Raw genomic sequence first — 57,671 nt, 5'->3', positions numbered from 1 at the left:
TCCTCATGGCTTCCGTTTCTTCACGGGAGGGATTGCGGGTGATCAGCCCATTGTTTTCACTGCTGCTTCTGGCTTTTGCGCTTAGTTTGGACGGTTTTGGTGTAGGCATTACATATGGATTACGCAAAATGAAAATACCGCTGCTCTCCATTCTGATTATCTCGCTCTGTTCGGGGATTGTCATTGGTGTCTCGATGCAGGTCGGTGTACTCTTAGCCAAGGTTGTCTCTCCGGATGCCGCCTCCATTATTGGAGCGGTTATTCTCGTCTTAATGGGCTGCTGGTCGCTGATTCAGATGCTGACTCAGAAGGAACGGAGCCCGCAGGATGAGGAGAGGGAAGCCGCACTTGAGAGATCGGGAGGGGTTGCAACATCCGGCCTTAAGACTGAAGCAGGCGCCTTGACGGAGCTGCCGGCAGACGCCGGAGAAGCCGGTCCGCAGAAGTCCGCTGTTTTCTCCTTGGAGCTGCGGCATCTGGGTGTAGTTATTCAGATTCTGCGGACACCGTCCTCCGCCGACATGGATGCTTCCGGCAGCATCTCCTCAATGGAAGCGATGATTCTGGGGATTGCGCTGTCGCTGGACGCTTTTGGCGCGGGGCTTGGTGCTGCGCTGCTTGGCTTCAGCCCGGTGTGGACTTCGCTGATGATTGCCCTGTTCAGTGGTACCTTTTTGCTGCTTGGAATGAAGACCGGTCTCAAACTGTCTGGAAGCTTCTGGATGAAGCATGCTGCCGCTCTGCCTGCGTTATTATTAATTGCTATGGGAATAATGAAGCTGTTATGAGGTGAGTACATGATTATGGGCTTAACCGGAGGTATTGCATCCGGAAAAAGCACCGTCTCCGCAATGCTAGTGCAAAAAGGAGCACGACTCGTCGATGCCGATGTCATCGCAAGAGGGGTCATGCTCCCGGGACATCCCGTGCTGGCTGCTGCTGTAGAACATTTTGGCCAAGGAATCCTGCTGCCTGACGGCACCTTAAACCGGGCTGCGCTGGGGGAGATCGTCTTCAGCGACCCCGCTGCCCTGCAGGTACTGAACAGTCTGACCCACCCTGCAATCCGCCAGGAAATCAAGGACCAGATGTATGCACTTGAAGCGGAAGATACGCAGCGTCTGGTTATTGTAGACATTCCTTTATTGTATGAATCCAAGCTGGACAGCCTGTTCGATAAAGTTATGGTTGTGTATGTACCCCGGGAGGTGCAGCTTGCCCGCTTGATGGAGCGTAACGGACTTAGCCCTGAACAGGCTGCAGCAAGGCTGGACGCTCAGATGGACATTGAAGAGAAACGCGCGAGAGCAGATTATATCATTGATAACAGCGGTGAGCTTGCCGAGACTGAGCAGCAGGTTGCCGTTATGTGGGACAGGCTGGGGTTATTATGAGCTGGCTGCGTAAAAAAGAGTGCTGCTCTTGCTGTTCATCGGCTTTACCGCCATTCTGTTTCTCGGAACCAACTGGATGTCCTGGTTTTATCCGATTCATTATAAAGACGAAATCCGCAAACACAGCAGCACGTATAAGACCGATCCGTTTCTGGTCGCGGCGATTATCCGTGTGGAGACCAACTTCAAGACGGGCCGTGAATCCAAAAAAGGCGCCCTCGGACTGATGCAGCTCATGCCGGATACCGCCAAGTGGGCGCTTGAAATGGCCAAGCTGCCTGATGTATCGCTAGATGAGCTTAAAGAGGAGCCGTCGGCCAATATCGAGCTGGGCACCTGGTATCTTTCCTCGCTGTCCCGCCAATTTGACGGCAACCGGACAGCTGTGATCGCCGCATACAATGCGGGCCCAGGCAAAGTACAGAGCTGGCTTGATGGAGGAGACTGGGATGGTACAGAGGCTGCGGTGAAGGATATCCCGTTTGGCGAGACCCGGCACTACGTGCAGCGCGTAATTTATTATTATAATCAGTATACGGATATTTATACTGAGTTCTAATGTTGTATGTAAAAAAAGAAGCATTAAACGGCTTAGGGCCGTTTAATACTTCTTCGGCAAGCTTATGGGGACAGGTTATTTGTATTGACCTGCCAGGGATTGCTCAGCGATCGTTACAAGACGTTTAGTGATGTAACCACCGATCGAACCGTTTTCGTAAGATGTTTTATTGCCTTGGTATCCGTCCGGGGAAAGAGTGATACCCAATTCTTGGGCAACTTCATATTTCAGTTGCTCCAATGCACCGCGTGAGTTGGAAACTACCAGGTTGTTGCTGCTGTTGTTTTGGCTCATTTCTGTTCACCTCCTATCGGTTGGTAACTGTATTATGTGCCGGACCCGCCAGATTCATAACAATAATAAAACGGTGTTTTCTGGAAAAAAATATTGAGCCCCGTTAAGCGGTGTGCTGCCTGCAGCAGCAACTACTATTACAGCAAAAAGGAGTGGCCAAGCTAATGAAATGCCCATACTGTGATCACACTAATACCAAAGTGCTTGATTCGCGTCCGGCCAATGAGAACAAGTCGATCCGGCGCAGGCGTGAATGTGAACGCTGCAGCAAGCGCTTTACTACATTCGAGATGATTGAGGAAACACCGCTGATTGTCATTAAGAAGGACGGAAGCCGTGAGGAGTTCAGCCGTGATAAAATCCTGCGCGGGCTCATCCGCGCCTGTGAGAAGCGGCCGGTGTCTGTAGAACGCTTGGAATCCATCGTATCCGAGGTGGAGAAGACGCTGCGCGGCATCGCCCTGGCGGAGATTGAGAGCCGGCAGATAGGCGAACTCGTGATGGAGCAGCTCTATCCGGTGGATGAGGTAGCTTACGTTCGTTTTGCCTCTGTATACCGGCAGTTTAAGGATATCAACATGTTCATGAAGGAACTGAAGGGGCTGCTGTCCAAAAACGATGGTGAGCTGGAGGGCCTTTAGAGGAGCTGCAGCACCTGTGCAAAAAACTGCTCCGTTTAATGTAGAGCTTTGTAGAGGTGCTGTATCGTTTCTTGTTTCTTACGGGAATAAAAAAGAAAATAACATTTTTCATAAAAGTGTTGACATGAGGAATGGATTTCTGTATTATATAGAAGTCGGCTACGAAATACGAAATAACACGACGAAGTGAGCTTTTAGTTCACACATGATTTTAGAATACATATTGTAGTTCTAAATCGGTAACATGGGGCCATAGCTCAGCTGGGAGAGCGCATCGCTGGCAGCGATGAGGTCAGGGGTTCGATCCCCCTTGGCTCCACCATAATTTTATACCAGCATGGACTCTTAGCTCAGTTGGTAGAGCAGTAGACTCTTAATCTATTTGTCCAGGGTTCGAGCCCCTGAGAGTCCATTTTAGAAGAAACGGCAGATATGCCGTTTTTTTGTTGTCTATTGAAAGTAGGGGAGGGGGCCTTGGTATGTGATTAACACCGAATGCATCAAACACTCTTTTGGCTCCATAATGACATTTTCGAGCTACTTCTACTATGCTAACAGTGCCAATACCTTGTACACAGCAAGACAGCAAGACAGCAAGACAGCAGCTATATTTACTAACCGACGATCCCCAGTAACCCCAGTAACCCCAGTAACCCCGGAACCCCGGAACCCCGGAACCCTCGAACTCCCGAACTCCAGTAGCTCTTCTCACCCCATCTCGTAAACCAACGAATAGCGGATACTCCTTTACTCAAACTATACTTCGACTCTCGAATTCTAACGGACCGTAGCGCCGTTATTTATGCCGTTCGACATGCCTGCACAGGCTAACGGACTGTAATGACGTTATTCCCTCCTATTGCTGCCCATTTCAGAAGTTGGAACGAAAATAACGTCATCTGAGTCCGTTAGCCTGGGAAAACCCTTATTTTAGCGGAAATAAGGACTCCTGGGTCCGTTAGAGTCTGGGGTAATGTGTATCAATACATTTATGTGGCTTGGGATAGCTACACCTTTAAACAATACGTACGATAACGATGGGGTCCGCCGCCTGAGATATCAAGCAGCTTTTGTTCGGCTAAGTGATGCAGGATGCGTCTGGCATGCCGGTCCGTTACATGCAGATGGTCTGCGAGTTCTTGAGGAGTGAATGACCTGAGCAGACGTCTGGCAAAACGCATAGTTTCCGCTTCGAGCCAAATTAATGAAGAAGAAACATCAGTCGCTACGAATTTGCCGATAAATGAAAGCACCAGCTGCTGACACTGCTTAGGCTCCTCTACAATAGAAGGATAGGCAACCGGAAGAAAAGTCCAGCCATCGAGAGCCAGCAGACAATGACGCCGGCATAAATCCTTGAACCTCCGGACATCTAGATCCCTAGCATGCGGTCCGAAGCCTTGAATCTCAATTCCGCCCTTCACTCCCCCAGGCATATATGCCAAATCAAGATAGCGATAACCGTTATTGAAGTCACGCACTTCCCATTCCGGAAGCAGATGATCCAAATTACCGACAGCCGGGTACCATACCGCTCGAAGAAATTCCACGGTTCCATGCCCCAGTCCTTTTTCAAGTAACTCTCTGCGTCTGTGGTTGCTTTCGTTTTTAATACTGTTTTGTAACCATTCCTCGTACAGCTGGTCGAATCTAGGCATACTATCATACTCCTCATCAACATTTTTTTTGCACAAAAAAGCCGCTCACATACAATTCTCCAGCTAACTAACTTAGCAGGTGGTTGTATGAAAACGGCGTGTGCTTCACGGCTTATATCTCCATTATATCCTCATCAAAGATGGAAGCAATGACAATGATCTTAACGAAATGACTTTTCCCGCTTTCAAATCTCACACAACGTGGTAAGATAAGCAGACGGAAATTACCGTAAGTACAGAGACAGGAAGGGTCAGAAATACATTATGAGCACAAAGAAAGCAACAACAAAATCACTTGGCAAAACATTAACAGCCACTCAGGCCCTGGCCATTGTAGTCGGGATGATTATCGGTTCGGGGATCTTTTTGAAGCCGGGGATTGTGCTGAGCAATGCCGGAACGCCATGGATGAGTATTCTGGCCTGGGGTGTTGGCGGGATCATTACACTGGCATCAGCGCTGACTGTGGCGGAGATCGCTGCTGCGATTCCTAAATCCGGCGGATTGTATACTTACCTCGGTGAGCTGTACGGCGGCGTATTCGGTTATCTGCTGGGCTGGGTGCAGGCGGTGATTTCTTATCCGGCGTCTGTAGCTGCGCTGGCGATTGCTTTTGCCACCTATTCCGGGTATTTCGTGCCGCTGAACGGCTGGCAGCAGAAGCTGCTGGCAGTGGCCATTCTGGCGTTTATCCTGATTATGAATGTCATTGCCACCAAATTCGGCGGGATCATCCAGACGGTTGCGACTGTTGGTAAGCTGATTCCGGTTGCGGGCATAATCGGCGTTGGCCTGTTTTCGAATCTGGCTCCCGGCTTTTCGGGAATAGATGCACCAGCGGCGGGCGCGGGCTTTGGAGTGGCGGTTCTGGGTACACTCTGGGCGTATGACGGCTGGATCAGTGTAACTAATATGGCAGGTGAAATTAACAATCCGGCGAAGACCCTGCCTAAGGTCATTTCGATCGGGGTTATTTTTGTGATCGCTGTGTATGTGCTGTTTAATGTGGCTGTGTTCAAGGCTCTGCCTTATGAGCAGATTATTAGTTCCCCCACTCCGGGGGCTGATGCTGCAGAAGCGCTGTTCGGCAACGGGGGCGGAGCTTTTATTACGGCAGGCATTATTATATCCGTGCTCGGTGCGCTGAACGGCTATCTGATGACCGCAGCACGGGTGCCGCAGGCGATGGGGGAGAAGCAGCAGATTCCATTTTCACGGGTGCTGAGCAGTATTCATCCCAAGTTCCAGACCCCGGCTAATGCGCTTATTTTTCAGAGTGTGCTGGCGGTAATCTACATTTTCTCCGGGACCTTTAATACGCTGACGGATCTGCTGGTGTTTGTATTGTGGATCTTTTTTACGATGGGTGTGTTTGGAGTCTTTCTGTTACGCAAAAAAATGCCGCCTGTGCAGGGGCGCTACCGTGTGCCGCTTTATCCGGTTACTCCAGTGATCGGTGTTGCAGGCGGACTCTACATTCTGGGCAGCACCATTGTCAGTGATCCGCTGCGCTCGCTGATCGGAATCGGGATTACATTGGCCGGATTGCCGGTGTATTATATTTTGACGCGTAAAAAAGCTTAATCTGCATGCATAAGACCATTCCTTTCTGCAAAGGGGTGGTCTTTTTGCGTACAACCAGCCTGCAATGCAAGATAGTGCAATCCGGGCGAAATAGTCCAAAACCGCATAACAGGCCGGGCAAAAATGTCCTATTGCCGGAATAACCGGGGATAAGTATGCTACAGTTGTTGATTTTTTGGAATGTAATGGAGGAGAACGGAAAATGAGCATTCAGATGGAGCATTTGGACCGGGGGCTGGCAGCAGTCAGCACTTCGGAAGGAATATTTATCAGCTGGCGGCTGTTGGGGCAGGAAGTGACAGCGGCTACAGCACAGGGCTTAACGGCTGCGGATTTCCGCTTATACCGTAATGGTATGCTTATTGCGGAGGTCACAGACAGTACAAATTATCTGGACCGGTCCGGCAGCCTTGAAGCGGAATACGCGGTAGCTGCAGTGATTAACGGGAAGGAACAGGAGCAGTGTGCTGCAACCCGGCCCTGGGAAACTCCCTATCTGGAAATTCCGCTGCAGAAGCCGGCGGATGGGATTACACCTGCCGGTCAATCGTATACTTACAGCGCCAATGACATGAGTGTGGGGGATGTTGACGGTGACGGGGAATATGAGTACATCGTGAAATGGGACCCGTCGAATGCCAAGGATGTCTCCCATGTAGGCTATACCGGGAATGTGTATCTGGATTGTTATAAACAAAACGGGACACTTCTGTACCGTATCGACCTGGGAGTCAATATCCGGGCAGGAGCGCATTACACCCAGTTCCTGGTATATGATTTTGACGGTGACGGCAAGGCAGAGCTGATGTTCAAGACCGCACCGGGTACCAAGGTGATTCGCTACGAGGAGGGTGCTCCGGTCTCTGAAGCATTCATTACGCTGCTTCCCGAGGATGAAGCTGCCGGGTACAGCCATAATGATGATTACCGCATGAATGGTGCAGCGTATTCCGAGCATGTGGCGGAGCTGTTCGAGAGCTGGCACAGCCATGAGGAGGTGCTGGCGGGACACTGGCCGGCTACACTGGAGGAGTGCTTCGGAATTGCCCCCGAATATTCCTACCCGTTGTCCCGGGAGGATGCGGTCCGGCTTGCAGATTATTTTCTGGATGTATATGCGCCTTCAAGGAGCGAACGGAACAAGCTGCGTGATTTTGAAGGGTTTATTCTGAAAGGGCCGGAGTACCTCAGCGTCTTCCGCGGTGAAACGGGAGAGGAGCTGGCTACGGTCCGCTACAAGCCGGGCCGCCATGACGACGGGCTGATGTGGGGGGATTACTCCTGGAACCGGATTGAGCCGGGCAACCGGGTGGACCGCTTTCTGGCAGGAGTCGCCTATCTGGACGGAAAAAAGCCTTATGCGCTGTTTGCCCGCGGATATTATACCCGCGCCACTATGGCCGCCTACAGCTGGGACGGACAGGAATTGACTGAAACCTGGTACATCGACAGCGGCTGGGTTACAATGAACAATCCTTTTGCAGACACTTTGCACTTGCAGGATGGCCGGGATCCGGACTTTGGCAAGCTCGCCAAGCAGGGTGCCCATGCACTGTCCACAGCTGACGTGGACGGAGACGGCTGCCAGGAGATCATCTACGGGTCGGCCACGATCGACCATGACGGCAGCATTCTGTACAGCTCAGGCGGAATCCTGCCGGAGGGAAGCGCAGCTCCGGGGGAATACGCCAAGCTGGGCCATGGAGACGCCCTGCATGTAGCCGTTGTCGATCCTGAGCGGGATGGCCTGCAGATTTATATGGTTCACGAAGAGGGCATTCATGGCCCGTATGGATATACGCTGCGGGATGCAGCGACCGGAGAGGTGCTGTACGGCGGCTTTGCCAAGGAGGATGTAGGCCGGGGCATGATCGGCAAAGTAGAACCGGACGTGCCAGGTCTGCAGACCTGGTGCAGCGAAAGCCACCTGGCTCATGAGCCGTCACGGGGACTACGCTCAGCCAAGGGCGAGAAGCTGGATGAACGGGCGCCGGGAACCAACATGAATATCAAGTGGGCGGCTGACATGACGACCCAGTTCATCAGCGGCACATTTGAAGAACCAGTTACCATTGAGGACTGGAAGCGGGGTACGCTCCTGGCGGCGGAAGGAACACGTTCCAACAACGGCACTAAGGGCAACCCCTGCCTGGTGGCAGACCTGTTTGGAGACTGGCGGGAGGAACTGGTCGTCCGGCTGGCAGACAGCTCGGCTATACGCATCTACATGAACACAGAAGTAACGGACCGCAAGCTGTACACGCTGATGCATGATCCCCAGTACCGGACAGGGGTAGCCTGGCAAAATGTAGTCTATAACCAGCCGTGCTACACCAGCTTCTATCTGGGTACGGACATGAACTGGTCCAAGGTTCCGGTTCCGGATTTGTTATAGCCAAGGCAATATAATATAAAGAAAGTGGAAACGACCGCCCTTAATGATGAAGCGGTCGTTTTGTATGAAGGCTGCTAACAATCCCTGCAACAGCCTAGCTGTGCTGCGCAAGCTGCACCTCAAAGCCATCCGGGTCCAGCACATAAAAGAACCGCAGATGCGGATTCGGCGAGACGGGCCCGCGGGCACCGGGATGCCATGGCTATTTAATTCTTCGATGGCATCTTCCAGCGATGCGACTTCGAAGCCGACAGATACACCGCATTCGGACTTCAGCGCAGCTTCGCTCCCCTGAACCAGCTCAATTTTGGGCTGACCCTGCTGGCCCAGCATAACGATCTGCCTGCCTCTGCTTTCAAATTGACGTTCAACCGGAAGACCCAGAATCCGGTGGTAAAACTGCAGTGAAGCCTCCAGATCGCGCACCCTTAATGTTATCCAGTTCATGCGTAATTGCATATACAGCAGCCCCTTTTCCTTAAGCTAAATGACAATTCAAGTTTACTATAGCCGGATAAAATAAAAAAACATTTGACATTGTGTTTCCTGCGAGGTATATTATAAGAGTTCCTTTCGAGAGCAAAGATCTTAACAGCCAACATAATATGGACTCTTAGCTCAGTTGGTAGAGCAGTAGACTCTTAATCTATTTGTCCAGGGTTCGAGCCCCTGAGAGTCCATCACACAGAGAACGGCAGCGATGCCGTTCTTTTGCTGTTCATTTACATACCAAAAGAGCGTCTCCATTCAAACAGAAGGAGGCGCTCTTTTATATATAGATTATCTAGTCTCCAGATAAGCAATACCCAGCGCTCCGGTAACCGGATTGCGGTAGGTTTCGCAGGCTACATCAAACACCTGGCCGATCAGCTCCTTGGTCAAAATGTCCTCAGGCTTGCCGCTGGCGGCAACCTGCCCCTGCTTCATCACATACAGATAATCGCAGTATTCGGCGGCGAGCGTAAGGTCATGGAGTGCGGCGAGGATGCCAATGTCCAGCTTTTTTACAATGTTCAGGATCTGCAGCTGGAACTTGATATCCAGGTGATTGGTCGGCTCATCGAGAATCATGAATTCCGGCTGCTGGGCGAGCACGCGGGCCAGGATGACACGCTGCTTCTCACCGCCCGACAGTGAATTGTAGCTGCGTTCTGCGTGCCCCTCCAGATTAACCTTGCGCAGGGCACCGGTTACAATATCATGATCCTGCTTATTGTCCGTTTCCAGCATGCCTTTGTGCGGGGTCCGGCCCATTGCTACCATCTCGCGTACCTTGAAATCAAAGCTCAGCTCGTTGAACTGGCCGACGACGCCCAGCTTTTGCGCAACCACCTTGGGGCTTGCTTTGATTACATCAAGGTCAGACAAAAAGACATCTCCCTGCTTAGGCTTGATGACTTTATAGATGCTCTTCAGCAGCGTAGATTTGCCGCAGCCGTTCGGCCCGATCAGGCCGACGAACTGCTTGTTGCGGACCTTGAGCGATACATCCTTGACAATATTGACATTGGAAAAAGAAACAGCCAGCTGTTCAACGTTTAAATTCATTACGATTTGCCTCCAAACGCGTAGCCTTTTTTGACCAGCATGTACATGAACATTGGTGCGCCTATCAGGGCTGTGATGATCCCGATCGGCAGCTCTACATTTGGCACGATAGTCCGGGCAATAACGTCCGTCCAGATCAGGAAGATGGCACCAAACAGGATTGAAGCCGGGAGCAGCCTGCGGTGATCAGAGCCGACAAGTCCCCTTACCAGATGGGGGATAATCAGACCGACGAAACCGATCATTCCGCAGCTGGCGACATGATACCGGTAATCAAGGCGGTGAGAATCATATAGGCCTTGCGGTATGCGCCAAGTGAAATCCCCAGCGTGACTGCAGCTTCATCACCAAGCAGCATGGCATTCAGGGCACGGAACTGCATCAGGAAAAATGCGGCCGCAAGCGTCACGGACACCGCTATCAGCGGCAGCTTATCCCAGCTTGAGGCGGCCAGGCTGCCCATGGTCCAGAAGGTAACGGTTTTGATGCCTTCCGCATTGTTGGCGAAATAGACGATAAAGTTGGCAAAGGCGGTGCATAGCGCATTTATGACCATACCAGCCAGTACGAGTTTGACGGAGGTCATTTTGCCGCCTGCATTAGCCAGGAGCAGCACAAGCAATGAAGCGCCGACAGCACCGGCGAAGGCCCAGAAGGCTACACCGGTCTGCCCGAGAATACCCATCGTGCCGAAGCCGATCAGAATAGCGAAGGTTGCACCAAGCGACCCGCCTGAGGAAATACCTAGTATGTATGGATCAGCGAGCGGATTTTGAACGGCGGCCTGCATAATGGTACCGCACAGTGTAAGGCCTGCACCGATGAACAGAGCCATGAGTACACGCGGGAAACGGATTTTCCAGATTATGTCTACAAAAGATCCGGATGTCAGATCCTGCACATTTCCAATCTGAATGCCGGTAATCTGATGGAGCAGAATGCGGTAGGATTGGGAGACTGGAATTTCTACTTGTCCAAAAGAGACGGCAGCACCTGCGGACAGAACAGTGACGATTAGCAGAACGACAATAACCGCGGTAAATCCGTAACGGCTGCTGATGATAGATTGCTTGGATGCCGGCTGAGCGGCTATCTCGGTTCGCATAACATTCATAGAGACTCCTTCAATATAAAGTTTTAATTTAAAATATATCTCATGATGAGAATCATTGTCAATGAGAATTATTATCATTGACAGATGGTGCTGCTTTCTATATTCTACGATTGTATTCCTTGCAGGACGGAAGGTTATACCAACCCAAGCTAATCCAAGCAAGGCTGTTTACCAGAAATATAGAAAAGGGGATAAGAATAATGAGAAACGTATTCAAAAAATTTGCACCGATACTGGCGGTTTTGCTGCTGGTAGGAATACTTTCAGCCTGCTCATCCGGTACACAGAATGAGAATGCTTCTGCTGCTACGGCTGCGCCAACCAATACGGCTGCGGAGGCAACCGAAGCTCCGACTGCTGCTCCGAGTACAAACACGGTATATCCGCTGACTATTGAGAATTACACTAATAACGGTGAGGGCACCGCATGGACAGCCAAGTCAGTGACCTTTGACAAAGCACCTGAGAAAGTCGTAGCTAATACTCAAGGTGCCGCTGAGCTGCTGATTAAGCTGGGCTTGACTGATAAAATGGTAGGCGTTGCCGCACTGTATGGTGCAGGTGATCCTTCGGTCCAGGAGGAATTCAAAAAAATTCCTGTAATCTCCGAAAATTATGCCAGCAAAGAGCTGGTTGTCGGAGCAAGTCCGGACCTGGTTCTGGGACGTGCCGACCTGTTCGCGGACGCTGACTGGGGAGTTGGAACCGTGGAAGGCCTGAACGGGCTGGGTATCAAAACCTACCTGCAGAACACCAGCGTGAAGGGTGCTACTCTGGACAGCCTGTACAAGGATATCGAGCAGCTTGGCCAAATCTTTGATGTACAGGAGAACGCTGCTGCTTATATCGAGGAACTTAAACAACGTGCACAGAAGATTAAAGATGAATCTGCAGCCAGCAACGCCAAGACCTTCGCTTATGTATCCGACGGCGGGAACGGGGCAATTGCCGTATACAGCGGAAATATTGATACGTTTGCCGGTGATGTGCTTGGTTTGCTTGGTCTTAAGAACAGCTTCGGTGACGTTACAGGCGATGTCAGCAAAGAACAGCTGCTTGCCACGAACCCTGATGTACTGCTCCTCTCCGTATACACCGGCGGTGTTGATCCGCAGACGACGCTGAAGGCCTTCTATGCTGATCCGTCGCTGCAAAGCCTGAATGCCATCAAGAATAAGGCGATCTACCTGATCGATTTCAACCAGTTCTGGGGCTACAGCTACTCTATCTTTGACGGGGCTGAGAAACTGCTGTCCGATATTTTGGCTAACCAGAAATAAGGATATCATTACGAAAAGCAGGCTCGGCGGCCATACGGCTGTCCGGCCTGCTTTTTGCTGCGGCCGGGAGCCTATATAAATATTAATTTTGAATATTCAGCAATTTAGATATAGAATGATGGAATAGTGAAGTGATGGTAATAGTGTAATAGTGATTAACAACAGCTTGGGGGAACAGAACCGTGGAACTTGGTATCAGTACATTTGTGGAAACCACACCCGATGTGGTCACAGGGAAAACAATGAGCCACGCAGAACGGCTGCGTGAAGTAGTAGAAGAAATCGTTCTGGCCGATCAGGTCGGTCTGGATGTGTACGGTGTCGGGGAGCATCACCGGCCTGATTTTGCCGCTTCATCTCCTGCAGTGGTTATGGCTGCAGCAGCAAGTCTGACGAGCAGAATCCGCCTGACCAGTGCAGTGATGATTCTGTCATCGGCTGACCCGGTGCGGGTCTATCAGGATTTCGCCACTCTGGACGGACTAAGTAACGGACGGGCTGAGATTATGGTCGGCCGGGGTTCTTTTATAGAATCATTTCCGCTGTTCGGCTGCGATCTGCAGGATTATGAGAGCCTGTTCGATGAAAAGCTGGACCTCCTGATGAAGCTTCAGCAGTCTGAGCGGGTGACCTGGGAAGGCAGACACAGACCCGCTATACATAATTTAGGAATATATCCGCGTCCGGTACAGGACCCTTTACCGGTCTGGATTGCCAGTGCGGGAAGCCCGGAATCCGCAGTACGCTCCGGAGCACTCGGCCTGCCGTTTGCGCTGGCAATGATTGGCCCGGTCCGGCCGCTGGATTTTGCCTCGCAGGTGAAGCTGTATAAAGAAGCTGCAGCAGCAGCCGGCCATGACCACGCCAAGCTGCCTGTTGCAGCCCATGCCCATGGCTTTGTTGCGGAAAGTACGCCGCGGGCAATCGAGCAGTTTTTCCCGTCAACCTTTGCCAGAACCAATGTCCGGGCGGTTGAGAAGAACCTGCCTCCGTATACCCGTGCAGATTATGATGCGGCAGTCAGTCCGGAGGGTGCGTTATTCGTCGGCGATCCGCGGACAGTTGCGGACAAAATCATTCAATTGCGCAAAGAAGTCGGAATCACCAGATTCCTGCTTCATGTCCCGCATGGTACCATGGCCCACGCCGAGGTAATGGAGTCCATCAGGCTCCTGGGAACAGAGGTTGCTCCACTGGTGCGCGAGGAGATAGCCCGCTGGGAGGAGAATCGTTAGGCAAAAGGAGGATTATCAATGACAGAACGCATCCCCTGCAAAAGTGAAGGCTGCAGCGCGACCATTCTTCCGGCTACGTTTCAGAAAACCGGCGGCTACTGTATGCCCTGCGTGCAGGAAAAAGAACGTCAGGAACGGCAGGCCTACATTATGAAGCACCGTCAAACAGTGGATTTATATGCAGGCATTACGGACCCTGTTGAGGTGCTGAAGATTATGCATGCTTCCAGACCTTATGACCCGCTCATTGTGTACACGACCTATAGATCCGGCAAGGAGGAGCTGTACCGTTCACTTTCCAAAGAGGACGCCTGCAGGCTTGAGGCTTATGCTATTGAATTACTGCAGACAGGGGATGAAGAGGTCTGCACTGAAATCCTGATGTCGCTGGTCTGCTATAACAACCGGCTGCTTAGCAGAACCGGCATTATTGCTGAGCTGATTCACCGGGAAATATACGATCCGGCATTTTTGTATAAACATGCACCGGCGGATATCCGGGATCTGCTGCTGGAGCAGGTGGAAACAGACGGGGAGAACCGTAATTCCCTGCTGCTTATACTAAGCTGGATCGGTGACGATGTTGTCGTTCAGCGCTTCCGGGAATGGCGGGAGCATGCACCGGAATGGGTAGATGAGCTGTATATAGCGCCTGAACGGTATGCACATGAAGCCGGCTGGGAGCTGACTGCGGACGGGAAGCGGCGGGATTTATTTTATCCGGATAATTATGCCATTGTAAAAACAGCCGGAAATACAGTGCCCTCTGGCGAAACGGCACACTTTGAGGATACCGGTGCAGCCTTTCTGAAGGAAAGCAGTCAGACCTGTGCCTGGTGCGGGAGCCGGCTGACGGTCCTTATGGATATTGCTGCCGGACATCCTGCGGTTCAACATTTCCCTCTGACCGGACAACGGCTGCAGGTGCAGACCTGTGTCATTTGCAGCTGTTACGGTCCGGTGTACATGGAGCTGGATTCCTATCAGGGAGCGCGGTGGAATGATTTTAACAGAAAGCCTGATTATTTGCGGGAGACAGATCCGGATGAGGATAGCCGGGCATACCTGTCTGCCGGAAAACAATTCCGGATAGCAGAGGAACCGAGGAACACCTATCATGCCGTTCAGTGGACCATGGAGCCTTGGGCTTCGCAGATTGGCGGATATCCGACCTGGATTCAGGATGCAGAATATCCAGAATGTCCCTGCTGCTCGCAGCGCATGCATTTTATCGGCCAGCTGGACTGGGAAGCGGTAGAGGAGTACGGGGAAGGGATCTATTACATGTTCCTATGCCCCGAGGGCAGAATGTCTGCTACACTGTTTCAGCAGTCGTGATGTATGTTGCTGGCAAGCTATCTTTTCCATTGGAAATAACGGGTATCTCTATTTAGCTCCTGTGATCTGCAATTGATCGCCAGCTCCTCAAGGGCTGACAGGCTGGCCGCGAAGCACAGCAGGCTGGCGGTTACCGCAAGTCCAAGCAGATCGTACAGAAACGGGAAGCAGAACAGCAGCAGTCCGGTTGCCTTGTTAGCATAGGTATGGATGAACGCGAGAGCGCGGTATCTGAACCATCCGGTCAGAAGGGAAGCGGTGCGGATGGCGGCAATGCCGGCTATCCAGCAAATGATCCATACAGACAGCTGAAGGAGCGGGAGGAAAACCAGCAGTAACACGCCTATAAAAAATACATCGGCTACACTGTCGAGACTTGCGCCAGCTTCGCTGGCGCTGTTTGTTTTACGTGCGATATAGCCGTCCAGCACGTCGGTTACCCCGCATACTGTATATATGGTCAAAAACAAGCCGGATAGCGGCTCTGCAAACAGCAGGCTGAGCGAGCCGATGATCCGCATAACGGTGAGCGCGTTAGGGAGATGTCTGATCATTATGCCTCCTGACTATGACTTCCACGAATTAACATATTTCTAGTAACATTTGTAACAGTGTTTAATGCTAGAATTTGATAAAAATAGGTTGTAAGCGTTTTTTATAACATGACTGGGGGAATGTTTGTGAAAAAAGTTACAAAATTAATGCTGGTGGCTGGACTCTCACTGGCACTTGTAGGCGTAGGCAATAGCGGTGCACTTAACAACGTATCTTCTGCAGCAAGTGCACCTTTGAAAGTGGGCCGTGTATAGGCAGCAGCCCACGGGACTAAATGCTTTACTGTAGCAGTTGCAGTCGTTCAGAACGGTGTAATCGTAGCTGCTTCGCTGGATGACTACCAGTTCCTGAGCACTGATGTGGCTAAGGGAGTGCCTAACTCGGATAAAGACTTTGGCCAGAATTATAAAGATCCTAACGTCGTTCTTGCTTCCAAAAAAGCCAACAGTAAATACTACAGTGAGCACATGGCAGAAGCTGCAGGCTCTACAGTAGCTTATGACAAGAACCTGGCAGCGATCGAGAAATTCGCAACAGGCAGAACCATCAAATCACTGGAACAGACCCTGACATACAAATCGGCTGAGCAGGTAGTCGATGCAGTAAGCGGAGCCACTCTTGTGGATACCCATGGTTACCTCAAGGCAATTCTCGACGCAGCCAAGGCGGCCAAATAAACCGCTGTAACTTAGAGAGGTGCAGACACCTTCACAGTGATCGCTGTGAAGGTGTCTTTTTGCGTGCCGGAATCAAACCATCAAGCACCAGCGGACGCCGAAAGGATCAGCAAACTGCACCATGCACGGACTGTAGAAAACCGGACCGAGCGGCGTAATGGTTGTGCTTACGGTCTTTATGCTGTCGTAGGCCTGTTTCAGTGCAGCTTCGTGCTCAAATATGGCAACAAGCTCCTGGACTGACTCTGCCGGATAACCGGCTGTACCGTCATAATCACTCAACATGTAGAATGAGATATAAATATTTTACAGGAAATAGTTTTCACTGTATTGTAAAATTACGACACAAGCGCGGGTAAAAGCCCGCCGCTGCAAGGATTGTTATGCCTGTGCAGGCAGACCGGCTTCGGGTGGGAATGAGGATTATATTTTACCCGGGGCCGGTTGATGGTATGATAGATAGCGGGGTGAAAAGACGAATGAATAATGAGAATGAAACAGTAAATGAAACAGCAACTGAAACAGCGACTGAGGAAACCGGCAATAACCCGGCAGGTATGACCGAAGAGAAATGGAACGAGCTGATCAAAGCGGTTCATCATAATGGTATGGTAGCTTTGAAAATGTACTTTAAAGAGGTGCAGAGCCAGATTATTAATCTGGCGGCTTTTGGACCTGTCTTTGTATACCATGTGAAAAATGAATCGGGCGATGTTTATTCGACCGGATTTTTCCTGCGCGAGCTGGTGAACCGGTTCCAGTCGGACAAGAACCCGGAAGTATGGGTATCCTCCTTCTTCCACGAAATGATGAAGACCAAGGGAGGCCAGACGCTTCCGAAGCAGCCGGAGAGCGAAGATGAGGCTAAGGCGATCATCGACAACAAGGTGATTCCTTTGTGCATCAAGACAGTGGAAGAAGAATTTGCGCCGGAGAAGGTACACGCAGGATTGGCCTGGAATGAAGACCACGGACCGGTATTCGAGGCAGGCTTCCCGTCTATTACAGACGGCAACAATGTCTGTGCTGTTCCGCTCCAGCTGCTCTTCACACACTTCCAGCTGAACCGCGATCCATCCGAGCTGGTGCTTGCCGGGATGTACAACATCCGGAAGCAGCACGGACTGGAATAGGACGGGCTGGTTATCTGCTGAAGGTACAAGTAGCCAAACTCAAACCCATAGTGTCGGGTGCTTTACTGATAGTGGCTCGTAAACTACTAGACAGATATACACAAAGAGACGGCAGAAGTGCCGTCTCTTTGTGCTGTATGGAGAAGTCTATTTAGGATCTCATCGTTAGCGACCTGACGCCGGTAGTGCATATATCGCTGCTTGTTACAAAAGGTCTCCTTCTTTGCAGCTATTGCCGCATTAGAATCCGGTAGATCAAGACAGCTGCTTCAGCACGGGTGGACAGGTCCGACGGATGCAGAAGGCCGCCTGCATCTCCCTTAATAAAGCCAGCCCCAGCCAATGCGGTAATGTCAGCGGCAGCGTAGGAGGCAATACCAGCCTGGTCGGCGAAATTAGCTGACGCGCTGGCTGCGGCGGCGGAGTCCCCTTGCAGGATACCCGCAGCCTTGAGCGCTCTGGCCGTCATCACAAACATATCCTGACGGGAGACCGGCGCTTGCGGATTAAAGCTGCCGTCCTGGCGGCCGTTAATCAGACCATGCTGCTTGGCTGTCAACAAATCGCCGTAGAAGTAATCTTCCGGCTCAACATCTGTGAAGCCTGCGCCGGTGCTGCCTGCGGTACCGGACAGATTCAGCAGCCGCACCAGCATTGAGGCAAAGTCTGCCCGTGTGATGGACTGTCCCGGCATGAAACCGCCCTCAGGTACGCCTTGGATAATCCCGCGCGAAGCCAGAACCTCGATTTCATTCTTGGCCCAGTGCTGGCCGGAGACATCCCCGAAGGCCGGATGATCAAGGACCGCCGCATATTGCCCGGCAGGATGATTAGACTGGAAGACCGCCTGCCGTCCTTCGGCATCATAAGCACTGTTCACGACCGGCTTAATGGTGCCGCTGCCGCTGACCTGCCAGACAACGATAAACGGGTGTTCGGAAGCAGGCAGGGCAGTCTGGTAAGGCAGACGAATTCCGATTGCTGAGCTCAGGCTGTCAGCTCCTGTTGCCTTGCCGTCCACCAGAAGCTCATAGGCTATAAGCGGAGAGCTTCCCGGCTGTCCTTTCAGGGCACCGGAAGGTTCAGCGATGCTTACCTTCAGCATAACCGTACTGGCACCTGTGAGCTTTGCTGACCGGAATAGTGTATCCGGGAGCACAAAGTCCGCGATGGCAGTATCTACCTCCAGCTGTACCCTCGAGTTCACGGTTGTAAACAAGGACGCAGGGAGTGTAATTTCATACGCGCTGAAGCCGTCTGCCGCGTTCTCCTTCAGCCGGAGCTGAAGCAGCCGGGTGCCGTCTGCCTGGCTCTTAGCCTGGGCAAGCCCATTTTGCAGCGTGGTATCAGTCAGTGCCGCCCGGGCCGTGCCTTGTGCAGCCGTAACAGGGAGGGTAACGCTGACGCTTCCATCCGGCTGTACCGCCGTTACAGCAAGATCAGCTGTTGCTCCGGTGCCGCCCGGAATCGCCGGAACTGCGGTGGCTGCCGGCTGCGGTGTTGCACTTGGGCTTGGAGTTGCCCCTGGAGTTGAAGTCGCAACAGGCTCTTCCCCTCCGGGTTCATTGTCACTAAACGGAATGAATTTCAGGAAATCGCCCCAGATCACGTTCCCGGCAGCATCTCTTGCATAGGAGCTGACCGGGGTAAGGCTGGCGAAGTTGGCATCGCTGAGCTGCTTGCCGGACTTGTTCGCCGATACGGTTCCGTCATACATAAAGTTATTGTCTGCTGCCAGTCCCGGCGGATACTGGTCCTTGGCAATGCTGGCCGACCGGTAAGACAGGAAGCCGTCAATAGTAAAATCCGGTGTGATGTGATCATAAGTGGTGAAGCTGAGATTGCGCGCGTATTGTTGAAGCCGACATTGTTCTCGGCAATGACGCCGGGATTGCTGTTGCTGGTATAGCCGTACGCTCCATTGCCGAAGGCGATGGAATTACGGATCGTATGATGGACCGAAATCCCTTCCCCGCCGAGCTTGAAGCCGTTTTTGTCACCTGCACCTACCGTTCCGTCTGTCAGACGGCCGTTGTTGAAGGCGGCGCTGTCCTCGATCAGCACAGCACCAATCGCTCCCGTTCCCGCCTTGGTGTACAAATCCCACCCGTCGTCAATATTGTTGTACGACAGGCAGCCTCTGAACACATTGCCGACACCGGAGGTCAGCTTGGCTGCGAAGCCGTCGGCATTATTATCGGAAGGGTCACGGTTATCGAAGGAGGAGCTGTTCAGAATCAGGTTATACGACGGCCAATCTGCGATTTCCGCAGCGGTTCCGTCCGTCCGGCTGATCTGCAGGCCGGTGTCGCCGTTGGCGTAAAAACGGCTGTTTTCAACGATGTTATGATTGCCGCCCACGGTAAAGCCCTTGGTATTGCCGGCCGTACGTGTGAAATCCAGTCCCTTGATGTGCCAGTAGCTGCCGCTCAGCAGGACGCCTTCTGTTTTTTTGTCAAAATCAAAAACCGGTCTTGCTCCGGGAGCAGCTTCAAGCACCTTCATGGCATCTGGCGTCCCGTCATTGTATTTCTTAATCTCCAGCTTGCTGCTGCGCACGTACCGGCCGTCCAGGACGACAATATGCTGTCCCGGCTGTACGAAATCAATCGCGGTATCAACATCGAGCGGATGCTCCATCGTACCGTCCCCGGAGCTGGTTCCGGCAGGAGAGACGTAGATATCACTATTGTCAGCATAGCTTTTCATAGTAACGGTGAAGTTGCGGACGATTTTATCGTAGGAGGTCAGGTACTGGGTATCATCCGGCAAAAAGCTGATGCTGAAATTCGTATCCTGCGCCGCAAGTGCAGCCGGAAGTGCAAGCCGTTTGCCGGCTGCAGCTCTGACATCCTGGGCAATTACAGCAGAGCCCTGCTTCAGTGTGACCGTTCCGCTGACATTCGGCCGCAGAATCAGCTGATATTCAGACAGGGAGGTTCTGCCCAGAGAAAGGATGTCAAAGGCTGGCGTAACCGGATTTTGCGGCGGATCTACCTTAGGGGCATCCGTCGCCGCCGAGGTTACGGTCAGCTGAATGCTGCTGACATCGATGGTAGCAAGCCGGGCTGTGTAGAAGCCGACATACATTTTGCCGTCCTGCACGTTCAGAATATCCGGTGTAAAGAACACCGCCTGCTTACCGTCGTTAAGCTGGCCTCTGAAGCCGCTGTTAGTCTTGGATAACGTCAGACGGTAAGGGGCTGCAGGGAACGTATTGCCTGGAGCAGGCTGCTCATTCTTCAGCATAACAGCCTGGATTCCCTTGCTGCCGGCCCCGTCAGAGGACTCCACTCCGGTGCGAACGAACAGCTGGGTTCCGTTGCTGCTCTTGGTGCCGCCGCTGTAGCCGCCGATTGCCGCAATGTTAGAAGCGAACACGCTGGAATTGCCTGCGGTCCCGATGACATCCCGGGCCATGATACCAAAGGATTCCTGGCCGTCATGCGGGGATTTGGCATAGGCCGATACCTGAATGTCTGCAGACAGCACGAAATTATCCTGTGCCGCATCCAGCACGGTGTAGTAGAACGTGATGCCGTCATGATCCTCAGTCACCTTGCCCCCGCCTTCCAGGGCAGTCAGACGGACGGAGCCATCCTCGCGGACAAGCGTCTGGTTATTGGCAGCGGATGTAGACTGGCCGAATTGGATGCTGTTCCATACCGGCTGAGATGCTTCTCTTACCGTTACAGAATAAGTAATGGGATCAATAGAGTGATCAGCCGGAATAATCCCGATAGCATACACCCCGGGTGCCCTGTTGTTAAACTTGCTTGTGTCAAGCGTATAGCTGCTCAGCACTTCTCGGTCTCCGTTGTCGTATACCTTGGAAACGGCCAATCCTTCGCTGTCAAAGCTGTCGTCCAGCAGGAAGGTTGTTTTTGGATAGGCTGTGACTTCAATGCCGGTCAGCTGTTTTATTTTGACCTGAACAGGAAACTTAGCGGTAACTCCTTTGTGGCTCACTGTAATTTCCTTAGTGCCTGGAGCCGATGTATCAAGCGGGGAAACCGTGTATTCCTCTTTTATCAGCCGCTGTGATGTCCCGTCGCTGTAATGCGCGTAGAGCACAAGGCCCTCCAGCTTAAGCGAATCCCCGATGTAATATACAGTCTGCTCCGGGAGATTGCGGATCTCCAGATTACTGAGAGCAGCATCCTGAACCTTAATGTCAAAGGCAGTTGTTACTTCCGGTGTCTCCACTGAGGTGACAGTCACCTCATAAACGCCCGGTTCGGTAAACAGGTATGGCGCCTGCTCCGTTACACTCTGACCTTTTATGGAGAGCGAGTAGAGACTGGCGTCCAGTTCTGTCGCTGCCTGGCTGCCGTTATAGCCGGCCAGCAGGACAAGACCCTGCGAATCGAAGGCATCGCCCGGATAATAGACCGTTTTGGCCGGAAAGTATTTGACCGTAAGCCCGGACATGGACAGCGGAAGAATCTGCAGGGTAATTGCCGCAGACGCGCCATTATAATGAATAGTTACCGTGTTTGCCCCGGCTTTGCTGCTGTCAAAGCCTGTAACGATAAAGTCAGCCGGTGACAGGACAGCCTCACTATTATCGGAGTACAGTGCTTTAACAGACAGGCCCGTCAAGTCAAGCGCCTCCCCGATGAAATAAGAGGTCTTTAGCATCGTACTGGCATCAGCCGTCAAGGCGGTGACCGTTTTGGTCTCCAGCCTGATACTGATATCGCTGAAGGCGATAACGGCATCCCTGGCAGCGTATACCCCTGCAAACAGCGTATCACTGAAGGCTCCGTCCAGGGTTACCGTTTCGGTCTGGCCGCCGGCGCTAAGCTGCAGGGTGTTGCCGGATTTTTTGATACGGAGCCCGTATTCTTCACCGGCGGCCGGAGCAGGAATACCGCTGAACGGACTCAGCTTCACCTGGGCCGCCTGCTTGTAAAAGGCCTTGATTACCTGATCCAGCGCACCGACTGCAGCGTAATTGGAGGTTGCTGCAGCGGAATCGCCGTTTATCCCCACGCTGTCCCGCAGCATCAGTCCGAATGATTTCTGGTTCGGCGTGCTGATGCTGCTGTTGCTGTTGAACGAAATGACCTTGGCTGTGGCTGTAAGCTCAAAATTAGCCTGGGCAGGTATCTCCCTGAAATAGAAGGAAAGCCCTTCGTCGCTGCCGGAGATTTTTCCGCCGTAGGTTTCCAGAGTCACCGAGGTCTCAGTTGCGTCCACTGGCGCAGGGTTCTTCACTGCACTGGTGTTCCCGCCAAAAGCGCTGTACGTCCAGGGACCGAGCTCTATGGGCTTCTCCTGAAGCAGCTGTACATTACTAAAAGTAACGGTTGTGTTCCTGGCGGTATAAAGTCCGGCATATTGAGCAGCACCGCCGAAGCCTTCGAGCGTTTTGGTTACACCGTCAAGGGTGAATACATACAGATTCCCGGTTTTTCGGATGCTGAGATCGTAATCCTCACCGGCTGCAGGCTTGCCGGCTGTATCAAACAGATAGCCGGTCTTCTGCAGGCTGCCGCCCTGCTTATAAAACGCTTTCATTTCTTGGTCCAATGCGCCAAGTGCAGTGAAATCCCCTGTGTACGCCCCGGACTGGTTATCCCACACATTGCTGCGCAGCATAATTCCGAACGACACCTGATTGTTCGCTGTCCAGGCATCCACATGAGCTGTAGCCTTGAGCTCGAAGTCCGTTTCCGGATCAATCTGCTGAAAATAATAAGCGATCCCCTCGGTGCTGCCGGAAATTTTGCCGCGGTCGGCAGAACTGCGCAGGGTAACAGTAGAATCCGCCTGCTCCGTGATGCCGAAGTTCGCCGCCGTAATTTTGTCCTGTCCGCCTACATCGCCGAACACGCTGCCCTTCCAGCTGCTGCTGATGTTGATCATACCGGCAGCCGGATCAGCGTCAGAACCTTCTGCTGCAGAGACGGGCGGCGGAAGCGAGGATGACAGTAACAGGATGGATGTGAGTACAGACAGCAAGCGTTTTTTATACAAAACCGGAATCCCCTCCATATATACCTGTATTCGACCGGCCGGATGGCCTGATCAAGCGAAATTATACCGTAAGGCCGGAAAGTGCGGCTACAATCAATAACTCACATCTTGCGGTTCAGGGGAGAATTGGCAAAAATATGAGCTAATGATACTAGGATTACCAGTACTTGACCTATGCCCGAACGGGCCCTGAACGGAGCTCATATGTTGAAGGGATAACAGGAGGGGAGAGAGGGGCAGTGGGAAAAGCGGCGGATAAGTATGTTAATGCAGTCTCCATTATCGTATGCACGAATCGCCCGGAATTTTTTGACAATCTGCTTGCCAATTACAAAAGACAGCAGGTCAAGCACAAGGAACTGATTATTATCCTTAACAAGGACAGCATGAAGCTGAAGGAATATCAGATGAGGGCAGGCTCCGGGCACAACATTTCGGTATTTAAGCTGCCGGAGTCCGTCTCGCTCGGCCAATGCCTGAACGGTGCCATCACCAAGGCGCGTTATCCGCTGATCGCCAAATTTGACGATGATGACTATTATTCCCCTTATTATCTGACAGAGCAGATCAGGGCGCTGAACCGTACCGGAAGTGATATTGTCGGCAAGCATGCCTGTCTTGTCTATCTGGAGGCAAGCCGCCAGCTGATCATCCGGTCGCCGAAGGAGCAGCGGAAGCCGGTGGTTTTTTTGCAGGGGGGTACGCTGCTGTTCAGGAAACAGGTGACCCGGCAGGTGCTGTTCCCCGACCGCTCGGTTGGTGAGGATGTTAACTTTCTCAGGCGCTGCAAAAGAAAAGGGTTCCGCACCTTCGCCACCTCCACATATAACTATGTCTATGTGCGCAGATCGGACAAAGGCAGCCATACCTGGAAGGCAAAGGATTATTTTTACCTGAAGGGCAGCGTTCCGGTGGCGGTAACCGGGAATTTCCGGAGCTTTGCCGACCGTGAGCTATAGCTGCGGTTTACGTGCCCGGATGAACAAAAACTGCGGTTTGCGCGTAAGCCTGTCGTAAGCAAGCGGTGCCTGCTGTCTGAAGGCTTCCGTGGGCATTGGCTCAAGCAGCTCTTCGAGGACAAATCCGGCATGATGTACTGCAGAAATAATCTCGTGCAGCGGGCGGCGGTAAAACTGGACCTTTACCTTGCCGTCAGGCGTATCCCATTCATCATTCAGCAGCTCGGTCAGGAAATAATTATCCTTATTAAAATGGGTGAAATCCATAAACGGATGATGCACAGAGAAGACCAATACTCCCCCGGGCTTCAGCGCTCTATGGAATTCGCTCATCACAGGGGCCCAGTCCTTGAGGTAATGAAGCGCCAGCGAAGAGAGAATAACGTCCTGCGAAGCATCCTTCAGAAATTCCAGCGGCTCATTTAAATCGGCTTGAATGAGCCGGGCTCTGCCGCCAACCCGTCTGCGGGTCATTTCAATCATCCGGGCGCTGAAATCAACAGCCGTAACCTTTGCCCCCATGCCAAGCAGCTGCTCTGTATACCAGCCTGCGGCACAGCCCGCATCGACAACGGATTTGCCTTCAACCGCAGGAAGTAACGACAAGGTGGCAGGACGTTCGTAATGGGCATTGTAGGGCTTGTTGTCTATATCGCGAAAATAGTATTCTGCCATTTCCTCGTATGAATGATGAGATACGGATTCCTTGTGCATGTCTGTCGCCTGCCTTTCCATGCTATTTAAATGGAAGAGTCCCGCACTCCGGCTTATTCCGGGAGGCGGGACTTTTCTGTTATGCCCGCTGGCTTATAGCAGCCAGTGAAGCTGTCTTACAATGCTTTGTCGTCGATTGAATCCAGCCAGCTCTCAATTTCACCGATTACGGAGCTGACGCAGCCGTCCTGGAACGGTGAGATGAGCCCGGCAAGCTTTACAAGCTCTACGAAAGACTTGCTGCCTCCGGCCTTGCAGAGCTGCAGATAGTCACTCCAGGCCTCCTCAAAGTTCTCGTTCGAACGTTTCCAGAACTGGAATGCGCACAGCTGGGCCAGAGTGTAGTCGATATAGTAGAACGGGGTGCGGAAGATATGCGACTGCTTATGCCAGAAGCCGCCCTGTTCCAGATAGCTGTTGCCGTCATAATCGCGGTGAGGCAGATATCTCTGCTCGATTTCCCGCCAGGCCTGCTTGCGTTCCTGCGGAGTCGCTTCCGGGTGGCTGTAGACGAAGTGCTGGAACTCGTCAACCGCTACGCCATAAGGGACAAACTCCAGGCTGCCGGCCAGATGGTTGAACCGGTATTTATCGGCATCCTCCTTAAAGAACAGATCCATCCATGGCCAGGCAATAAACTCCATGCTCATCGAGTGGATCTCAGCCGCCTCGTAGGTTGGGAAGGCGTATTCCGGTATGTTCAGGCCGCGGCTGGAATATACCTGGAACGCGTGACCCACTTCATGGGTCAGTACATCAATATCCTCTGAGGTTCCGTTGAAATTGGAGAAGATGAACGGCGCTTGGTACTTGCTTAAATAGGAGCAGTACCCGCCGCCTTCCTTGCCGCTTTTGCTCAAAAGGTCCATCAGCTCATTGTTCTGCATCATCGTAAAGAATTCGTCTGTTTCAGGCGAGAGCTCCCGGTACATTTTTGCACCATTAGCCACAATCCAGTCTGCATCCCCCTTTGGCGCAGCATTTCCGCTATTAAATACAAGGGATTCGTCATAAAATTTCAGCTTGTCCAGACCCAGCCGTTCATTCTGGCGCTGTTTCAGCTTCATTGCTACAGGTACAATCTGCTCCAGCACCTGCTTGCGGAAGTTGGCAACCATGCCGGCATTATAATCAGTCCGGTTCATCCGGTCATAGCCAAGCTCAACGAAGCTGGGGTATCCAAGCTTGTGGGCAATGCCTGTACGTACGGCGACCATCTCATCATAAATACGGTCAAAATCACTTTCGTGTGCTGCCATAAAATCATATTTGGCCTGGAAAGCTCGTTTACGCATATCACGGTCGGGCGACATCTCAAACGGTGTGAGCTGGGATAAAGTGCGTTCTTCGCCTTCAAACATAATTTTGGCTGAAGCGATGAGCTCGCTGTATTCGGTGGACAGCTTGTTCTCCAGCTGCAGATCCTCAATGATCTCCGGACTAAAGGTGCGGATTGAGATTTCAGCCAGGTCAAAGAGCTGGGAACCCCATTCCTGTTCGAATTCAGTCCTGTATTTGGACTTTACGAGTACTTTGTAGTAATCGGTTATGTACTCCTGGAGTATAGGTCCAACTTCATCAAAATAATTCCGCTCAGCTTTGTAAAATTCATCAAGGGTATTGATCGAGGCCCGGATGTAGGCCAGATTCAGCATGGTTTCAAATCCGCTGCGCAACTCATTCAGCGCGACGACTGAAGCTTTTTGCTCCTCCAGGCTGTCTGCCTCCAGTCCCTTAAGGAGTGCTGTGAATTCCTGCTTGAACTTGTCAATATCAGGACGTTCATAGGGATACTCTGTAAATTTCATAAAACAATCAACATCCTTTCTCTGCCAGATGAAGTATATTATACTATGTGGAAGAGAAAACCAAAACTCACAATTTTAAAAGAAATCTACCGGCAGGCTGCCTGCATCAGCTCGATCAGAAATCCGATAGGAGGGGACAGGTGGCGGTCACGGTTATAGGAATAATAGATTCTCCGCTGGTAATGGTATTCCGGAATAGACCGCATCATGAGCTTACCGGAGGCGACTTCTTCTGCGACGGCGAGCCGGGAAACGAATGATACATATCTGCCTCCCATCAGAGACTGCTTGATCGCCTCCAGGGAATCGAGCAGCAGAGGGGCATGGGGCTCGCAGCCGCAATCCTCGAACCATTTACTGGTGATCCGGCTGGTACTGGACTGGCTGCTGTGCAGAATGAATTTGGCCGCTGAAATCTGCGGGGCGCTCAGGCCGGCTTGACCGGCGAATTCATGAGTCGGAGCAAATACGAGCACAAGCTCGTCCTCGCATAATGACTGGCAGTGAAGGCTGGGCAGATAAAAGGATTCTGTTGACAGAATTCCCAGGTCCAGCTCCTGGTTCACCAGCATTTCCTTGATCACAGGCGAAGGCTTGACCGACAGCGATACTGTTGTCTCCGGATGCAGCTCACCGAACCTGCTGAGTATTTTGGGCAGGATATAGGTTGCCGGAACGTAGCTGGCCCCGACGCTGATCGTACTGCGGCCCGCTTGGCTGAACTCCTTCACAACCCGCTCTGCCTCGGTGGCCAGAGCATTGATTTTGACCGCATAATGAAGAAATGCTCTCCCGCTTTCGGTAAGAATCATTTTATCCATCCTTGGCTCGAACAGCTTCTCTCCAAGCTGCTGCTCCAGATTCTTCAGGTGGTAGGTTACTGTCGGCTGCTTTAGGCCGAGTACAGCAGCTACCGTTGTTATTTTCTTATGCTTATGCAAGAGCTCAACTATCTGGAGCTTGATTAAATTCAAATTCATTCCGTTCACTCCCCCGCGCTATTAGCTACAGGTTAACATAGAAAAATTCTATGAATGTTAAAACTGATGCATCAAAAAGTTAATGTCGCGCTAACATTCTGCAAATACACATATGTTGCGGTCGCTGAGCGGCCTAAACGAAATGAAAGGATCAATTACGATGGAAGCAACGAATTATAGGATTGATTTTGCGGCGCTGTGTGCCAAGTACAAGCTTGGAGCAGTTACCGGGGTACCTGAGCCGGTGGGCGGCGGTTTTCTGCACAGGATGTACAGGGTTGTTACTGATCGGGCGGAATATGCAGTCAAAGCGCTCAATCCCCAAATCATGCAGCGCAGCGAGGCAATGGGCAATATGATATTTGCCGAAAAGGTTGCAACGAAGGCCCTGGCCCAGGGGATCAATGCACTTCCGGCGATGCTGGACGGTGACAGCTGCATGTATGAAGCCGGCGGACAGTATTACCTGGTGTTTCCATGGCGGGAAGGAAAGTCCTTACCTGCTGGAACTGTCGATCTGGACTCCGCTGCGAAGATCGGTACGGTGCTTGCGGATATTCATACGGCGGATTTTGCTGATCTGCTGGCCGAGCTGCCGCAAGAAACATTCATACCGCCCGCAGTGGACTGGAAAGCTTATGCCGGACGGTCTATGCAGCTGCAAATAGAATATGCAGATAAGCTTGCCGGCGGTTACACCAGACTGCAGCAGTACGGACAGCTGGCAAGCGCTGCAGCGCAGGGCCTCCAATATGAACGGGTGATCAGCCACAGGGATCTGGATCCCAAGAATGTGCTGTGGACCGCTGACCGGCAGCCCCTCCTGATCGACTGGGAATCGGCAGGTGCTGTTCATCCGATGCAGGAGCTGGTTGAGGTGGCGTTGTACTGGTCGGGATTTGAGGCGGGTAATTCAAGCAAGGAGGCCTTTCAGCAGCTAATCAGGGCTTACCGGAATAACGGCGGAACCCTCTGCAGTAACTGGGAGGATGTGCTGAATCTCGGTTACCAGGGCAAGCTGGACTGGCTGGAATACAGCCTGAAACGTGCGCTCGGGGATGAATGTGCAGATAAGGCAGAGCAGGAGCTGGGGGCCAGTCAGGTTATCGGCACACTGGAATTGTTGGACGACTATGCGGCATTCATACCGCTTTGTCTGGAATGGCTGGCGGAAGTTTGAAATGTAGCGGATACACAAATGCTTGCGAGACGGGGGATGTTGATGTAAACACAAACACAAACACAAACACAAACACAAACACAAACACAAACACAAACACAAACACAATGCGTTATTACCAGCCTGATTCTGTAACATGCGCCGTTTATTTACCCAGTCTGACTCTGAACGAACACCGGCATAATTCCCAGCCACACTCCGTAACGGACCGTACAGCCGTTATTCATAATTGTATGCGCTTTCGTGCAGTCTAACGGACCGTAATGACCTTATTGTGTGCCTGGCGGGCAATAATAGGACGAAATGCTGCAGATAAGGTCATCCGGGTCCGTTAGCTTGTGGTAACATGAATGTAAGTTCGGATAAGGTCATCTGAGTCCGTTAGGAGTGAATGCACACTATGGAGATGGACAATCTATTAATATTAACAACACGTGAGGAGCTGCGCTGCTGGCTGCAGGAATATAGTTCAACGGAAAAAAGCTGCTGGGTTAGCGTAAGTATGACGCCTGCTCCGGACAAGCTGCTGTATCTGGATGCGGTTGAGGAGGCACTATGCTTTGGCTGGATTGACGGAGTCAAAAAAAGCTCTGAGCAGGGTGTCGTGCAGCGGCTGTCACCAAGATCCAAAAGAAGCTCGTGGACGGAGCTGAATAAAGAACGGGTCCGCCGCCTGGACAAGCTGGGGCTGATGAGTGAGGAGGGCAGACGGGTGCTGCCGGATATGGCCCCGGAATCTTTTGTGATAGATGAAGCAATTGAGCAGAGGTTAAAAGAGGACCCGGAGGTCTATGCGAACTTTCTGGCCTTCCCGCCGCTGTACAGCAGAATCCGGATTGATAACATACAAGGCTACAAGAAGCAGCCGGAGCTGTTCCGGAGCAGACTGGATAAATTCATTGCGAATACACGGGAGAACCGGATGTATGGGGCATGGCATGATAACGGGCGTCTGATTGATTACTGAATGATGCGGGCGATTAAAATAACCCGACTGACCGAGGAGGAGCAAACATGGAGTACAACGCCAGCAGTCCTGAAGAATATATCCGCCAGCTGCCGGAAGAGCGCCGGATAATGATTGCAAAGCTTAGAGACGTGATTCAGGAGAATCTCCCGGAAGGTTTTGCAGAGATTACGGGTTACGGGATTGAATATGTGGTTCCGCATGAGCTGTATCCGCCAGGGTATCATGTAAAGCCGGAGCAGCCGCTGCCGTTCATTAGCATAGCCTCGCAGAAAAATCATATCGCACTGTATCACATGGGTATTTATATGCAGCCTGAGCTGTTGTCCTGGTTCCGGGCGGAGTACCCGAAGCATATGAAGACCAAGCTGGATATGGGCAAATCCTGTATCCGTTTCAAGCCGGCGGGCAACATCCCTTATGAACTGATCGGCGAGTTAAGCCGAAAGCTTACAGTCACCGAATATATTCAGCTTTATGAGCGGGAAACTGCACATATGAAGAAGAAATAGTAGAGATGTATTTGATAGAACCGGGCTATTATTAATTTACGGAGGATGATGAAATGGACGCTGACAAGGCTACATTTGAGAACATCGACGATTATATTGGACAGGCCGCACCGGAGGTCAGGGAGCTTTTGGAGGAGATACGGAAAGTCATTCATGAAGCTGCACCCGAAGCCACCGAGAAAATCAGCTACCAGATGCCTACGTTTGACCTGCATGGAAATCTGGTACATTTTGCTGCGTTTAAAAAGCACATCGGATTCTATCCGGCACCGCGGGGAATTGAGGCTTTTAAAGACGAGCTGTCTGTCTATAAAGGAGCCAAGGGTTCCGTCCAGTTCCCGCTCGACCAGCCGATGCCCTATGACCTGATCAGCCGGATTGTGAAATTCAGGGCGGCAGAGAATATGGAGAAGGCCAAGGGAAAGCGGAAGGGATGATTCAATTCGATCTGATTTCCGATATTCATCTGGACTTCTGGCTCAGGCGCAAGGGACCGGCAGCGGAGGATAACGTGCGGGAGGTTGAACAGTTTGCAGAGCGTCTGTTGCCGCAGTCGTTGTCAGAGGTGCTCGTTATTGCCGGTGATCTGGGACACCGCAACCAGCAGAATGTGGAATTGCTGCTTGCGCTAAGACGGTATTATGCCAACATCCTGGTTGTGGCCGGGAACCATGATTATTATCTGGTGAACAGCAAGGAACGCTACAAGCTGCAGACTTCGATGAACCGCTGGTCGCAGATGAAGCTGCTGGGCACCGCCATTGAAGGGATTCACTATCTGGAAGGTGACATCTTTGAATGGAACGGTGTGCGTTATGGGGGGGGCAGGCATGTGGTATGATTTTTCCTATGGCATCAATGTACTGGGAAAAAGTCCTTCGGATATGCTGGATATTTGGTCCAATCAGCTGAATGACCGTAACTACACGATTGGAGCACCGCGGCGTCCGCTGGAATTCTTCCGGGAACAGAAAGAGAAGCTGGACCGGATTATTCATGACAGTGATGTAATTATTACACATGTCCCCCCGGACTGGTCTCATATTGCAGAAGAGCATGCTGCTGATCCGGTAAGCGGTTGTTATTATTTTGACGGCTCAGAGTATATTGCTGATGTAGACGGGAAGGTGTGGTGCTCCGGTCATGTTCACATTAACCATTCGTACAGGAAGGGCGGCTGCCTGTTCGTTAATAATGCCCTCGGCTACCCGAAGGAGTACAACCGTCCGCAGGGCAGAATAATCACTGTCAGCGTAGAATGATAAGCGATACATTGAATCAACTCCGGTTGGATTTTTTGTGCTGCTCCGGAGCGTGCCAAGGCGGCAGATGCCGCAAGAGGATAGAAGGGATAGTGAAAAAAGGCGAGACGGTATCCATTGTGCAGCTTGATTCGATTGTTAAAGTAATGCTGGGCAATTAGCGGTTCAATGTAAAGTTTATTTATAACAGAGTTGGGTATTTATTCAATTTGTTATTGCCCCTACAATAAGATTAGAAGAATTTGTAGGGAGGGTTTAGAGTTGAAGTATTATTATAGGGCTTATGAACGTACGGATATGCTGAAAGTCCGTCAGTTCCTGTCCGAGGCTTACGGCAGATTCAAACGGCCGAATAGCTGGCTGATTGCCCGCTGGGAATTCGAGATTTTCTTCTTTCAGCTAAGGGCAGGTACACTGCAGGATTGGGAACGGAATATCGGGCTATGGGAGGATGAGACCGGAAGGCTCGCAGCCGTGGTCAGCAAAGACGGCGACTTCTATTTCCAGCTGGATTCCGAGGATCCGCCGGACAGCCTTACCGGAGAAATGTTTGACTACATAGAAGGGAAGACTGGCCGGGAGCCTGCCGAATATTGCAAGCTGGCTATACCGAAATTCATGAGCAGCCTAGAAAGGCAAGCGCTGAACCGGGGTTACGAGCTGCTTTCGAATGAAAGCGACAGTGCAGTCTCCATTGTGCTTGACAAGGAGTTTCCGGTGCGCCTGCCGAATGGCTTCAAGCTATGCAGCGGGGAGGAAGTTTCCGATATTGCCAAGGCTGAGGGCCATATTATGGCGTTTAATTACCCGGGGACAAAGGGAGCTGAGCAGATGCTGCAGTTCTACGGCGGTATCCGCGAGGCGCCGGGCTACTCCCCAGAACTGGATCTGGCGCTGCTTAACGGGCAGGGGGAGGTCGTATCGTTCTGTAATGCTTTTGTGGATGAAGCTAACCGGATTGGTATGCTTGAACCGGTAGGCACTCATCTTCATTACAGAAAATGCGGGCTTGGCAAGGCGGTAGTCTATGAAGCACTGAACCGGCTGCGCTCCAAAGGAATGGTCAAGGCTTATACTGGTCCATACCAGCCTTTCTATGAACGGATCGGCTTCGTTCCGGAGGTTAAGCTGGGCGTGTGGCGCAAAAAAATGATCTGACTGTCAAGCCAGGCTCTGGACTCCGGAGCCTGGCTTGTTTGTGTCTAATACTGTCTGTGCCGGATGCTGCTCCGTTAGGCATTTACCCGACAGCTCTGTTCACAGCCCCGCAATCGGAAAATACAAATCACACTCGCAGTAATGCCTGTTGCCTTTGGCATAGTTAACAGATTCGTAGCTGAATTTCTCCTCCAGCTCAAACTGCACCGTCGGCATCCAGATTTCGAAGATATACCTCCAGATTTCACTCAGGGACTCGGCTGAGATTTCTTCAGGCCGGTGGAGACCGATATAGGTAAATACCCCGTATTTATGAGGCTTCGTGTGCCGCACATTCATATCCGGCGGGATGATGCTGCTCTGACTGATTTGCAGGGACGGCTGGAAAAAGGTCAGCCCCCGGAACGGCTCGGGGACAGCCGTGAACCCGATGTAGACATCCTTCTGCACCGGATTCAGAATCCGCTGGCGGTCCAGGGTGAAGAAGTTAACGCCAAGTCTGGCAGCATCCACAGCGTCGGCGCTGCGCCCGTCCTTCAGGGTATATTCCGGACCGGCAATCGAGAAGGAAGGGACCACGCTGATGGAGCGGAAGAAAACCAGTCCTTCTCCGGCGCGGCTCATAAATTCGGCATTGAACCGGTCGAGGATACTGAGCTGGGACGGGGATTTGCGCCATTTTGCCGGAGTGAGGCCGTACTCTTCCTTGAAGCTGCGGTTGTAGGTCCGTTCACAACTGAAGCCGTATTTATCCGCAATAAACTCAATGCTGGCCCGCTGGTTAAGCAGATCTCCGAGTGAGCTGGCAATCCGCCTTCTCCGCACATATTCCATAAGGCCGGTTGACGTTGCCCCCTTCCAGATGCGCAGCAGATGAAACTTGGAGACGTTAACATGCTCTGAAATATCGTCAAGGCACAGCGGCTCAAGCAGATGCTCTTCAATAAAATCTGTTGTCCGGTTAATGGTTTCCAGCAGGTAATGATCCATGCGTTCCTCCTGTACTTAGCAATTAGTGTCCGGTTTTGGGGAATGGATGAGGTGTATAATTCTACCATAAGCTCATAAAAGGGCAAGCGATTTCAATCATATTGTGATGATAGAAGGAGGAACGTAAGATGGAGGATAGGCTACTGCCTGAACTGCAGGAGCGTTACCGGGCTGCAACGGACAGCTTTGTGGACCGGGTGAAGGGCGACCCGAATGTCATTGCGGCCATTGTGTGCGGCAGCCTGGCTTACGATACGGTCTGGGAGAAAAGCGACATCGACATGACCCTGATCATCCGCGACCAGACGCTGCAGCAGAATGCATACTGTCTGGATGAGGACGGCATCATCATCAATGTACAGCTGTTTGAGCGGATCAGCTTTAAGCGGGGGATGGACCGGCTGCTGGGCGGCTCGATGCCGCAGTCGTATTTTGCCAAAGGACAGATGGTTTACAGCTCTGACGAGAGCCTGTATGACTATTTCGAAGACATGAGGCGGATGGGCAGCCAGGATATTGCGCGGTCGTTGCTGTGGCGGTCCTGTGAGCTGATTGATGTCTATCACAAATGCCAGAAATGGCTGACGGTGCGGAGGGACCACAGATACACCCAGTTTTTCCTCCTGAAAGCGGCTGATCTGATCGCCGGTATGGAGCTGTGTGCGCAAGGTGAGCCGCCGACCCGTGAAGCGGTTTTGAGCATGCTGGAGCGTTCCCCGGCGCAGCTGGCCCCCTTTTACCAGAATCCGTTGTCCGGGCAGTTAAGCGAAGCTGAACTATGGAGCGCCATACGGGAAATGGAGCAGGTGCTGGATCGCCATCTTGAAGCAATGAGCCGTCCGGTACTGGAATTTATGAGCGATCAGCAGGTTAAGACGATGACCATGCTGACCAAGCATTTTCATATGGAAGGGCATTATCTGATCAACATTCTGGACTATATGGCGGATAAGGGGATCATCGAGAAGGTGACTCAGACGATCCGCATTACATCCAAAAGCAAACTGGCGGCTGAGGAGATCGGCTTTTTGTACATACCATAACGGGGGAGAACGAGAAAATGTCCATTAGAACGAGTATTGAAATCTCCGGGGCGAAGCAGAACAACCTCAAGAATGTGTCGGTCGAAATTCCGCGCGATAAGCTGACTGTCATTACAGGCGTCTCCGGCTCCGGCAAGTCCTCGCTGGCGTTTGATGTGATCTATGGGGAGGGGCAGCGGCGGTTTCTCGATTCCATCTCCAATTTTGCCAAAAGCCGGATCAGCCAGCTCAAAAAAGCCAAGGTCGATTACGTGCGCGGCCTGTCCCCGGTCATTGCAATTGAGCAGAAAAAAGGCAATAATAACCCGCGCTCCACGGTAGGAACGGTTACGGATACCAACGATTATCTTCGCTTGCTGTTCGCCACAGCGGGTACGGGACACTGTCCGGAATGCAGCAAGCCGCTGCGCCAGCTGTCCGCCGCCCAGATTGCCGAGCATATTACCAGTCTGCCGGAAGGGACAGTCATTGAGCTTCGGGCTCCGGTATACAAAATTTACGGTGAAGATTACAGCTACACCTTCCAGCAGCTGCGCGAAAAGGGCTTCAAGCATCTGCTGATCGACGGGGAGGCGGTATCGCTGGTGGATGAGCTGGAGACGGATGAGAGCAAGTCCCATGTAATCGAGATTGTAATTGACCGGATTACGCTGCGCCATGACACTTATATCCAGCTCACCAAGTCGATTGAAGCAGCCATATTGGCACTGGATGAGGATATTATGATCAAGGTGGAGGTGATTGGCGGGGCGCCGCAGGACTTCTATCAGCATTTTGCCTGCCCGGAGCATCACTTTTTCCTGTGCGATATGCAGCCGTTCCATTTTTCTTTTAACACGCCGGCGAGTGCCTGCCATACCTGTCTCGGGGTGGGGATGTCCTATGTGGTGGAGCCGCATTTCCTGGTGGTCGCCCCGGAGAAGAGCATCAACAAAGGCGCGCTCAAGAATACGGTATTCAATACCTCAGGCAAGGATAGCTACCGTACGGTGTTGATGTACAGCCTGTCGCAGAAATACAATTTCAGTCTGGATACCCCGTTTCATGAGCTGCCAAAAGAAATTCACGAGCTGCTCTTCTACGGAACCAGAGGCGAGCTTGTGCCGATGCTGCAGCCGCCGTTTTCCCAGAAGAAAAACTGGCTGACCGGCCGGGACCGGGCTTTTGGCGGTTTTGTCCATGAAATGGAGAGCTGGTACAAGCATTATATCCGCAAATCCTCCACAACAGAGGCGTTTGAGCCGAGTTTCATTAAAGACTGCATGATTGAAAAAATCTGCCCGGAATGCAGCGGCGCCCGGCTGAAGAAGCAGCGGCTGCAGGTAACGGTCGGCGGCAAAAATATCGATCAGCTCAGCCGGATGCAGCTGCAGGAGCTGCTGGCTTTTCTGGAGGCGCTCACCTTTGAGCCGGAGGTTCGCGATGTGGCGGAGACGATCGTCCGCGAGCTGCATACGCGCATCAGCCTGCTGATCGAAATCGGCCTGCATTACATTAATCTCGGCAGACGCAGTGACAGTATCTCTGGGGGTGAGATGCAGCGGATCAAAATGTCCACCCAGATCAGCAGCGAGCTGATGGGCATGCTCTACATTATGGATGAGCCGAGCATCGGGCTGCATCCCCGCGATTCCGGCAGAGTCATTGAGACGATGAAAAAGCTGCGTGATCTCGGCAACACAGTAATTGTAGTTGAGCATGATCTGGAAACGATCGGCTGTGCTGATCATATCATCGAGATTGGTCCGGGTCCGGGGATTCACGGCGGTAATGTTGTCGCGAGCGGAACGCTGGAGGATATAAAGGAGGCTGAGGAATCGGTCACGGGCGGCTATCTGTCCGGCAGAACGGTTATTCCTGTACCTGAGCGGCGGCGCAATCTGGGGGACTTCTTTCTCTCTGTTCAAGGCGCAAGGGAGAACAATCTGAAGGATGTTGATCTCGATATTCCGCTGAATGTATTCATCTGCATCACGGGCGTGTCCGGTTCGGGCAAAAGCTCGCTGATCAACGAAATCCTGACCAAGCAGCTCAAAATCGACAAGACGGGTGCGCGGATCGTCGCCGGCAAGCATGACTATGTGTTCGGCGCAGACCTGGTGAACCATGTCATCAACATCGACCAGTCGCCGATCGGCCGCAACAGCAAATCGAACCCGGCCACCTACATCGGGCTGTACGATAAAATCCGCGACCTGTTCGCCTCGCAGCCGGAGGCCGTGGAGCGCGGCTATCAGTCGATCGACTTCAGCCTGACCCATGCGAACGGGACCCGCTGTGAGCACTGTGCAGGAGACGGGATCATCGTCACCAGCCTGCAGTTCATGGCCGACATCGAAACGATCTGCCCGGTGTGCAAGGGCAACCGCTTTTCGGAGGAAGGGCTGGAGATCAAGATCCGGGATAAATCCATCTCAGATGTGCTGGATATGACGGTGGAGGAAGCTGCTGATTTTTTTGCAGACCACAAGTACCTGAAGCATAAGCTGGGTATTATGAACGAGCTCGGACTGGGCTATCTGACACTCGGCCAGAGCTCGACAACCCTTTCCGGCGGGGAGGCGCAGCGGGTCAAGCTGTCGAATGAGCTGGCGAAGATCAAGCGGGGTGCACACAATCTGTACATTCTCGACGAGCCGACCACCGGCCTGCATCTGGCCGACATCCAGAAGCTGCTGCTGGCGCTGAACAAGCTGGTGGACGGCGGGCATTCCGTCATTGTGATCGAGCATCATCTGGACGTGATAAAGTCCGCCGATTACATCATCGACATGGGGCCGGAAGGCGGCAACGGCGGCGGCTTTGTGGTTGCGGAGGGGACACCGGAGCAGGTTGCGAAGGTGGAGGCATCGCATACCGGGCGGTATTTGCGGAGTGTGGTGGGTAGTGAGCCGGCGCACCCGGCAGGGTAAGCCTGGAGTTGCGGAAAAAGGAAGGAAACTTCTTCAAAAAAATGTAACTTATAAAGGCGGGCTGCGTATGTCAGGAGAATGTCCAAACTGATCCTGGAGATGATGATATGCAGCTCGTCCGCAATTCTCTTAATGATCTGATACATAACACCGAGGAAGCCGGGAGTTCGCTCAGGAAGTCGATTGACAGCTATCTGACAAGATTCCGGGAGCTGGAGCCGCAGATTCATGCCTTTGTGCCCGAATCCCGGCTGGAGCAGCGATTGAAGCTGGAACAGGAGCACCTGCTGGCTTCTCTCGCTGGCACCGCCGGTAAACCGGCCCTTTGGGGAATTCCGGTCGGGATCAAGGACTTAATCCATGTTAAGGATCTGCCGACGCAAGCCGGGTCCCGGCTGCCTGCTGAGGCACTTGCCGGCGTGGAAGCGTCCATAGTCACCCGGCTGCGTGAACTCGGAGCGGTTATTGCCGGTAAGACGGTAACTGAGGAGTTTGCCTATCATGGGCCGATCGCTACCCTAAATCCCCATAATCCTGAGCATACTCCTGGAGGGTCCAGTGCTGGTTCGGCTGCTGCGGTTGCTGCAGGCCTATGTCCGCTGGCGGTGGGAACACAGACTCTGCGCTCTGTTCTCGCCCCGGCTTCTTTTTGCGGAGTGGTAGGGTTTAAGCCGAGCTATAACAGAGTTCCTCTGGACGGGGTGATTAAGCTGTCCCCCTCATTTGACACGATCGGCTTGTTCGCTCAGGATTTATCCGGTATGGAGACGGCAGCCGAGCTGCTCATACCGGAATGGAATGCCCGGAAGGTGAGTCGTAAGCCTGTGCTTGGCATCCCGCGCGGGGTATATATGGAACTGATGAGTGATGAGGTAAAAGCGGTGTTTACAGCGCAGATTCAATCTCTGGAGCAGCTTGGCTATCATGTGAAGCATGTTCAGATGCCCTGGGAGGACGAGTTGATCTACGGGAATGTGATGCTGCGGTTTATACAGGGAGAAATGGCCCGGGAGCACGCGGAGCGTTTTGGCGCGTATGAACAATATTACGGTGCTAGTGTAAGGGAAGCTATTCTTAGCGGTGCGGCTGTTCCGGAGGAGGAACTGGCTGATTGCCGGGAGCTGCAGCTGGATTTAAGAGCACGGCTGAAGAACCTTTTGGAGCAAGCGGGGATTGATCTGTGGGTATCACCGGCGCAGGGCGGAACCGCACCCAAGCTGGAGGCTAACAATACCGGCTGGCCTGGTATGACTGCAGTCTGGACCTTTGCCGGGTGCCCGGCTATCAGCATTCCAGCGGCCAATATAGGCGGACTTCCGCTTGGCTTTCAATGCGTCGGCAGCTACGGGGAAGATGAATGGCTGCTGGCCTGGGCACGGCAGGTGGCACTGGATCTTTGTCCGGATAAAATCTGATCAGGATTATACCGCAGAACACGTGAAACAGATTTATAAGCATAATAAACCAGCCGCCGAACACGAGAGTGTTCAGCGGCTGGTTTGATTTCAGCTGCACTTAACTGTTCAGTTTCTGCTATGCACACTCCGGATGTTTTTATTATTTCGATACCGGCAGGGTATATACGAACTGTTTTTCCTTCCGCTCAAGCCCAAGATTGTAAGCCCGTATAGTTAGCTCATTGCCGCTGCGGCCTTCAAACCGCAGATCATCACCGGGGAACATGGAGTCCCACTGGTCCAATATCCATTTGCGGTCGGCTGCAGGTAATTGCTCATATAACAGGGTCTGGGTGCCGGTGGAACGGTCAACAGCAGTCAAAAGGGCGGTATCGCCGGCCGGATCAGGGCAACATCGGAATAAAAAGCCTCCACATTGTAATATACGTCCCGCGTTACGCTGGTCCCCATCAATTTCGGCAAGTCGACGGTTTCTTTGACGGCACCGGTACCGTCTTCGATCAGGCGCAGAGTCTGCCCGTCGTTCATCAGCAGCCTGCCCTCGGACCAGAGAGCCGGTTTATCAAAGGTAGTATGAAAGTCGGTATGTGCCTGGCGCATAAGTGCCCCGTTTTTGAGCAGATAGGTATAGTACTCCGCATAGAGATGAGGTTCCCCGTAGGAGTTTCTAACCTGCAGCACCGTCAATCCGCCGGGTGTATCCTCGAAGGTGAAGTCCACAAGGTCCAGACCCCTGCCCAGATGGGCGAGCTTACGCTTGGCCTCTTTCCCGGATGAAAGGTAGAGGTCCCCGCTATCAAGCGAAACAGAGTAACGTGTGCCCTTGTAAGTCTCCGTATAGCCCCGGTACATATGGAGGCCGTTGGCCAGCAGGCTGCGGGTTTTGGCATCCCAGCGGACCGTACCGCCCTCCAGCGCTTTAACCAGGAACTTGGCGGGCAGATACAGCTCGTCCTGGACAAGAAAAGGGGTGCCGCCGATGTTCACACTGACGTTATCCAGTACGCCGCTTGTACTGCCAAGCCTTACGGCAAAGCTTTTTTCCCAGCCGCTGAATGAAGCGCGTGTGCGGGACTTATCCCATGTCGTTTCGATACCGAGGCTGTTAACGATGTTAGCCGGCAGATAGGATACACCGTTCTTAATCAAGGCTGTGCCTACGGAGCTTCCTGATATACCGCTGTCACTGCTATAAGTCACATAATATTTCACTTCTTCGGTGCCTGATTTGGCTGATGCCGGAGCCGATATTGTGCCTGATAGGAGCATAAGTCCGGCAGCGGACAGGAGCAGCAGTTTTCTGATCATACAGTTACCTTCCTTTCGGGAATAATAGGGTTAGGCAGAAGTTATATACGATTTAAAAGATTAGACGAGCAGTGAAGGAGAAAGTTTCCTTTATCTGAAAAGTACTGGATAATTTTGTGTAAGAAGTACTAGGAGGTTGTATGAGAATTAGGACGTATTAAATCCTTATATTAAAAAAATAAAAGCCGATAGGTTGTAAAAACCAATCGGCTACGACTTTAAAGATTAACAGCCTTTACTTTACGGGCTTGTTTTGAATGTAATTTTTTCATTACAAATCTTGCAATGGGCTGTGCAATTACCAATTCAATCCAAAAGGCTACACCAAAGTTCCTAAACCAACTGTAAAAAAAGTGCTGAAAAGGCTCAAGGCTTATTTGTTTCGTACCAACCCAAGTTCCGATAATGGTAAGAAGAATAGATAAGACTGTAACATTTAATAAAGTATTTAATAATATTCTGGCATTAAATCCATCTGTTTGTCCTACGAACTTTGGCATTACTCTACCCACTAATGGTCCAGCAACAAAACTTACTAATAAAATGACGATAATCCACATAATCGGAATAACCTTTAGGGTTTCTAAGTAATTTTTCATACTAAACCCGAATTGAAGCCCCGTGATAATTGGAGCAATAGTGTTGACTGAAATAATAGAAATAATCAACATGAATATTAAGCTTTCTTTTGGACTTTGAGGCAGTCTGTTTTCCCTATACATATTTTTATACCCTCCGAAAATTATTATTTCAGATGGCAGACGTATCATGCGACATATATTTTTGGTAACAACTATACCAATATCTCTACACACTGATTTTTTAATTTTAACTCGATTTTAAATGAATTCAAGTCTTGAAAAGATTGAATATATGTGAGCAAAATTCGATTGTATTGTCTAGCTCTATTCATTTGAAGTATGGGTAAATATTAATTCTCTCATTTGATTTAATACGCTAGGCGAGCCTTCTTGTGGGTGCATAATAATTGTTACTAGCACAGTTATTAAAATGACTGTAATCCAATACAAGTTTTTATATACTCTTGGCTTAATTTTTCGAGTAATCAGTATAGTGATTAACAAAATAACAATATTAAGAAATACGGTTATCGGAACACTCAAAATTCTTCCAAGACCAGTATACGGAAAGTATTCGATTAAGAAAAATATGGTTAGTATGCTCGGGATCATGGCTAGCAGAATAGTTTTTATTATCTTTTCCATGTTGATCTCCTAATTTAGTTTTCTTTATTCTCACATTATGTTTTAACACTGGGGTTAGATATTCGTGGAATGTATCAAAGTATCCTGCACAGTTTAATTCCCTGGACAGAGTATTATTTTGGTTTTGACAGAACTGTCCATTTGATGTTGCGCAGTTCGATGATATTGTGTAATAAAAGAAATCGTGCTTATCAAGCTGACGGGAAACATTAATAAAAAGAGGCAGCTGATCAAAAGATGAAAGGGTGAGGATTCATGGAAGTAAAGGTGTTAGAGCGTTTACCAGATCCAATAATCCTGAAAAAGCTGATGAAAATCCAGGCATCCCTAAATATGATTCTTTGTCAGGATGAATGGCTTCGTTACCATAGCTTTGTTAAAGATTGGGATAAGGATGTCTGTATGGCAAAAATAGATAATGGAGCAGGGGATCATCTCATTATTCTATTTTCCCGTGAAGGCTGCATAATAAAAGGCTTTGATCATGAATCTGGATTAAGTCCTCATGCGCAAGATGAACATAAAGTATGGCAAGGGATTTATGATGACGTTCCAAAGGAATTATTATCTTTACTTGAAGATGATGCAATTGAAAAAGACGATGTGACTTTCTGTATTTGGCGCAAGAACAGTGATAGTAGCTGGCACAAGGGAAAAGTTGAGATTCCGGAAGGTGAAAGCGACGGTTCTGACTTTTTATTGAGCTGTATATTCTCTAGCCCAGAGGATTTTGCAGAATTTGCAAAAGATTATTTTGAGTTATCACCATCATTAGAGGTGGTTGCAAAAATTTACGATGATTACCCCATCACGGAAGAGATGATCAATCTCTTAAATCCCAACTGTGATGTAAAGGAAGTTCTTCATGAACTAAATGATTTAATCTAAGAGGAATTATGTATATAAAAAGAAAACTTAAGGCACGGGCATCAGCCCGTGCCTTTAATTCTTCCTGCGGTTGTATCCCGCAGATTCATCCTTTCCGCTTCTTCCCGCAATCCAGAAAGCGCATATTCACCTCGCCGCAGCCGGCAGTATTCGGTTTCAGCTTCAGCGGGAAGGCGTTACGCTTCAGAGCTGCTTTAACCTGCCTTGGGGTCAGGCAAGGGCGGAGCTGCAGCAGCTGGGCCGCCGCACCTGAAACAATCGGCGTAGAGACAGAGGTGCCCGACAGCTTGATGTAGTCTTTCCCTACCCTCAGCCCCGCCTGCTGGCGGGCCAGTCTGGAGCCGGGGGCCAGGAGGGAGATGATCATTTCTCCGGGTGCCACAATATCGGGCTTTACTTTGCCTCCCGGCGCAGGTCCGCGGCTGGAATAGGGCGTGATCCGGTCGTCTGCCTGGGTAATGGTGCGCCGGTCATTCACGGCGCCGACTGTAACCGCAGAAGGGCTGATTCCGGGAGAATCCACTGTCCGAGCTGCGGGACCGCTGTTGCCGGCCGAGATGACTACCGTTAATCCGGCTTTGACCGCCTTTTCCGCTGCCTGGACAAGGAGGTCTTCTTCGGCCGTGGCTGCTGCGGGTCCGCCGAAAGACATGGAGAGAATGCGCAGCCGGAGCCGTTTCCGGTTGGCAATACACCATTCGATCCCTTTAATGATGGTAGAGTCGTAGCCTTCGCCGTATTGATCGAGCACTTTCACTCCTACGATGCCTGCTTCAGGAGCAGGCCCTCTGTATTTGCCCTTGCTAGACCAGCCGTTACCTGCAGCGTCCCCGCTGATATGTGTGCCGTGTCCGTTGTCATCATACGGCTTCTTCCGGTGATTTATAAAGTCCTTAAAGGCGACAATGCGGTTGACCGGCCGGGTCAGATCAGGATGAGGGTACACCCCTGTATCAATAACCGCGATATTGATCCCTTTTCCGGTAAGACCCCGTCTCTGCTGAAGAACGGTTGAACCGATGGAAGGGGTAGCAATGTTAAGGGAAGCCTTTTTGACTCCGTCCAGATAGACTTTACCTACTTCCCCGCAGCTGCAGATCCGCTCCAAGCATTTCACGGAAACATGTGAGGATACGGCATTCAGCAGATGGAGCCTGTGCTTTACCGGGAAGGAATGCATACCCAAATACTTTTGCAGAGCCTGTATCCGGGCAGGGGTCAGCTTGTGCCTGAATTGCACAATTACGGGAACCCCCGCAGATTTCCTGGCTGAACCTTTTGAATTACGGAGCTTGTGCTGTAACGCTCTGTTGATTTTGGCGGCATAATGCCGTATCCACGTTGATTCACTCATCTCTGTCGCTTCACCTCTCCAATAGCACATTCTATGCAGAGAACAGCCCAGCGGACACCAATCTATGAAACGGAGACGATACCACATTTTTACGAGAGTAGGTCATTATTCCTTTCAGGCAGCTCTTAAATTGCATTTAATACACTATCTTAAAAGAAAGTGGTGAAGCAAAGTGAGAGAAGCTGAGAAAAAAGCATTATTGGCAAAAAAAGCATTACTGGCGAAGAAGGCACTGATGGCCCGCAAAACAAATGCAAAGAAGGTTGTGAAAAGAAAACGGAGAATCAAACAAACCTTTAGCCGCTTCGTCGTTCTGGCAACAAGCACGGGCAATGTCAATAAGGATACCACCGGCTGGACAGCCTCACTGACTAGCGGAGCAGTCACAACAACTACGGATTTCGACGATTTTGGTGTAGCCCAGTTTCCGACCATTTCTACTCTTACAACAGTGTCCTATGTGCTGCGGATAAGAGATGAAGCTGGTAACCTTCTGACAACCAAAAGTGTTTCCGCTAACCGCGAATTCTTTGTAGCCCGTTTCTAATAGTCTTATAGTCTTAAGTAGAATTGACACACCTCTATCCCCTATAAACATCCTGAATAGGATATTATAGGGGATATGTTATGTTTCTACTAAATGAAAGCTAACGATAGGAGGCGAACGTCATGTGGAAATGGATTCTGGACTATCGCCTACTGGAATGAAGCCCGGATCGGCGGGGTTGTTCCATGAAACGGAGACTGGCATTTTACCTGTCATGAAGGATGTATACCGTCATTGCGATAGCGGGCACTGGTATTCTGCTCAAAAGCGAAGGCTGGTTCATTACACTGTTGATACTACAGAGCTTGAACCTTATGAGGCTGGTCTATGTGGTGAACCTGCTGGTGCAGCCGGTGATTACGAAGTGGGAGGGCTTTGCAGAGGCTAAGCTTTACTCTCTCGGGGAGGACACTGCTTTTGCGGATTTTGATCCAGGGACAGCGGAGTGTCTGGAAGGGACAAGCATGTTTTTTGATGAGGATACTTTACAAAGAATGATGGACGAGGTTAACCGGGCGCTGAAATTTGGTTGGAATGTACAATCACACCGCTGTTTTTTAGCTATAATGACAATTAACCTGACATATATATTTAAAAGCCAGCCTACAGCAGATATAATATGGCAACAAAGAAGCGCATGGGAACGGCCTGTTCACAGGAGGTTCCTGAAGATCGCGGCGAAAGGTCTGAGGGATGATGAGCCTGGAAGCTTTAAACGAACGAGTGAAAACTGATCTTTCCTATCTGGCCTACGGCGGAGCGGACTGGGTACGTCCGCTGGAGCATCCCGAAGGTCATGTATATGATGTTGTCATTGTCGGCGGCGGGCAGAGCGGACTCGGAGCGGCTTTTGGGCTGCTGCGGGAGCGGATCTCCAATATTCTGGTGATTGACGAGAACAAGGAGGGGCTTGAAGGGCCTTGGGAGACATATGCCCGGATGGTTACGCTGCGAACCCCCAAGCATCTGACTTCTATTGATCTGGGAATTCCTTCGCTGACCTTCCGGTCCTGGTGGGAGGCTCAGACCGGTCCCGGGGGCTGGGAAGCGGTCGATAAAATTCCGCGCGGCGACTGGATGAATTATCTGCGCTGGTACCGCAGCGTGCTCAGCTTGCCGGTCATTAATGAAGTAACCCTGAAGCTGATTGAGCCGGGCGGGAACGGTATTCACCGACTGCATATCGCCGGAGCGGGAGCGCCGTCTGAGGTGCTTCTGGCCCGTAAGGTTGTGCTGGCCACAGGCATCCAGGGCGGAGGCGAGTGGCATGTGCCCGAGATGATTGCGGCTAGCCTGCCGGAGCGCCTGTATGCCCATACGTCGCAAGCCATTGATTTTGCCGCCCTGGCCGGACGGAAGATCGCCGTTCTCGGCGGAGGCGCATCGGCCTTCGACAATGCTAATTATGTGCTGTCGGAGGGTGCTGCCGAAGCTCATGTGTTTGTACGCCGCGAGCAGCTGCCCAGCATCAATCCGATCCGCCAGATGGAGCAGTCGGGAATGATCGAACGGTTCCATACCCTGGCGGATGCGGACAAATACGGGGTCATCTCGCATTTCTTCAAATACAATCAGCCGCCGACGAACGATACCTTTGCCCGTGCAGCGGCCTGGCCGGGCTTCCGTCTCCATCTCGGCTCGCCTTGGCTGAAGGTGGAAGCGGCAGGCGATCAGGCGCGGGTAACTACACCCAAGGGGGAGTTTACGTTTGATTTTCTGATCGTCAGCACAGGGCTGCTCAGCGATCCCGCGCTGCGCCCGGAGCTGCAGCTGATTGAACGCCACATCGCGCGCTGGTGCGACCGTTATCAGGCTCCGCCGGAAACGGCCAACGCACTGCTCGATGCACATCCTTACCTCAGTCCCGGCTTCGCGCTGCAGAGCCGCGACAAGGCGGGGGAAGAGCTGCTGCACGGATTGTTTGTCTTCAATTATTCCGCTCTGGCCAGCAACGGCTTGTCGGCCTCGGCGATTTCCGGAATGAGGAACGCAATTCCGAAGCTGGTTGCCGGTGTGGCGGATCAGCTGTTCACGGATGACCGCGAGGCGGTGCTGCAAGCTTTTTACGAATATGATGTGACAGAGTTTACGGGGGAGTGGCAGCCTGCCGGAATGAAATCATAAGCTTTTATATAAAGGAATGTCCTTTCGCTATTCTTATAGCTGGGGCATTCCTTTTTTGTATGTTATATTGAAAAGGAAAAATATTGAAAATTATTAATATTAAAAGGGGAACGGATATGAAGTGGATCAAGTTTGTTTTTGCGATAATGGTATTATTCAATTCAATCTGGATAACAGGCAGTGCTGCTGCAGCGGCAACATCGGGATCATCCGTGGTTAACAATTACTATGGGGGTTCGGCATTCGCTCCGGCTGACCGCTACCCTGAAATGATAGACTATCCTTACGTTACCGAGAAGGGGACGTATACAATGGTTTATTGGATAAGTGATAACACGGACGGCAGCCACTCCCTGAATTTAAGTACCTCCAAGAACAATAAATGGCTGTATAAAGCCAAAATGGTTTTCCGCTTTGACGAGAACTTCACCAATATTGCATACAGTCATAATTATGTTTTTTATAAGGATGGAGGAAGTGTAAGTGCGCTGGTAATCAATATGGAGGATGGCGCTATTTCCAAACAGCTCAAGCTTGCGCCCGGCGGTCCAAAGGAGTCACGCGAGCATTATGTATTCAAAACGGTGGAGACGAAGGACCGCGGCGGCATACTTTACGGCGAGTCTAATGGAGATACATACCAGATATTCCTGGAGAATGAATTATCGCAGCCCCTCACGATCACGGATCCGGATCATGCCATCTCTTTAGAAGTGTCCAGAGAGCCTTCGGTGGTGCTTGCTTCCGCCAGAGACCGGATTATTTTTACGGGCAGCTCCAGGACGTCTGTTTTCAGCATTAAGGAGCAAAGGCTTGTTCAGCTTCATTCTGCCGGGGATTCGGATGGTTCAGGATATTTTGGCGAGTCGGGTGACGTTAAATTCTATATTGACGGGAGATTTTATGTATGGAGCGCCGGAGCAAACAAATATGAATATTTCAAGATCTATGATGAGAATTTCAAATACATCCGCACGCAAAGATTTAAGCTGGATAAGCCCAGATATATGTTCAGCTATAACATTACAATGAGTAAGTCCACCTTGCATGTCTGGGACATCAATTACGGAGAATTGAATACGCTGAAGCTGGAATCCTTTGTTTTGGACGGAAAATAATCGGCACAACCCGCAAACGTTGACCTCGGCTCCCGGCTCATTGATAATAAAGAGGTTCATATTTCTTCTGCAGATTGGAGTAAGACCAATGACATACCGCAATTTGGAAGAATGCATTAATGACCTGGAAAAGCATGGGCATCTTGTACGGATTACCGAGGAAGTCGATCCTCATCTGGAGATGGCAGCCATTCATATGAAGGTGTATGAGGCCGGCGGGCCAGCGTTATTATTTGAAAAGGTAAAAGGCTCCAAATACCGCGCCGTGTCCAACCTGTTCGGGACGATCGAGCGCAGCAAGTTTATTTTCCGGGATACCTGGGAATCTTCCCAGGATGTTATCGCCCTGCGGGATGATCCGGTGAAGGCGCTGAAGGCACCGTTTAAATATGTCGGCACGGGGCTTGCCGCCCGCAAGGCGCTGCCGCTCAAGCTGCCCGGCGGACTGCCGCCTAGCTTCGAGGAGATTCAGATCTCCGATCTGCCGCAGATCAAGCACTGGCAGGGGGACGGCGGCGCTTTTGTAACGCTGCCGCAGGTCTATTCGGAAGACCCGGACAAGCCGGGGATTATGAATTCCAATCTCGGGATGTACCGGATTCAGCTCAGCGGCAACGATTATGAGATTAACAAAGAAGTTGGGGTCCATTACCAGATCCACCGCGGCATTGGTATCCACCAGAGCCATGCAGTCAAGCGCGGCGAGCCGCTAAAGGTCAGCTGCTTCATCGGCGGACCTCCCGCTCATACGCTCTCGGCCGTTATGCCGCTGCCGGAGGGCCTCAGCGAGATGACCTTTGCCGGGCTGATCGGCGGACGCCATTTCCGCTACAGCTATGTTGACGGGTTCTGTGTCAGCGCGGATGCGGATTTTGTGATTACCGGCGAGATCCATCCGGGTGAGACGAAGCCGGAAGGCCCGTTCGGCGACCACCTGGGCTATTACAGCCTGACTCACCCGTTTCCGGTAATGAAGGTGCATAAGGTCTATGCCAAAAAAGGGGCCATCTTCCCCTTCACCGTAGTCGGACGACCGCCGCAGGAGGATACTGCTTTCGGCGAGCTGATCCATGAGCTGACCGGCAGCGCGATCAAGAATGAGGTGCCGGGTGTAAAAGAAGTCCATGCCGTCGATGCGGCGGGTGTGCATCCGCTGCTGTTCGCGATCGGCAGCGAGCGTTACACGCCGTACCAGCAGCTGAAGCAGCCGGCCGAGCTGCTGACGATTGCCAACCGGGTGCTGGGCACCGGCCAGCTCAGCCTGGCCAAGTATCTGTTCATTACCGCCGAGGAAGACCGTCCGGTCAGTACGCATGATATCCCTGATTTCCTGACGTACATTCTGGAGCGGATCGATCTGCGGCGGGATATTCATTTTCAGACGAATACGACGATTGATACGCTGGATTACTCGGGAACGGGAATCAACACGGGGAGTAAGGTTGTTTTTGCCGCAGTAGGCGATGTAAAAAGAACGCTGTGCACAGAGGTGCCGGAGGTTCTGGCTTCTTTGGAAGGCTTCGGTGAAGCCAAGCTGGTATTGCCGGGCATAGTGGCACTTCAGGGACCTGCGTTCACAACCTATGAGGATACAGAGCAGGAAATGAGCCGCTTGAGTGCAGCTATTGAAGCACAGGGGCCGCTATCGGAGTGCCCGATGATCATCCTGTGTGATGACAGCAGGTTCATGAGCGAAGAGCTGAACAACTTCCTGTGGGCCACCTTTACGCGCAGCAACCCTTCGCATGATATTCACGGTGTGAACAGCAGAATCGTACACAAGCACTGGGCCTGCGACAATGTAATTATTGATGCCCGCGTGAAGCCGCACCAGGCGCCGCCGCTCATTCCCGATCCGGATGTGGAGCGCAATATTGAACGGGTGTTTGCACAGGGCGGAAGCCTCAGCGGCATCCGCAAATAATTTATAAGAGATGTTCCGTCAGCCGGGTAATGGCTAGGCGGGCATCTCTTTTTCTTTTCCATAGCAGAATCTCACCGCCTTCATATGTTCATTTGAAGAAAGCCATGCGCTCATTTATACTGGGTAGGAAAAATATGGATGAGGAGCTTCGCGGAAAATGAAAGTGAACAGGCTGCTGGGCATAGTGGTATACCTGCTTAACAGGGATGTGGTCAGCGCACGTGCTTTGGCCGAGAAATTTGAAGTGTCTCCGCGCACGATTCAGCGTGATATGGACTCGATTGGCGAGGCGGGCATCCCGGTTGGTTCTATTCAGGGTAAAAGCGGTGGTTACTACATTCTGGACAGCTTCAAAATGAACAGACAGCTGCTCCAGTCAGAGGATTACATGTACATATTGGCTGCCTTAAAAGGGCTGGTCTCCGGATATAACAGCAGGCGGGCAGAGGAAACGGTGGAAAAAATGATATCCCTGTCCCCGGCGGGGATTCCCACTGAACAGCCGTTCCGGCTGCAGCTGGATACGCTGCGCGAGGGCAGTGGAACCTTACGCTCTATCGAAGTAATAGAAGCGGCGATCCGCGGCTGGACTACGGTGCAGTTTCAATACACGGATGCACAGCAGTCTGTCTCCAGCCGTTATGTGGAGCCTTTGCTCTTGTCATACAGATGGTATGCCTGGTATCTGTTTGCCTATTGCTGCGAACGTGAGGATTACCGGCTGTTTCGTCTGTCGCGGATCAGGGAGATCCGGAATACCGGTCAGGCCATTATGCATAGTCATGGGAATGCGGAGCAGCTGCTTGCTGCCCATCAGGATGTGCGGCCTTATATTGACATCAAGCTTGCCTGTCCTGCCGGCAGGAGAGTTCAGCTGGAAGAGGCTTTTCCAAATGCAAGGGTAGTTGAAGAACGCTGCGGTGAACTGATCCTGCAATTCAGTGTGCCTGAGACGGAGACCGGCTGGTTCGGGGTCCTCTTGCTGAACGCCGGCTGCTGTACAGTGCTGGAACCAGAGACGCTGCGCCAGCGGCTGCAGAGCCACGCCCGGATGATTTTGCAGCAATATGCATAAATGACGACAGGCTGTTGTCCGGTTTACCTGCTTATAATGAAAAAAATACATTTCATTAAGGAGGATTTTCCATGAATACCCGAATTACAGACCCTTATACCAGTTGCCCCGTATTTGAAACCGGAAGCTTCAGCCTGAGGTTAGTCCGGATGGACGATGCTGCGGATTTGCTCAGATGCTACAGTGATCCTGAATCGATCCCGCTGTTTAACAGCGACAACTGCCTTTACGGGTTCAGCATGAACAAGCTTGAGGAAATGGAGAGTTGTATTGAAGCCTGGCTGGCAGAATTCCGGGCACGGGGGTTTATACGGTTCAGTATTGTTGAACAAACGTCTGAGCGGGTAATCGGAACTGTTGAATTTTTTACCAGGAAGCTTGGACAGGGAGATGAACAGGGTGAGGCCGGCATTCTGAGACTGGATCTGGCCTCTGAGTATGAGCAGGCTGATGTGTTGTCTGAAATGCTAGAACTGGTTGAGCAGCGGTTTCCGGAGCATTTTACATTTGACGGTCTGTTAACCAAGGCGGTTCCGCAGGCGGTGCAGCGGGTTGAAGTGCTTCAGAGGCTGGGCTACAACAAGCTGGAGAGAAGCAGAGAGCTGCCGTACGGGGACTATTACATAAAGAGGATGCCGTAGAGAGAACTTATCCCAGCATCTCCATAGGGAGCTCATCAAATCTACCTAATCACTCTACTAACAGGTATTAATCATTCAGAGATGGAGACAATGGCATCTAAGAACTGTTTTTCAGGGGGATGCCATTCATGAATGACGAAGAGGTTTACAGGCTGCATTTACAACTGCTCAATGTATACGAAAAAAGCATACGGCCTTCCGGGGCCAACCAGCGGCAGATTGATCATTATAAGCAGCAGCTGTTCATGTATGCAGAGGACAATGTCCAGCGGATTTTTGTGTTAAACCAGCTATTAAAGCTGCATGAAGATTCCCGGGAATATCTTGTCAAGGATTGTGCAGACCGCTACTTTTCAAGAGACCATTATGAGGATACGGAATCAAGCGTGTAGCTGTATCAGCAGGATTATTCTTTTTCCCGGCCAGTAAGGTGTTAACAGCCCGTCCAAACTCCCAGGTGGAGCCTTGGCCGGGCTAATTTTTTTGCAGAAGAATGTCGAAAAAAGGAGTATGAATAAGATAGCATTAAGAGTAGAATGAAACAACACTATCAGGAACGGGCAGCAGGGCTAGAGTAAAGAAATATTATAGATTTTAAGGGTGGTTGGCGGTGGATGGACAAAGGCAGGACGTACAGGTTATGGGCGGCTCTCGCGCTGTACATATTGGCCTGTATCTGGGTGGAGATCCAATACAGCAAAATACTGTGGATGATGATTATAGTAGGCGGGCCGATTCTGGTCTGCAGTGCTTATTGGAAAAGAGGAGACGGCGACAAGTCTGAGTTAAGCAGATCACGGAACTGGATTCAGCTTGCTTTTCTGCTGTGGTCAGCAGGCAACCTCTTCGTGGCTGTATTTCCCGGAGGCATGGAGATCAGATTCGGGGAGGAGCCGTATAGCGTACTGCTGGCGGTGATGGTTCATATTCCGGCTAGAGTCGCGATTCTGTTCGGCATTTATCAAATATACAGGAGGCTGAAAAAGCGGATCAGCAGGCTGCAGGTTCTGTGGGATCAGATTACAACTGCAGAGTGTATTGTCGGCAGTGTATGGTTTATCTTTTTTCAGGATGAGACGTTTCACTGGATGCCGGGCGGCCTGCAGTCGTTCGCCGTATCCTTTTTTCTGCTCGTACCGCTGCTGGTGCTGGCCGGGCTTATCCTGATCTGGATCTATATGGACAGCAGCCAGCGTACATACGGTTTTATTCTGCTGATTTCGGGCATTGCCCTGGTCGGGACACTTGATCTGATCCAGGCGCTGCACGGCGGAATGATCTCAAGTCCATACATAGACAGCCTGTACAGGCTCTCTATCGCAGCTATTACAGCCAGCGGCATTATGGGGACGCTGCAGGTGGGCAGCACACGACCGGCAGCAAAGCCGGAGAATACTCCGCGAACGCTGAAGGGCGGAGCCCTCTTTTTAATCTACCCTGTAATCATTGTGCTGCTGAAAGGCTTCTCAGTTTACGTATTTCTGTATTTTACTATCATCATTATGGCCTATTTCATTGTAAGACTGTATGCCAAACAGACCAGCGCCGCCAGAAAAATGCTGGAAACGGAAAGGGAATACAACGAGAAGCTGCGCCTTTATCTGAATGTTATTGAGCAGGCGCCGATGTCCATTCTGATTACCGATAAAGACAGGCGTATCGAATACATCAACCCTTATTTTACCGAGGTAACCGGATATTCCAAAGAAGAAGTTCTCGGCAAGACACCATCCCTCCTGAAGACAGACAAGACCAGGCGTGAGACCTATAACCAATTAAATGACATGCTGGAGACAAGGGGGAGATGGCACGGAGAGTTTGTTAACCGTAAAAAGAACGGCGAGGAATACACCGAAGCCGTGCTCGTATCCTCCATCAGAAATGAAAGCGGCGAGGTTACGCATTACGTCGGCATCAAAGAGGATATTTCCGAATACAAACGGATGAAAAAAGAGCTGTCAGACCAGCTGTACTTCACCTCACAGTTAATTGATACGCTGCCGCATCCGCTGTTTTATATTGATGACCGGCATTGCTTTCTCGGCTGTAACGCCGCTTATGAGCAGGCTTTTCAGGTGTCGCGCAGTAGGCTGGCCGGGATTCCGATGAGCATGCTGCCGCATTTGCCGGAGGACGGGTACCGCAATCTCAGCGAGATGATGACTGAAGTGGCAGCGACCGGCAGATCCTCGAACCGGCAGATTGTCAGAACCTTTGCTTCAGGGGAGGATCATCATATCCTGTATTCCCTGTCTGCTTTCCGCTTGTCCGATTATTCAGTCGGCGGGTATCTGGGGATTATGACGGACATCAGCGATCTGAAGCATAAGGAAAAACAGATTATGGATAACCGCAATTTCCTCGATGCCATTATCAGCCATATGCCGGTCATGATAACGGTGAAGGATGCGCAGCACCTGAAGATTTTTAAGGCTAACCAGGCCAGTGCGGATTTCCTGGGCGTAGCTCCTGAGCAGCTGGTGGGTCTGGATTTGCGGACGGTGTTCCCTGAGGAGATTGCACGCAAGCTGATGGATGCGGATAAAAGAGTACTCGCCACCGGGCAGACCTTCAGCGAGATTGAGATTATTCCGGACGACGGTGAGCACTGTAACCTTAGATATGTGCAGACCACCAAGCTCCCGATTATGGATGCTGAGGGACAGCCGCTGTATTTGCTTAGCGTCTCCGAAGATATTACCGAAGCTAAACGGAAAGAAGCAGAGCTGAAATATGCACTGAATCTGGCAGAGGAAGCGACAGCAGCCAAGTCACAGTTTCTGGCCAACATGAGCCATGAGATCCGTACACCGATGAATGCGATTATCGGAATGGCCTATCTGGCCCTAAAGACCGGCCTAAACCCTGTGCAGCAGGATTATATCTCCAAAATCCACAATGCCGGTACTTCGCTGCTGGGCATTATCAATGAAATTCTTGATTTTTCAAAGGTGGAGTCAGGCAAGCTGGAGCTGGAGAACACGGAATTTATACTCCTGGAGGTTATCTCCGGGGCGCTGGATTTGTCCAGTCAGACGGCTGAGGAAAAGGGGCTGCAGCTGCTGTGTGAAATTCCGCCCGATGTGCCTGCAAGGCTCAGGGGTGACCCGCTCCGTCTGGGGCAGATTATTAGCAATCTGCTGAGCAACGCGATTAAATTCACAGAGGAGGGTGAAATTTCCATTGCAGCTGAGCTGAACAGCCGGATTGACAGCAGGGTCAAGCTGCAGATCAGCGTGCGCGATACCGGCATCGGCATGAGCAAAGAGACGGAGAGCAAGGTGTTTCAGGCCTTTACCCAGGCCGACAGCTCGACTACGCGGAGGTTTGGCGGAACGGGGCTGGGACTGGCCATCAGCCGCAAGCTTGTTGAAATTATGGGCGGCAGCCTGTGGGTGGACAGTGTGGAAGGACAGGGCAGCACCTTTTCTTTTACCGCCTGGTTTGATCTGGCGCAGGATGCGGATACCCCGGTTCTGCAGTTATCAGAAGCAGCTTCCCCCGTCCGGGAAAAGGATTACAGGCTGGCGGGGACCCGGGTGCTGGTAGCCGAAGACAATGAGATTAACCGGCAGATTGCCGCTGAACTGCTTAGAAGCCAGGGCATGCAGCCGGATCTCGCGGTGAACGGGGCTGAAGCGGTGAGGATGATCGAAGCAATGCCTGCAGACCGGCCTTACGGCATCGTACTGATGGATCTGCAAATGCCGGAGATGGACGGCTTCGGAGCGGCAGCCAGAATCCGTAAGCTGTATCCGGAGCTGCCGGTTATCGCCATGACAGCCCGGACGATGCAGGAGGAGCGGGAACGCAGCTTTGCTGCAGGCATGAACGGCCATGTCGCCAAGCCGGTTGATCCGGATATCCTGTTCACCACGATCGGCAGATGGGTTACGGACAGGACGGCCAGGCCGGCTGCCGGGAGTGAAGTAAAGGCGGCTGCCCTGATGCCGATGCGATATCAATCCTGCGGCTTAGTGGAATCGATACGGCCGGAGGTCTGAACCGGGTTGGGCAGAACCGGACATTGTACATCAGCCTGCTGCTGAAATATGCGGACAGCCAGTGTGAAGCGGTTCAGAATCTGCGTAAGGCGCTCCTTCAAGAGGAGGCTGCAGCAGCGGAAAGGCTTGCCCATAACCTTAGGGGAGTATCGGGCAACCTCGGGGTTACCGGGGTAGAGAAGCTGGCCGGTACCTTGGGTAAAATGATTACCCGGGCAGCAGAGCCGGAGGTGCTGGAAGAGCTGCTGCACAGACTGGAATCGGCGGTGCAGGACATTTCTGAGAAAATCGGCGGGGAACTGGGCAGCAATCTTCGTTCTGAAGTGCAGGCGAAGGAGACAGGACAGCAGCTGAACCCGCCTGTGCAGCTGCTTGAGCGGCTGCTCGAGCTCCTGGCAGATGATGACAGTGAAGCCGTTCATTATTATGCCGATATAAGGGGTAAGGTGGCTCATCTGATCCAACCGGCAGATATGAAGCGGCTGGAGCGCAGTCTTGACCGGTTTGAATACGAGGAGGCTATGGAAATCACCAGGCAGGCTATCCTCGAAAGTCATTATGAACAGAGGTTGATGTAAACAATGCTGGATTTAAGACCTGTTATATTAGTCGTTGACGACACGCCTGACAATATTGCGCTGCTCAGCGGGCTGTTAAAGGAAAGCTACAAGGTGAAGGTGGCTACAAACGGCGAAAAGGCACTGCATATTGCCAAGGCTGCTCCACCCGACCTGATTTTGCTGGATGTTATGATGCCGGGTATGGACGGTTACGAAACCTGCCGCAGGCTGATGCAGGATGATGTGCTGAGGGAGATCCCGGTGATTTTTCTGACAGCTAAAGAAGAGGTGGAGGACGAGAACAAGGGCTTCGATTCCGGTGCAGTCGATTATATTACCAAGCCGATCAGTGCGCCGATCCTCCTGTCGCGTGTGAAGACACATCTGACACTGAAGCGCTCCAAGGATTTTCTTGCTGACAAAAACCAGTATCTCGAAGCAGAGATTTCCCGGCGGATCCAGGAAATATCGCTGATTCAGGAGGTCTCGGTTATGGCGATGGCGGCGCTGGCTGAAATGCGTGATCCGGAGACAGGCAATCATATTCAGAGAACCAAGCTGTATATCAAGGAGCTGGCAACCCGTCTGGGCCGGACGGAAAAATATGCGGACGTCCTCACCCCCGAGCATATCGGCCTGATTGTTACCTCGGCTCCGCTGCATGACATCGGCAAGGTGGGTATCCCTGACCATATTCTTCTTAAGCCAGGCAAGCTGACGGACGAAGAATTTGAAGTGATGAAGACGCACACGACCCAGGGCCGGGATGCCGTCCTGCGTGCCGAGCGGCTGATGAACAGCACCGAAACCTTTTTGCGGTTCGCGAAGGAGATCGTCTATTCCCATCATGAAAAATGGGACGGAACCGGTTATCCGCAGGGGCTGGCCGGTGAAGGGATTCCTTTGTCCGCAAGGCTGATGGCGGTTGCCGATGTGTACGACGCTCTGACCAGCAAGCGTGTATATAAAGAGGCGATGAGTCATGAGCAGGCAGTCGGCATTATTGTTTCGGACGCCGGCCGGCATTTCGATCCCGATATTGTGGAGATCTTTGTGAAATGCTGCCATAAATTTCAGGAGATTTCTGAACAGTATTAAACTGTTGGCGGGCCTCCGGCGTTTATATTTGTACTGGCGAATAAGGCCTATTTGCAGTCGGTTGCCGTAGAGTCATAAACAGGTATAGCAATACTTTGCAGTGGTTCTAAATAGAGCCCGCCTAACCTCCTGCTACAGGAGGCTGGGCGGGCTTTGTTAATTTACATACAGCAGGCAGGTGGCGTGCTGTTGGCTGGAGATGGGGGAGATAGAGGGAGAAATCCCATTAAAGTGTCCGGTGAGCGTGCTGCCGGGTGGGAATAGCAGGAGAAATCGTATTAAAGTGTTTGGAAAGCGCGCTGCCGGGTGGGGATAGAGGGAGAAGTCCTATTAAAGAGACTAGTTACCGGCAATCAAGGGCAAAAAGGCCTCTGATTCCGGCAGAAACGTGCCGGATGGCGGAATGAGAGGCAAAAATGCCTCTGATTTGGCCGAAAACGTGCCGGAAGGCGAAAAGAGAGGCAAAAATGCCTCTAATTCCGGCGGGAACGTGCCGGAAGGCGGAATGAGAGGG

At 51.6% G+C, this 57,671-nt stretch carries 50 protein-coding genes, 3 tRNA genes and 1 pseudogene; 38 read left to right on the top strand and 16 right to left on the bottom strand.

The window, feature by feature from the left end; translation table 11 throughout:
• Positions 1 to 38: 38 nt before the first annotated feature.
• Genes AWJ19_RS02520 through AWJ19_RS02510 form a run of 3 tightly spaced genes read left to right on the top strand, consistent with a single transcriptional unit; the run spans position 39 to position 1,953 of the window.
• Positions 39 to 788 carry a manganese efflux pump gene (locus tag AWJ19_RS02520; protein WP_068721261.1) on the top strand — a complete coding sequence of 250 codons (750 nt, stop codon included), beginning with the start codon at positions 39 to 41 and terminating at the stop codon, positions 786 to 788.
• A gap of 9 nt (positions 789 to 797) precedes the next feature.
• Entirely contained in the window at positions 798 to 1,394 is a 597-nt protein-coding gene (coaE, locus tag AWJ19_RS02515; protein ID WP_068721259.1) for a dephospho-CoA kinase, read from the top strand.
• A gap of 28 nt (positions 1,395 to 1,422) precedes the next feature.
• Complete coding sequence (locus AWJ19_RS02510; RefSeq protein ID WP_241781570.1) at positions 1,423 to 1,953, top strand: lytic transglycosylase domain-containing protein; 531 nt, start codon at positions 1,423 to 1,425, stop codon at positions 1,951 to 1,953.
• A 75-nt stretch (positions 1,954 to 2,028) separates the two neighbouring features.
• On the opposite strand, the gene AWJ19_RS02505 is transcribed toward AWJ19_RS02510, so the two are convergent.
• A complete protein-coding gene (locus AWJ19_RS02505; RefSeq protein WP_068721254.1) occupies positions 2,029 to 2,247 on the bottom strand; it encodes an alpha/beta-type small acid-soluble spore protein in 219 nt (72 codons plus the stop codon).
• Between the two features lie 164 nt (positions 2,248 to 2,411).
• Between AWJ19_RS02505 and nrdR the strand changes: the two genes are divergently transcribed.
• The 3 genes from nrdR to AWJ19_RS02490 all read left to right on the top strand — a co-directional run bounded on the left by nrdR (position 2,412) and on the right by AWJ19_RS02490 (position 3,300).
• Positions 2,412 to 2,888, top strand: coding sequence for a transcriptional regulator NrdR (nrdR, locus tag AWJ19_RS02500; protein ID WP_068721252.1), 477 nt, complete (start codon positions 2,412 to 2,414; stop codon positions 2,886 to 2,888).
• 246 nt (positions 2,889 to 3,134) lie between these two features.
• Positions 3,135 to 3,210: transfer RNA gene (locus AWJ19_RS02495), tRNA-Ala, on the top strand.
• Positions 3,211 to 3,227: 17 nt separating this feature from the next.
• Positions 3,228 to 3,300, top strand: a tRNA-Lys gene (locus tag AWJ19_RS02490).
• Positions 3,301 to 3,895: 595 nt separating this feature from the next.
• On the opposite strand, the gene AWJ19_RS02485 is transcribed toward AWJ19_RS02490, so the two are convergent.
• Positions 3,896 to 4,546 (bottom strand): transcriptional regulator, encoded by a 651-nt coding sequence (locus AWJ19_RS02485; protein ID WP_068721250.1) that lies wholly within the window; start codon positions 4,544 to 4,546, stop codon positions 3,896 to 3,898.
• Positions 4,547 to 4,810: 264 nt separating this feature from the next.
• On the opposite strand from AWJ19_RS02485, the gene AWJ19_RS02480 reads away from it, so the two are divergent.
• A complete protein-coding gene (locus tag AWJ19_RS02480; RefSeq protein ID WP_068721249.1) occupies positions 4,811 to 6,130 on the top strand; it encodes an amino acid permease in 1,320 nt (439 codons plus the stop codon).
• A 202-nt stretch (positions 6,131 to 6,332) separates the two neighbouring features.
• Positions 6,333 to 8,525: a rhamnogalacturonan lyase gene (locus AWJ19_RS02475; protein WP_068721247.1), complete on the top strand. Its 2,193-nt coding sequence runs from the start codon at positions 6,333 to 6,335 to the stop codon at positions 8,523 to 8,525.
• On the opposite strand, the gene AWJ19_RS02470 is transcribed toward AWJ19_RS02475, so the two are convergent.
• Positions 8,520 to 8,984 (bottom strand): VOC family protein, encoded by a 465-nt coding sequence (locus tag AWJ19_RS02470; protein ID WP_241781569.1) that lies wholly within the window; start codon positions 8,982 to 8,984, stop codon positions 8,520 to 8,522. The two genes, AWJ19_RS02475 and AWJ19_RS02470, sit on opposite strands and share 6 nt — an antisense overlap.
• 148 nt (positions 8,985 to 9,132) lie before the next feature.
• Between AWJ19_RS02470 and AWJ19_RS02465 the strand changes: the two genes are divergently transcribed.
• Positions 9,133 to 9,205, top strand: a tRNA-Lys gene (locus tag AWJ19_RS02465).
• 100 nt (positions 9,206 to 9,305) lie between these two features.
• Here AWJ19_RS02465 and AWJ19_RS02460 read toward each other — a convergent pair.
• Both AWJ19_RS02460 and AWJ19_RS02455 read right to left on the bottom strand, forming a co-directional pair.
• A complete protein-coding gene (locus AWJ19_RS02460) occupies positions 9,306 to 10,073 on the bottom strand; it encodes an ABC transporter ATP-binding protein (protein WP_068721245.1) in 768 nt (255 codons plus the stop codon).
• Positions 10,073 to 11,178 (bottom strand): annotated as a pseudogene (locus tag AWJ19_RS02455) (iron ABC transporter permease). Before AWJ19_RS02455 ends, AWJ19_RS02460 begins: the two are co-directional and overlap by 1 nt.
• A gap of 209 nt (positions 11,179 to 11,387) precedes the next feature.
• Between AWJ19_RS02455 and AWJ19_RS02450 the strand changes: the two are divergent.
• The 3 genes from AWJ19_RS02450 to AWJ19_RS02440 all read left to right on the top strand — a co-directional run bounded on the left by AWJ19_RS02450 (position 11,388) and on the right by AWJ19_RS02440 (position 15,040).
• The gene (locus AWJ19_RS02450) at positions 11,388 to 12,467 is read left to right on the top strand and encodes an ABC transporter substrate-binding protein (RefSeq protein ID WP_068721242.1); all 1,080 of its coding nucleotides are present in this window, start codon (positions 11,388 to 11,390) and stop codon (positions 12,465 to 12,467) included.
• Between the two features lie 182 nt (positions 12,468 to 12,649).
• Entirely contained in the window at positions 12,650 to 13,702 is a 1,053-nt protein-coding gene (locus tag AWJ19_RS02445; RefSeq protein WP_068721240.1) for an LLM class flavin-dependent oxidoreductase, read from the top strand.
• Between the two features lie 18 nt (positions 13,703 to 13,720).
• Positions 13,721 to 15,040 carry a DUF1963 domain-containing protein gene (locus AWJ19_RS02440; RefSeq protein ID WP_068721238.1) on the top strand — a complete coding sequence of 440 codons (1,320 nt, stop codon included), beginning with the start codon at positions 13,721 to 13,723 and terminating at the stop codon, positions 15,038 to 15,040.
• A gap of 17 nt (positions 15,041 to 15,057) precedes the next feature.
• Here the strand turns inward: AWJ19_RS02440 and AWJ19_RS02435 are convergent, their stop codons facing one another.
• Complete coding sequence (locus AWJ19_RS02435; RefSeq protein ID WP_198536452.1) at positions 15,058 to 15,594, bottom strand: CDP-alcohol phosphatidyltransferase family protein; 537 nt, start codon at positions 15,592 to 15,594, stop codon at positions 15,058 to 15,060.
• A gap of 126 nt (positions 15,595 to 15,720) precedes the next feature.
• Here AWJ19_RS02435 and AWJ19_RS37155 point away from each other — a divergent pair, with 126 nt between their 5' ends.
• From AWJ19_RS37155 to AWJ19_RS02420, 3 genes are all read left to right on the top strand, one after another.
• Positions 15,721 to 15,849 carry a hypothetical protein gene (locus AWJ19_RS37155; protein WP_277815775.1) on the top strand — a complete coding sequence of 43 codons (129 nt, stop codon included), beginning with the start codon at positions 15,721 to 15,723 and terminating at the stop codon, positions 15,847 to 15,849.
• 117 nt (positions 15,850 to 15,966) lie between these two features.
• The gene (locus AWJ19_RS35560) at positions 15,967 to 16,272 is read left to right on the top strand and encodes a hypothetical protein (RefSeq protein ID WP_198536451.1); all 306 of its coding nucleotides are present in this window, start codon (positions 15,967 to 15,969) and stop codon (positions 16,270 to 16,272) included.
• Positions 16,273 to 16,751: 479 nt separating this feature from the next.
• Entirely contained in the window at positions 16,752 to 17,405 is a 654-nt protein-coding gene (locus tag AWJ19_RS02420; RefSeq protein WP_068721234.1) for a hypothetical protein, read from the top strand.
• 229 nt (positions 17,406 to 17,634) lie between these two features.
• Here the strand turns inward: AWJ19_RS02420 and AWJ19_RS35555 are convergent, their stop codons facing one another.
• Both AWJ19_RS35555 and AWJ19_RS02410 read right to left on the bottom strand, forming a co-directional pair.
• Complete coding sequence (locus AWJ19_RS35555) at positions 17,635 to 19,122, bottom strand: S-layer homology domain-containing protein (protein ID WP_068721232.1); 1,488 nt, start codon at positions 19,120 to 19,122, stop codon at positions 17,635 to 17,637.
• Positions 19,011 to 23,387, bottom strand: coding sequence for a bacterial Ig-like domain-containing protein (locus AWJ19_RS02410; protein WP_068721230.1), 4,377 nt, complete (start codon positions 23,385 to 23,387; stop codon positions 19,011 to 19,013). The genes AWJ19_RS35555 and AWJ19_RS02410 overlap by 112 nt, the downstream gene beginning before the upstream one ends.
• 239 nt (positions 23,388 to 23,626) lie before the next feature.
• Here AWJ19_RS02410 and AWJ19_RS02405 point away from each other — a divergent pair, with 239 nt between their 5' ends.
• Complete coding sequence (locus AWJ19_RS02405) at positions 23,627 to 24,346, top strand: glycosyltransferase (RefSeq protein WP_068721228.1); 720 nt, start codon at positions 23,627 to 23,629, stop codon at positions 24,344 to 24,346.
• Here the strand turns inward: AWJ19_RS02405 and AWJ19_RS02400 are convergent.
• The 3 genes from AWJ19_RS02400 to AWJ19_RS02390 all read right to left on the bottom strand — a co-directional run bounded on the left by AWJ19_RS02400 (position 24,341) and on the right by AWJ19_RS02390 (position 27,848).
• On the bottom strand, positions 24,341 to 25,060 hold the full coding sequence (locus tag AWJ19_RS02400) for a class I SAM-dependent methyltransferase (protein ID WP_068721226.1): 720 nt from the start codon (positions 25,058 to 25,060) through the stop codon (positions 24,341 to 24,343). The two genes, AWJ19_RS02405 and AWJ19_RS02400, sit on opposite strands and share 6 nt — an antisense overlap.
• Positions 25,061 to 25,176: 116 nt before the next feature.
• Positions 25,177 to 26,868 carry a M3 family oligoendopeptidase gene (locus AWJ19_RS02395; protein ID WP_068721224.1) on the bottom strand — a complete coding sequence of 564 codons (1,692 nt, stop codon included), beginning with the start codon at positions 26,866 to 26,868 and terminating at the stop codon, positions 25,177 to 25,179.
• A gap of 86 nt (positions 26,869 to 26,954) precedes the next feature.
• Entirely contained in the window at positions 26,955 to 27,848 is an 894-nt protein-coding gene (locus tag AWJ19_RS02390; protein ID WP_068721222.1) for a LysR family transcriptional regulator, read from the bottom strand.
• Positions 27,849 to 27,990: 142 nt separating this feature from the next.
• Here AWJ19_RS02390 and AWJ19_RS02385 point away from each other — a divergent pair, with 142 nt between their 5' ends.
• From AWJ19_RS02385 to AWJ19_RS02355, 7 genes are all read left to right on the top strand, one after another.
• A complete protein-coding gene (locus tag AWJ19_RS02385) occupies positions 27,991 to 29,028 on the top strand; it encodes an aminoglycoside phosphotransferase family protein (RefSeq protein WP_157889924.1) in 1,038 nt (345 codons plus the stop codon).
• Positions 29,029 to 29,428: 400 nt separating this feature from the next.
• The gene (locus tag AWJ19_RS02380; protein WP_068721218.1) at positions 29,429 to 29,995 is read left to right on the top strand and encodes a YdeI/OmpD-associated family protein; all 567 of its coding nucleotides are present in this window, start codon (positions 29,429 to 29,431) and stop codon (positions 29,993 to 29,995) included.
• Positions 29,996 to 30,042: 47 nt separating this feature from the next.
• Positions 30,043 to 30,507, top strand: a complete 465-nt coding sequence (locus AWJ19_RS02375) for a DUF1801 domain-containing protein (protein ID WP_068721216.1) — start codon at positions 30,043 to 30,045, stop codon at positions 30,505 to 30,507.
• 53 nt (positions 30,508 to 30,560) lie between these two features.
• The gene (locus AWJ19_RS02370; protein ID WP_068721214.1) at positions 30,561 to 30,944 is read left to right on the top strand and encodes a DUF1801 domain-containing protein; all 384 of its coding nucleotides are present in this window, start codon (positions 30,561 to 30,563) and stop codon (positions 30,942 to 30,944) included.
• The gene (locus AWJ19_RS02365; protein WP_068721212.1) at positions 30,941 to 31,348 is read left to right on the top strand and encodes a metallophosphoesterase; all 408 of its coding nucleotides are present in this window, start codon (positions 30,941 to 30,943) and stop codon (positions 31,346 to 31,348) included. Before AWJ19_RS02370 ends, AWJ19_RS02365 begins: the two co-directional genes overlap by 4 nt.
• Positions 31,338 to 31,769, top strand: a complete 432-nt coding sequence (locus AWJ19_RS02360; RefSeq protein ID WP_068721210.1) for a hypothetical protein — start codon at positions 31,338 to 31,340, stop codon at positions 31,767 to 31,769. Before AWJ19_RS02365 ends, AWJ19_RS02360 begins: the two co-directional genes overlap by 11 nt.
• A gap of 261 nt (positions 31,770 to 32,030) precedes the next feature.
• On the top strand, positions 32,031 to 32,927 hold the full coding sequence (locus AWJ19_RS02355; protein ID WP_068721208.1) for a GNAT family N-acetyltransferase: 897 nt from the start codon (positions 32,031 to 32,033) through the stop codon (positions 32,925 to 32,927).
• Between the two features lie 99 nt (positions 32,928 to 33,026).
• On the opposite strand, the gene AWJ19_RS02350 is transcribed toward AWJ19_RS02355, so the two are convergent.
• Positions 33,027 to 33,917 carry a helix-turn-helix domain-containing protein gene (locus tag AWJ19_RS02350; RefSeq protein ID WP_068721206.1) on the bottom strand — a complete coding sequence of 297 codons (891 nt, stop codon included), beginning with the start codon at positions 33,915 to 33,917 and terminating at the stop codon, positions 33,027 to 33,029.
• Between the two features lie 128 nt (positions 33,918 to 34,045).
• Here AWJ19_RS02350 and AWJ19_RS02345 point away from each other — a divergent pair, with 128 nt between their 5' ends.
• The 3 genes from AWJ19_RS02345 (at position 34,046) to AWJ19_RS02335 (ending at position 39,287) form a co-directional block, all read left to right on the top strand.
• Positions 34,046 to 34,960, top strand: coding sequence for a nucleotidyltransferase (locus AWJ19_RS02345; protein WP_068721204.1), 915 nt, complete (start codon positions 34,046 to 34,048; stop codon positions 34,958 to 34,960).
• Positions 34,961 to 34,977: 17 nt separating this feature from the next.
• Complete coding sequence (gene uvrA / locus AWJ19_RS02340; protein WP_068721202.1) at positions 34,978 to 37,872, top strand: excinuclease ABC subunit UvrA; 2,895 nt, start codon at positions 34,978 to 34,980, stop codon at positions 37,870 to 37,872.
• 107 nt (positions 37,873 to 37,979) lie between these two features.
• A complete protein-coding gene (locus tag AWJ19_RS02335) occupies positions 37,980 to 39,287 on the top strand; it encodes an amidase (RefSeq protein ID WP_082707659.1) in 1,308 nt (435 codons plus the stop codon).
• Between the two features lie 142 nt (positions 39,288 to 39,429).
• On the opposite strand, the gene AWJ19_RS02330 is transcribed toward AWJ19_RS02335, so the two are convergent.
• The 3 genes from AWJ19_RS02330 to AWJ19_RS02320 all read right to left on the bottom strand — a co-directional run bounded on the left by AWJ19_RS02330 (position 39,430) and on the right by AWJ19_RS02320 (position 41,320).
• Positions 39,430 to 39,651 (bottom strand): hypothetical protein, encoded by a 222-nt coding sequence (locus AWJ19_RS02330; protein ID WP_068721200.1) that lies wholly within the window; start codon positions 39,649 to 39,651, stop codon positions 39,430 to 39,432.
• The gene (locus tag AWJ19_RS02325) at positions 39,648 to 40,598 is read right to left on the bottom strand and encodes a copper amine oxidase N-terminal domain-containing protein (protein ID WP_068721199.1); all 951 of its coding nucleotides are present in this window, start codon (positions 40,596 to 40,598) and stop codon (positions 39,648 to 39,650) included. The genes AWJ19_RS02330 and AWJ19_RS02325 overlap by 4 nt, the downstream gene beginning before the upstream one ends.
• A 218-nt stretch (positions 40,599 to 40,816) precedes the next feature.
• Positions 40,817 to 41,320: a hypothetical protein gene (locus tag AWJ19_RS02320; protein ID WP_068721196.1), complete on the bottom strand. Its 504-nt coding sequence runs from the start codon at positions 41,318 to 41,320 to the stop codon at positions 40,817 to 40,819.
• 759 nt (positions 41,321 to 42,079) lie between these two features.
• Between AWJ19_RS02320 and AWJ19_RS02310 the strand changes: the two genes are divergently transcribed.
• Complete coding sequence (locus AWJ19_RS02310) at positions 42,080 to 42,712, top strand: hypothetical protein (RefSeq protein ID WP_068721192.1); 633 nt, start codon at positions 42,080 to 42,082, stop codon at positions 42,710 to 42,712.
• A gap of 85 nt (positions 42,713 to 42,797) precedes the next feature.
• On the opposite strand, the gene AWJ19_RS02305 is transcribed toward AWJ19_RS02310, so the two are convergent.
• Positions 42,798 to 44,066 carry a S8 family peptidase gene (locus AWJ19_RS02305; protein WP_068721190.1) on the bottom strand — a complete coding sequence of 423 codons (1,269 nt, stop codon included), beginning with the start codon at positions 44,064 to 44,066 and terminating at the stop codon, positions 42,798 to 42,800.
• A 172-nt stretch (positions 44,067 to 44,238) separates the two neighbouring features.
• Between AWJ19_RS02305 and AWJ19_RS02300 the strand changes: the two genes are divergently transcribed.
• The 11 genes from AWJ19_RS02300 (at position 44,239) to AWJ19_RS02250 (ending at position 57,157) form a co-directional block, all read left to right on the top strand.
• Complete coding sequence (locus tag AWJ19_RS02300) at positions 44,239 to 44,613, top strand: hypothetical protein (RefSeq protein ID WP_068721188.1); 375 nt, start codon at positions 44,239 to 44,241, stop codon at positions 44,611 to 44,613.
• A gap of 329 nt (positions 44,614 to 44,942) precedes the next feature.
• Positions 44,943 to 45,347 (top strand): hypothetical protein, encoded by a 405-nt coding sequence (locus AWJ19_RS02295; RefSeq protein WP_128083478.1) that lies wholly within the window; start codon positions 44,943 to 44,945, stop codon positions 45,345 to 45,347.
• A complete protein-coding gene (locus AWJ19_RS02290; RefSeq protein WP_068721184.1) occupies positions 45,310 to 46,737 on the top strand; it encodes an NAD(P)/FAD-dependent oxidoreductase in 1,428 nt (475 codons plus the stop codon). The genes AWJ19_RS02295 and AWJ19_RS02290 overlap by 38 nt, the downstream gene beginning before the upstream one ends.
• A 116-nt stretch (positions 46,738 to 46,853) precedes the next feature.
• Positions 46,854 to 47,855 (top strand): hypothetical protein, encoded by a 1,002-nt coding sequence (locus AWJ19_RS02285; protein WP_068721182.1) that lies wholly within the window; start codon positions 46,854 to 46,856, stop codon positions 47,853 to 47,855.
• An 88-nt stretch (positions 47,856 to 47,943) separates the two neighbouring features.
• The gene (locus AWJ19_RS02280; protein ID WP_068721180.1) at positions 47,944 to 49,779 is read left to right on the top strand and encodes a UbiD family decarboxylase; all 1,836 of its coding nucleotides are present in this window, start codon (positions 47,944 to 47,946) and stop codon (positions 49,777 to 49,779) included.
• Between the two features lie 157 nt (positions 49,780 to 49,936).
• A complete protein-coding gene (locus AWJ19_RS02275; RefSeq protein WP_068721178.1) occupies positions 49,937 to 50,854 on the top strand; it encodes a YafY family protein in 918 nt (305 codons plus the stop codon).
• A gap of 71 nt (positions 50,855 to 50,925) precedes the next feature.
• A complete protein-coding gene (locus tag AWJ19_RS02270; protein WP_068721176.1) occupies positions 50,926 to 51,495 on the top strand; it encodes a GNAT family N-acetyltransferase in 570 nt (189 codons plus the stop codon).
• Positions 51,496 to 51,623: 128 nt separating this feature from the next.
• Positions 51,624 to 51,887: a hypothetical protein gene (locus AWJ19_RS02265; protein WP_241781568.1), complete on the top strand. Its 264-nt coding sequence runs from the start codon at positions 51,624 to 51,626 to the stop codon at positions 51,885 to 51,887.
• Positions 51,888 to 52,109: 222 nt separating this feature from the next.
• Positions 52,110 to 55,499 (top strand): PAS domain-containing protein, encoded by a 3,390-nt coding sequence (locus tag AWJ19_RS02260; protein ID WP_068721172.1) that lies wholly within the window; start codon positions 52,110 to 52,112, stop codon positions 55,497 to 55,499.
• Between the two features lie 23 nt (positions 55,500 to 55,522).
• On the top strand, positions 55,523 to 56,077 hold the full coding sequence (locus tag AWJ19_RS02255; protein ID WP_068721170.1) for an Hpt domain-containing protein: 555 nt from the start codon (positions 55,523 to 55,525) through the stop codon (positions 56,075 to 56,077).
• A 3-nt stretch (positions 56,078 to 56,080) separates the two neighbouring features.
• The gene (locus tag AWJ19_RS02250; protein ID WP_068721168.1) at positions 56,081 to 57,157 is read left to right on the top strand and encodes a two-component system response regulator; all 1,077 of its coding nucleotides are present in this window, start codon (positions 56,081 to 56,083) and stop codon (positions 57,155 to 57,157) included.
• Positions 57,158 to 57,671: the final 514 nt, after the last annotated feature.

This window comes from Paenibacillus sp. DMB5 (genome assembly GCF_001517085.1).
Taxonomy (GTDB): Bacteria; Bacillota; Bacilli; order Paenibacillales; family Paenibacillaceae; genus Paenibacillus_AQ.
The sequence above is the reverse complement of the archived record's forward strand: the minus strand, read 5'-3'. Positions and strand labels throughout refer to the sequence as shown.

Coding starts and splice junctions, on each gene's coding strand:
- coaE (WP_068721259.1), top strand. CDS start 798: ATGATTATGGGCTTAACCGGAGGTATTGCATCCGGAAAAAGCACCGTC.
- AWJ19_RS02505 (WP_068721254.1), bottom strand. CDS start 2,247: ATGAGCCAAAACAACAGCAGCAACAACCTGGTAGTTTCCAACTCACGC.
- nrdR (WP_068721252.1), top strand. CDS start 2,412: ATGAAATGCCCATACTGTGATCACACTAATACCAAAGTGCTTGATTCG.
- AWJ19_RS02485 (WP_068721250.1), bottom strand. CDS start 4,546: ATGCCTAGATTCGACCAGCTGTACGAGGAATGGTTACAAAACAGTATT.
- AWJ19_RS02480 (WP_068721249.1), top strand. CDS start 4,811: ATGAGCACAAAGAAAGCAACAACAAAATCACTTGGCAAAACATTAACA.
- AWJ19_RS02475 (WP_068721247.1), top strand. CDS start 6,333: ATGAGCATTCAGATGGAGCATTTGGACCGGGGGCTGGCAGCAGTCAGC.
- AWJ19_RS02470 (WP_241781569.1), bottom strand. CDS start 8,984: ATGCAATTACGCATGAACTGGATAACATTAAGGGTGCGCGATCTGGAG.
- AWJ19_RS02460 (WP_068721245.1), bottom strand. CDS start 10,073: ATGAATTTAAACGTTGAACAGCTGGCTGTTTCTTTTTCCAATGTCAAT.
- AWJ19_RS02450 (WP_068721242.1), top strand. CDS start 11,388: ATGAGAAACGTATTCAAAAAATTTGCACCGATACTGGCGGTTTTGCTG.
- AWJ19_RS02440 (WP_068721238.1), top strand. CDS start 13,721: ATGACAGAACGCATCCCCTGCAAAAGTGAAGGCTGCAGCGCGACCATT.
- AWJ19_RS02435 (WP_198536452.1), bottom strand. CDS start 15,594: ATGATCAGACATCTCCCTAACGCGCTCACCGTTATGCGGATCATCGGC.
- AWJ19_RS02420 (WP_068721234.1), top strand. CDS start 16,752: ATGAATAATGAGAATGAAACAGTAAATGAAACAGCAACTGAAACAGCG.
- AWJ19_RS35555 (WP_068721232.1), bottom strand. CDS start 19,122: ATGTATGACGGAACCGTATCGGCGAACAAGTCCGGCAAGCAGCTCAGC.
- AWJ19_RS02400 (WP_068721226.1), bottom strand. CDS start 25,060: ATGCACAAGGAATCCGTATCTCATCATTCATACGAGGAAATGGCAGAA.
- AWJ19_RS02395 (WP_068721224.1), bottom strand. CDS start 26,868: ATGAAATTTACAGAGTATCCCTATGAACGTCCTGATATTGACAAGTTC.
- AWJ19_RS02390 (WP_068721222.1), bottom strand. CDS start 27,848: ATGAATTTGAATTTAATCAAGCTCCAGATAGTTGAGCTCTTGCATAAG.
- AWJ19_RS02385 (WP_157889924.1), top strand. CDS start 27,991: ATGAAAGGATCAATTACGATGGAAGCAACGAATTATAGGATTGATTTT.
- AWJ19_RS02380 (WP_068721218.1), top strand. CDS start 29,429: ATGGAGATGGACAATCTATTAATATTAACAACACGTGAGGAGCTGCGC.
- AWJ19_RS02375 (WP_068721216.1), top strand. CDS start 30,043: ATGGAGTACAACGCCAGCAGTCCTGAAGAATATATCCGCCAGCTGCCG.
- AWJ19_RS02370 (WP_068721214.1), top strand. CDS start 30,561: ATGGACGCTGACAAGGCTACATTTGAGAACATCGACGATTATATTGGA.
- AWJ19_RS02365 (WP_068721212.1), top strand. CDS start 30,941: ATGATTCAATTCGATCTGATTTCCGATATTCATCTGGACTTCTGGCTC.
- AWJ19_RS02360 (WP_068721210.1), top strand. CDS start 31,338: ATGTGGTATGATTTTTCCTATGGCATCAATGTACTGGGAAAAAGTCCT.
- AWJ19_RS02350 (WP_068721206.1), bottom strand. CDS start 33,917: ATGGATCATTACCTGCTGGAAACCATTAACCGGACAACAGATTTTATT.
- AWJ19_RS02345 (WP_068721204.1), top strand. CDS start 34,046: ATGGAGGATAGGCTACTGCCTGAACTGCAGGAGCGTTACCGGGCTGCA.
- uvrA (WP_068721202.1), top strand. CDS start 34,978: ATGTCCATTAGAACGAGTATTGAAATCTCCGGGGCGAAGCAGAACAAC.
- AWJ19_RS02335 (WP_082707659.1), top strand. CDS start 37,980: ATGCAGCTCGTCCGCAATTCTCTTAATGATCTGATACATAACACCGAG.
- AWJ19_RS02325 (WP_068721199.1), bottom strand. CDS start 40,598: ATGATCAGAAAACTGCTGCTCCTGTCCGCTGCCGGACTTATGCTCCTA.
- AWJ19_RS02320 (WP_068721196.1), bottom strand. CDS start 41,320: ATGTATAGGGAAAACAGACTGCCTCAAAGTCCAAAAGAAAGCTTAATA.
- AWJ19_RS02310 (WP_068721192.1), top strand. CDS start 42,080: ATGGAAGTAAAGGTGTTAGAGCGTTTACCAGATCCAATAATCCTGAAA.
- AWJ19_RS02305 (WP_068721190.1), bottom strand. CDS start 44,066: ATGAGTGAATCAACGTGGATACGGCATTATGCCGCCAAAATCAACAGA.
- AWJ19_RS02290 (WP_068721184.1), top strand. CDS start 45,310: ATGAGCCTGGAAGCTTTAAACGAACGAGTGAAAACTGATCTTTCCTAT.
- AWJ19_RS02285 (WP_068721182.1), top strand. CDS start 46,854: ATGAAGTGGATCAAGTTTGTTTTTGCGATAATGGTATTATTCAATTCA.
- AWJ19_RS02280 (WP_068721180.1), top strand. CDS start 47,944: ATGACATACCGCAATTTGGAAGAATGCATTAATGACCTGGAAAAGCAT.
- AWJ19_RS02275 (WP_068721178.1), top strand. CDS start 49,937: ATGAAAGTGAACAGGCTGCTGGGCATAGTGGTATACCTGCTTAACAGG.
- AWJ19_RS02270 (WP_068721176.1), top strand. CDS start 50,926: ATGAATACCCGAATTACAGACCCTTATACCAGTTGCCCCGTATTTGAA.
- AWJ19_RS02265 (WP_241781568.1), top strand. CDS start 51,624: ATGAATGACGAAGAGGTTTACAGGCTGCATTTACAACTGCTCAATGTA.
- AWJ19_RS02260 (WP_068721172.1), top strand. CDS start 52,110: ATGGACAAAGGCAGGACGTACAGGTTATGGGCGGCTCTCGCGCTGTAC.
- AWJ19_RS02250 (WP_068721168.1), top strand. CDS start 56,081: ATGCTGGATTTAAGACCTGTTATATTAGTCGTTGACGACACGCCTGAC.